We start from the raw sequence: 56,015 nt of genomic DNA, 5'->3' as shown, positions 1-56,015 counted from the left end.
CAGGTAACCGAACAGACCGGTGAAGCCCGCAGCCGTACCAGCGGCCTTCTTCGGTGCCAGTTCCAGCGCTTGCAAGCCGATCAGCATCACCGGACCGTAGATCAGGAAACCGATCGAGATCAGCGCAATCATGTCGACCGTCGGGTTGCCGGCCGGGTTGAGCCAATACACCAGTGTCGCCACGGTCACCAGCGCCATGAACACCATGCCGGTCAGGCCACGGTTGCCACGGAAGATCTTGTCCGACATCCAGCCGCACAACAGTGTCCCGGGAATACCTGCCCACTCGTAGAGGAAATACGCCCACGAGGTTTTGTCCACGCTGAAGCCCTTGGCTTCCTTGAGGTAGGTCGGTGCCCAGTCCAGCACGCCGTAGCGCAGCAGGTAGACAAAGACGTTGGCCATTGCGATGTACCAGAGCATTTTGTTGCGCAGCACGTATTTGACGAAGATTTCCTTGGCGCTGAATTCTTCTTCGTGACTGGCGTCGTAGCCTTCCGGGTAATCGTTCTTGTACTTCTCGATCGGTGGCAGGCCGACCGATTGCGGCGTGTCACGCATGGTGGCGAAAGCAAACACCGCGACGGCCATGGCCACAGCAGCCGGCACGTAAAACGCCGCGTGCCAGTCATTGAACAGGCCCATACCCAGCAGGAACAGCGGACCAATCAGGCCACCGCCCACGTTATGCGCCACGTTCCACAACGACACCACGCCACCGCGTTCCTTCTGCGACCACCAGTGCACCATGGTCCGTCCACTCGGCGGCCAACCCATGCCCTGCGCCCAGCCATTGATAAACAGCAGGATGAACATGATGGTCACGCTGGACGTGGCCCAGGGCGCGAAACCGAAAATGAACATCACACCGGCCGAAACCAGCAAGCCGAATGGCAGGAAGAAACGCGGGTTGGAACGGTCGGAGACAATGCCCATCAGGAACTTGGACAAGCCGTAGGCGATAGCAATGGCCGACAACGCCAGGCCCAGCTCACCGCGGGTGTAACCCTCCTCGATCAGATAGGGCATGGCCAGGGAGAAGTTTTTGCGCAGCAGGTAGTAACCCGCGTAGCCGATGAAGATGCCGGCGAAGATCTGCCAGCGATGACGTCGGTAGGCGCTGTCTATTTTTTCTTCAGGCAATGGAGCCTGATGTGCGGCAGGACGAAAGAAAGCAAACATTCAAGAGCTCCAGTTTTCTTGTTTTGACTGCGGATGCGAATGTTACAGTTTCGTTACCGAAAATAGCACTGGTTCGCATCGACGAAACAGCGGAAATGTTGGAGATCGCATGTTCTTTTACGAACATGTCGCTCAGGTATAAATGAAGGGCGCTGTGGGAATTGTTACCTGGCGATCCTTGATGACGTGCTTTTGTCCGGAGTAGGGCGGGGCTTTGGGAAATGTCCTTCGTTTGAATGGGAAGTCGCGGCGTTATGTAAAAAGTCGTCGAGCCTTAACCTTTGTGCGGTTGCCAGGTCTGGCTTTTCAGTCGCGAAGGAGTGGGGTGTATGCGGTGGCTTGTGTGTTTGTATTTGCTGGTTATGTCCATCGAAGTCAGGGCGGGTGAGGTGTTTCTGATTCCGGAGAACAATCCCAAGCCGGTTTACCCGGTGGCGCTTTCTCGAAGCGGTATAACCGGCGCGCTGAATGTCAGCTTTACCGTTCATGCCGACGGATCGGTCAGCCAGGTAGAGGCTTCAAAGGACGCTCATCCCGACCTTGTCGAAGCCTCCCGAACGGCGGTGAGCCAATGGCGATACAAGCCCTGGGAGATTTCCATCGAGCGACCCGCGCAAATCCAGGTGGTCGCGCCGATGGTGTTCAGGCTGGACGACAAGATGCCGATTCATGCCAACGAGGAGTTGAAAAAGTTGAGTTGTGGTGAGGTCGCCAAGGCAGCACTGCGGCTTGCAGACTACTCGTGGGTGGACATGCCGGTGTTCAGCTGGACGCGCAGTTACCTGACCCACTCTCTTGCCCCTACGCAATTGCCGGAGGCGAGACGTCTGGAGCTCATCGCTAAACTCAACAAGAGCGTGCCTTCGATTATTCGGCGTTGTAATACGCATCAGGCGTCACGGTATGTGCGTTTTCTACCGGAGGAAATTCGCGAGTTGCTTTGATTGAAAACCTGGAGCGCTGTCTGTTATCCAGTCATGTATCGAAAAGGCCAGAGCAACCTCATCAGTTGTCCTGGCCTTTTTGCATCTTGCTGCGATTCAGCGAACCTGCACCACCACTTTCCCAACCGCCTTGCGCTGGCCAAGATCATTGATCGCCTGTGCCGCATTGCTCAGCGGATACACCTGCGACACCAGCGGCTTCAACTTGCCCTCGGCAAACCAGCCAAACAACTGCTGGAAGTTCGCGGCGTTGTCCTGCGGCTGGCGTTGAGCAAAAGAACCCCAGAACACGCCAACCACCGCTGCGCCCTTGAGCAGTGCGAGGTTCACAGGAAATTCCGGAATGCGCCCGCTGGCGAAGCCGACCACCAGTAACCGGCCGTTCCAGGCAATGGCGCGGATGGCCTGGTCGAACAGGTCGCCACCGACCGGGTCGTAGATCACGTCGGCGCCCTGGCCGTCGGTCAGGCGTTTGATTTCGTCCTTGAGGCTGGTTTCGCTGTAGTTGATCAGTTCATCGGCGCCCGCAGCCTTGGCCACCGCTAGTTTTTCGGCGCTGCTGGCGGCGGCGATCACGCGGGCGCCCATGGCTTTGCCGATTTCCACGGCGGCCAGGCCAACACCGCCGGACGCACCCAGCACCAGCAGGGTTTCACCCGGTTGCAGGTTGCCGCGTTGCTTGAGCGCGTGCATCGAGGTGCCGTACGTCATGCTGAAAGCCGCGGCGGTGTTGAAGTCCATGGAGGGCGGGATCGGCAGCACGTTGTAGCCTGGAACGGCGACCTGCTCGGCGAAACTGCCCCAACCGGTCAGCGCCATGACCCGGTCACCGACTTTCAGGTGGCTGACTTTCTCGCCCACTGCGCTGACCACGCCGGCCGCTTCGCCACCCGGGGAAAACGGGAAGGGCGGCTTGAACTGGTATTTGCCCTCGATGATCAGCGTGTCCGGGAAATTCACCCCGGCGGCGTGCACCTCCAGCAGGATTTCATTCTTCTTCGCGACAGGGCTGGCGACCTCTTCCAGCACCAGCGATTCGGCAGGGCCGAAGGCTTTGCACAGCACGGCTTTCATCAGGGCTATTCCTTTGGGAGTGATGGCCGATAAGTGTAGGTGTGTGAGTCGACGGGTCAACGAGCATGCCCCGCCCTGATAGTCAGCCATAAGCTTGTGCTTGCGTGGCGGGTCGTTATGCTAGGCCGCAAACCGGATAAGGAGCGAATTGTGAAAGCGTGGATCATGTTGTTGCTGGCCCTGTCTCTGCCTGTGGCAGCAGTGGCTGAAGAAGCCAAAGAAGGTGCAGCCCCAAAGGTTAACTACATCACCCTGAGCCCGCCGTTCGTGGGTAACTATGGGCTGGACGGCACGCCGAAGCTCAAGGTCTACAAGGCTGATGTGGCACTGCGGGTGACGGGCGATGAAGCGACCCAGCTGGTGAAAGCCAACGAGCCGCTGATTCGTAATCAACTGGTGGCGCTGTTTGCCCAGCAGACGACCGAGGCGATGAACAACGTCGAGGCCAAGGAAAAGCTGCGTCAGGAAGCGTTGAAGCAGACCCAGCAGATCATGAACGATGAAACCGGCAAGCCGGTGGTTGAGGATTTGTTGTTCAACAACCTCATCATTCAGTAAGTCCTTTGCCGTCGGGGGAGCCTCTTCGCGAGCCATCTCGCGATAGGGGCGACACGGTCTCTCAGGACGCCAGGCTCTTGCGAAACCGCATCAGCGCAATCGCGAAAAACAGCAGGCCGATGGCCGTGAGCGCCAGCAAATCGGGCCAGACGACAGTGATGCCGGCGTCGCGAAACAGTATCGCGGCGCTCAGGCTGACAAAATGCGTCGACGGCGAGCCCTGCATCACCCACTGCAGCCATTGCGGCATGCTGTCCAGCGGCGTGCTGCCACCGGACAGCAGCAACATCGGGATGATCACTGGAATCGCCAGCAGACCGAATTGGGGCGTTGAACGAGCCAGGGTCGCGAGAAAAATCCCCAGCGCCGTGCTGGCGAACAGGTAAACCGCGGTCACCAGCAGAAACAGGCTCAGGGAGCCGGCCAGCGGCACGCCCAGCGCGCCTTTGACAATGACCTCCAGCGACAGCCAGGTGCACAGCACCACCACCAGCATGTTGCTCCAGATTTTCGCCAGCATGATTTCAAGTGCCGTCAGCGGCAGCACCAGTAAATGGTCGAGGGTGCCGTGTTCGCGTTCACGCAGCAGTGCGGTGCCGGTCAAGATGATGGCAAGGATGGTGATGTTGTTGACGATCTGGATCACCGCCAGAAACCAGCCGCCTTCCAGGTTGGTGTTGAACATCGCGCGAGTGGTCAGCAGCGCCGGTGCTTTACTCGCCACATCGCTCTGGCCGCTGTAATTCAACAATTCGCGCTGGAAAATTCGTCCTATGTAGCCCGCGCCCATGAACGCCTGACTCATGGCGGTGGCGTCGACGTTGACTTGCACGGCGGGTTGACGGCCGGCCAGCAGATCCGTCTGAAAACTCGCCGGTACATTGATGACAAAGGTGTACTGGCCACTGTCCATGACCTGGTCCAGTTGCTCATATGGCAGCGGGACCGGGCGTTGGAATTCCGGAGGTTGCAGCGCCTGGGTCAGTTGTCGCGACAGCAGGCTGTGATCTTCGTCGACGATGGCCACGCTGGCGTTATGCACGCCGATCACCGAGCCCGCCGCCGGCATGTAGATCGCAACCGTAAAGGCGTAAAAGAGGAACAGGAGCAGGACGCTGTCATGCCGCAGGCTGGTGAGTTCCTTGAGACCCAGGCGCAGGATGTGCGCGAGCTTATGCATCAGACCTCCTGCTTTTTCAGCATGACCAGGCTGAGCCCGGTGAATGCGAGGAAGAACCCGAACAATGCGAGGCATTGCGGCCATAACTGTCGCAGGTCCAGCGCTTTGGTAAACGTGCCGACGGCGATGTCGAGGAAGTAACCGGCTGGAAACAGCATCCCCATTACTGCCGCCGCGCCTTCGAGGGATGAGCGCGGCACGATCAGTCCGGAAAACTGGATGGTCGGCAGGCTGGTGATGATCATGGTGCCGAGAATGGCGGCGATCTGGGTTCGGGTGAATGCCGAGATCAACAGGCCCATGCTGGTTGTCGCCAGCACATAAAGGAGCCCGCCGAAGGTCAGCGTCAGGAAGCTGCCCTTGAACGGCACCCCGAACAGCCATCGGTTCATCGCGACCAGTACCGCGAGGTTGATCAGGCTGACAGCCAGATACGGTGCCTGTTTGCCCAGCAGAAATTCGAGCCGGGTCAGCGGTGTGGCATAGAAGTTGGTGATTGACCCCAGTTCCTTCTCGCGCACGATGCCCAGCGCCGTCAGCATGGCGGGGATGAACGCCAGGATCAGCGCCATGACCCCGGGGCCGATGGCGTTGACGCTGACCACGTCCTGGTTGTAGCGGAAGCGGGTTTCCAGTCGGGCGGCGGCTGGCCGGTTCCGCGCGGGGCTGCTCTGTTCGGCCAATTGTTCGATATTGGCCTGGTGCACGGCCTCGACGTAGTTACGGCTGGTCTCGGCGCGAAACGGCATGCCGCCATCGAGCCAGGCTGCCACGGCCGGTTGGCGCCCGGCGTACAGATCCCGGCCAAAACCGGGTGGAATCTCTAGCGCCAGTTTGATTTCCGAGCGCTGCAGGCGGCGATGCAGCTCTTTGGCATCGCGGATGGGGGGCTGCTCGTCGAAGTACCGAGAGCCGCGAAAGGCTTCCAGGTAGGCGCGGCTTTGTGGCGTCTGATCCTGGTCATAGACGGCGAAGGCGAGTTGCTCTACGTCCAGAGAAATGCCGTAGCCGAAAATCACCATCATGAAAATGGCCCCCAGCAGGGCGAAGGCCATCCGCACTTTGTCGCGCAGCAGTTCCTTGCCTTCACGACTCGCCACCGCCCACAGGCGTCCTGGGCTGAAACCGCGATCCTTGGTTGGCAGCGCCGGCATGGCGGGCGCATTCGCAGGCTCTGAAGGTTTTGAAGGCTCAGGGGTGTCCTGGGCCTGTTCCAGGCACGTGACGAATGCAGCTTCCAGCGTCTCGCCCTTGTACTGCTGTTGAAGCGCTGCTGGCGTATCGCAGGCAAGCACTTTGCCAGCGTGCATCAGCGAGATGCGATCGCAACGCTGGGCTTCGTTCATGAAATGAGTGGAGAGGAAAATCGTCACGCCTTGCTCGCGCGACAGCTCGATCAGCAGTCGCCAAAAGTCGTCCCGTGCCGCCGGATCGACGCCGGAAGTCGGTTCGTCGAGGATCAATACTTCCGGACGATGCAGCACCGCCACCGCCAGTGACAGCCGTTGGCGCAAGCCCAAAGGCAACGCCCCGGACTGTTGATCGCAAACACTGCCCAGATTGAAGCGCTGGATCAGCTCGTCAATGCGTTGCGCGCTGTCGGTTTTTGGCAGATCGAACAGCCGTGCGTGCAAATCCAGGTTCTGCCGCACGCTGAGTTCGCCATACAGCGAAAAACTCTGTGACATGAACCCGACCCGTTTGCGGGTGGCCAGGTCCTTGGCATTCACCGGGTTGCCCAGCAGCGTGGCACTGCCTTCACTGGCGGGCATCAGCCCGGTGAGGACTTTCATGGTGGTGGTCTTGCCGCAGCCATTGGAGCCGAGGAAACCGAAAATTTCGCCGCGACCGATGGCAAAGCTGACGTTGTCTACAGCCGTGAAGTCGCCGAAACGCAGGGTCAGATCGTGGGCTTCGATGGCGATGTCGGAGGTGGTGCCGGTTCGAGGCGGAATTACCAGGGGCTGATTGTCGTGGGTACTGTCGCCCTGATAGTGGGTGAAGGCTTCGTCGAGTTTGCCGCTCGAGGTGACTGCCGCCAATTCCTTGCTCAAGCCCGTGGCAATCAGCTTGCCGCCGTCGAGCATCAGGCAATGTTCAAACTGCTCGGCCTCTTCCATGTACGCGGTGGCGACCAGCAGTGTCAGTTGCGGCCGCTGACGCCGCACATCGTCTACCAACTCCCAGAAACGTCGACGGGACAAGGGGTCGACGCCGGTGGTCGGTTCGTCGAGGATCAGCAGGTCCGGCTCATGGATCAACGCACAACACAGGCCCAGCTTCTGCTTCATGCCGCCGGACAGTTTGCCGGCGGGGCGATCGGCAAAACGCAGAAGGTCGGTAGCCAGTAACAGATTGCGCATGCGCTGATCGCATTCGGCTTTTGACAGGCCAAACAGGGTAGCGAAAAAGTGGATGTTCTCGCTGATCGACAGCTCTGGATAAAGGTTGCCGCCCAAGCCTTGGGGCATGAAGGCGATGCGCGCATAGAGGGTGTTGCGATGGCGACGATCCTGGATCGAGCCGCCGAGCACCTCCAATTGTCCTTGCTGCAGCGTTTTCACCCCGGCGATCAGCCCCAGCAGGCTCGATTTGCCGGCGCCATCGGGGCCGATCAGGCCGCAACGGGTCCCGGCGGGCAGGCTGAACGCGATATCACTCAGCGCCTGTTGTTTGCCGTAGCGATGATTGATGCCGGTCGCATGAACCGCCAGTTCGGTCATTGCAGATTGGCCGGCCAGCCAACAGGGGCGGTGCGCACATAGCCGGCACCGGGCATGCCGGGTTTGGCCTGGGGCAGGGCGCTGGGATCAGTCAGGCGTAACTTGACGCGGAATACCAGTTTTTGCCGCTCGTCGCGAGTCTCGACTTCTTTAGGGGTGAATTGCGACTTGGCTGCCACAAAGCTGATTTTTGCCGGCAATGGGTGATCAGGCAGGGCATCGAGCAAAATCCGCGCTTCGTCGCCAACTGCCAAGCGCCCGGTTACGGAGGCCGGGAGGTAGAGGTTCATGTATTGATCGTTTGGGTCGATCAGCAGCAATACGCGCCCGCCGGCGCCCAACACTTCGCCGGGCTCGGCCATGCGCAGCTGGATCACCCCATCGATCGGGGCTCGCAAACTGCTGTCATCGATTTCGCTGGTCAACTGTGCGACTTGTGCCTGAGCGGCGCCAATCGCCGCACCCACCGCGGACTCTTGCGCGCGAGCGGCGGCGACGGCGGCATTGCCGGTGCCGATACGCGCCTGCTGTTGATCGATGATCTGACCGCTGACGAAACCATGCTTGAACAGCGTCTGGGAGCGATTGAGTTCCTGTTGAGCGAGCAGTTGTTCGCTCAGGCGCAATTGCACGTTGGCTTGTGCGGCGGCGAGGTTTTCCCGGGTGCGCAACACTTCTGCTTCTGCCTGGCGGCGTTGGGCTTCAAGGGTGCGAGTGTCCATCCGGGCCAGCAGTTGGCCCTTGGTGACTTTGTCGCCTTCGTCGACGAGCACCTCGGCCAGTCGCCCCGGTGTTTTGCTGGCGATCTGCACTTCGGTGGCTTCGAGGCGGCCGTTGCCGACATACAGGCCTTCGGGCAGACGGTCATGCATCGACTTCCAGTAGCCAAAACCGCCGGCGGCCAGGAGCAGAACCATTAAAGAACCGGCAAAAAAAATCGAAGAGCGGCTGTGCGTAGACATGCGAGCATCCTGCGTATGTTACGTCCTAGTCTGGCTGATCAAACGCCAAGGCGATTTGATGCCAGTCAACTGAGGGTCAAGCCTAACCCTATTGGGCGGGGAAAAGAGAATGACCGGGTGGTTCTGCCTTATTTAACGTAAATCGAGGACCGCCGCCCATTGCTCGGCGGTTACTGGCATCACTGACAGCCGCGAACCTTTCTGCACCAGGGGCATCTCGGCCAGCGCGGTTTGCTGTTTCAGGTAGTCGAGTTTCAGGACGTTCGTGAACGTTTCGACGTGGGCCACATCGATCGCACTCCAGGCGTTTTTCTCGGCGGTGGCCTTCGGGTCGTAGTAATGACTCTCGGGCTCCAGTGCGGTCGGGTCCGGATAGGCCGCTTCGACAATCTTGCCGATCCCGGCAATCCCGGGCTCAGGGCAGCTGGAATGGTAGAAGAAGAACTCGTCGCCGACCGCCATGGCCCTCAGAAAATTCCGCGCCTGGTAGTTGCGAACCCCGTCCCAGCGCGCTTTGCCAAGCCTCTCCAGACCTTTGATCGAGAGTTCGTCGGGCTCGGATTTCATCAGCCAATAGGCCATGGTTTTTGCTCCTTGCGAATCGGGTGGGCAAGTTGTCGGGCAATTTTATGACAAACCGACAGTCGGTTGACGCCAGCGTTTGCGTGTCGGTTCACGTTGTCGCAAAATGCCGGCCTTCTAAGCTTGACGCTGCTGCACGGCCTACACCTACAACGGAAACCGCTGCTGTCATCGTGTTGATGTGCCTTTGGGGGGCAATCGATGAAACGCAAACCGGATTTACTATGGATATTGGTTATTTTGTTCGGCCTTGGCGTCGTGACCACGGGCTATGCCCAAAGCCTGTGGAACAACAAGACCGATGCGCCGGTTGAAATCGCGCAGCAACAACAGCCGTCGGCCTTCAAACGCTGAACCTGCTTTTCGACGCCGCTGATTCCAGTGGCGTCTAGCCTGCGTAATACCAGGCCTTGTCCGTCACCGTTCCTTGCAGCGGCACATCCCAGCTCGCTTGAGCCAATCGTTCGACCTTCTGACATTCATGGGCCAGCCCTAACAGCGTCGGCTTGCGCCAGTTTTTCCGTCGCGCCAGGTACGCCAGGCTTCGATCGTAAAAACCGCCACCCATGCCGAGTCGCCCGCCGACATCGTCGAATCCCACCAACGGCAACAGCACCAGGTCGAGGGCCCAGACTTTGCGTTGCCGGGCGAGGTTGTGCCGGGGTTCGAGAATGCGAAAACGGTTGGGCCTGAGTTTTTCGCCGGGTCGAATTCGCTGGAACACCATTTTGGTTCGCGGCCAGGCACTGAGCACCGGCAAATAAGTCGCCTTGCCTCGACGTTGCGCGGCACGCAGCAACAGACGCGGGTCGATTTCACCGTCGGTGGGCAGGTACAGGGAGATATGTTTTGCGCGCCGAAACAACGGCTGCTGGGACAATTGCTTGTACAGCCCGCGAGCGGCCTGGCGCTGTTGACTGGGAGTCAGTGCGCGGCGGGCCTTGCGCAGCATGCGTCGAAGTTGCGGGCGGGGCAGCAGCGCAGGTTCGGTCATGGATTCTGGCTTCGGCAGTGCGGGTACACAAAGCGTACCCGTAAAAAAGCCGATGCCGGTATTGAACCGGCATCGGACTGGAATCAGGCTCCCCGGATGAACCGCTGCTGACTTAGCCCTTGAACCCGAAAGTTCAAGGTGGAAGATGCAGTAGGCTTTAAGGCTTTCCGTCTAGCGGACATGCACACCAGCCCAACGTGCAGCCTCCAGGGTAGTGCGAATCGGCTCAGGGACGTGGTCAACTGGCAAGCACCCCAGGGAGTGCTGCGAGTATAACCCAAGCGGTCCGGCGAATCAGCCCTTGGTGACGTCCGGATCGGTGGCAAGCACCAGATCGACGCGATCCAGCAGGTCGCGAACCTGCTCACGGGTCGAGCCGCTGACCTGTACATCCGGACTTTCTTGCTTATGCAGAAGGTCGTGCGTGATGTTCAGCGCCGCCATCACGGCGATGCGATCGGCGCCGATGACTTTGCCGCTGCTGCGGATTTCACGCATCTTGCCGTCCAGGTAACGGGCAGCGCTCACCAGATTGCTGCGCTCTTCCTGGGGGCAGATGATCGAGTATTCTTTGTCGAGGATCTGCACGGTAACGCTATTGCTTGAACTCATGAGTCTTGCTCCAGGGCCTTGAGGCGCGAAATCATCGATTCGACCTTACGCCGCGCGATTTCGTTTTTTTCAATGAGGTGCGCGCGTTCCTCGCGCCAGGTCTTTTCCTGAGCTAGTAGGAGTCCGTTTTGACTCTTAAGTTGCTCGACTCGGCTAATTAGCAGTTCGAGTCTGGCCATCAGCGCTTGCAGGTCGGTGTCTTCCATTTTGTCCACTGAGATTCATCTGATGGGTGGTAGCTGGCGGACAGCCTTTAATAGTCTTGGCGAGTCTGTCGATGTAGGATACAAGGCCTTCATTCTAGACATAGCGCCGTCTGGCGCCTAGCTGCCCATGCCCATTCAGAATTCCCCGTACAAAGCCTTCGCCACCCTGCTGACTTCCAGCGGTCATAACGTCTCGCCTGCCGAACTGCATGGCCTGCTGCTCGGCCGCAGCTGCGCCGGTGCCGGTTTCGATGCCGAAGGCTGGCTGGTCGATGCCGCCGAGCTGCTAGAAGGCGAGCCGCAAGACAACGTTCGCAATGCCTTGATCGGCCTGCAAGAAATGGTCAAGGGCGAGCTCACCGGCGACGACGTGACCGTCGTTCTGCTGCTGCCGACCGATGACGAGCCGCTGGCTGATCGTGCCGCGGCACTGGGCCAATGGTGCCAGGGCTTCCTCAGCGGTTTCGGCCTGAACTGCCGTGACAGCAGCATGCTGAGCACCGAGGCCACCGAAGTGTTGCAGGATCTGGCGGCCATCGCCCAGGTGCAAGACGCGCTGGAAGAGTCCGACGACGGCGAAAGCGACTACATGGAAGTCATGGAGTACCTGCGCGTCGCACCGCTGCTGCTGTTCTCCGAAACCAAAAAGCCGGACGCGCCGGCTGCCGCCAAACCGTCGTTGCATTAATCGCGAGCCAGGAAAAGCCATCTGCCCATGATTCATATCCCGAAATCGGAATACAGCCGTCGCCGCAAGGCCTTGATGGCGCAGATGGAACCCAACAGCATCGCCATTTTGCCCGCCGCCGCGGTTGCCATCCGCAATCGCGATGTCGAGCACGTTTACCGCCAGGACAGTGACTTCCAGTACCTCAGCGGTTTCCCCGAGCCGCAAGCCGTTATCGTGCTGATGCCGGGTCGTGAGCATGGCGAATACCTGCTGTTCTGCCGTGAACGCAACGTCGAGCGAGAACTCTGGGACGGCCTGCGCGCCGGTCAGGAAGGCGCGATCCGTGACTTCGGTGCTGATGATGCTTTCCCCATTACCGACATCGACGACATCCTGCCGGGCCTGATCGAAGGCCGCGACCGGGTGTATTCGGCCATGGGCAGCAATCCGGAATTCGATCGGCACCTGATGGACTGGATCAACGTGATCCGCTCCAAGGCGCACCTCGGCGCCCAGCCGCCGAACGAATTCGTTGCCCTGGATCATCTGCTGCACGACATGCGTCTGTATAAATCGGCGGCAGAAGTGAAGGTTATGCGCGAAGCCGCGCGGATTTCCGCTCAGGCGCATATCCGTGCGATGCAGGCCTGCCGGGCCGGGTTGCATGAGTTCAGTCTGGAAGCCGAGCTCGATTACGAGTTCCGCAAGGGCGGGGCGAAGATGCCGGCCTATGGTTCGATCGTCGCGGCCGGGCGCAACAGCTGCATCCTGCATTACCAGCAGAACGACGCGGTGCTCAAGGACGGCGATCTGGTGCTGATCGACGCCGGTTGCGAGATCGACTGCTACGCCAGCGACATTACGCGCACCTGGCCGGTCAACGGCAAGTATTCCGCGGAACAGAAGGCGATCTACGAGTTGGTGCTGGCTTCCCAGGAAGCGGCATTTGCCGAAATCGCCCCGAACAAACACTGGAACCAGGCGCACGAAGCCACGGTTAAAGTCATCACTGCCGGGCTGGTGAAACTGGGTTTGTTGCAGGGCGACGTCGACGAGTTGATCGCCAGCGAAGCCTATAAAGCGTTTTACATGCATCGCGCCGGCCACTGGCTGGGCATGGATGTGCATGACGTCGGCGAGTACAAGGTCGGCGGCGAATGGCGCGTGCTGGAAGTCGGCATGGCGCTGACCGTGGAGCCGGGGATCTACATTGCCCCGGACAACCAGAACGTAGCGAAGAAATGGCGCGGCATTGGCGTGCGCATCGAGGACGACGTCGTGGTCACCAAAACCGGCTGTGAAATCCTGACCAGCGGCGTACCGAAAACGGTCGCCGAGATCGAGGCCTTGATGGCTGAAGCGCGGACAAAAGCGGCATGAGTCGAATCAATCTTGCAATCATTGGTGGCGGCCTGGTCGGCGCGAGCCTGGCATTGGCGCTGCAGGCCGGGGCCAAGGCTCGCGGCTGGAAGATCGTGCTGATCGAGCCGTTTGCCCCCGGCCACACCTACCAACCGAGCTATGATGCCCGGTCCTCGGCGTTGTCCTACGGCGCCAAGCAGATTTATCAACGGTTGGGCGCGTGGCAGGAAATCTCCCGCCGCGCGGAGCCGATCAAGCAGATCCACGTCTCCGACCGTGGTCGTTTCTCCACCGCGCGATTGTCGGCGATGGAAGAGGGCGTGCCGGCGCTGGGCTATGTGGTGGAAAACGCCTGGCTCGGCCAATGCCTCTGGCAAGGTCTGGACAAGGACGTGGTCACCTGGCGCTGCCCGGCGGAAGTCACGCGCATGGAGCCGCTGACCGATGGCTATCGCCTGACCCTCAATGATGAAACCACCCTGGAATGCGACCTCGCGGTGCTGGCGGATGGCGGCCGTTCCGGCCTGCGCGAGCAACTGGGGATTGGTATCAAACAACGCCCGTACAACCAGAGTGCGCTGATCGCCAACATCACCCCGAGCGAAGCGCACAACGGCATGGCCTTCGAACGTTTCACCGACGATGGCCCGATGGCGTTGTTGCCGCTGCCGGAAAACCGCTGTGCCCTGGTCTGGACCCGTCTGGGCATGGACGCGCAACGGCTGGCCGCCCTGGATGAACGCAGTTTCCTCAGCGAATTGCAGGGCGTGTTCGGTTATCGCCTCGGCACCTTGAAACAGGTCGGCGCGCGGCATCTTTACCCGCTGACACTGATTGAAGCCGAAGAGCAGGTGCGTCCGCATCTGGCGATTCTCGGCAACGCCGCTCACAGCCTGCACCCGATTGCCGGCCAGGGTTTCAACCTGTCCCTGCGAGATGCGCAGGCGTTGGCGGATGCGCTGCTCGCGAGCGAGAAAGCCCCCGGCGACTTTGCGACCTTGCAGGCTTACCGCGAGCGTCAGCGTCTGGATCAAAACCTGACCGTGGGATTTTCCGATCAGGTCACGCGGTTGTTCGGCAGTACTCAACCGCTGGTCTCGCTGGGCCGAAACATCGGCCTGCTCGGCCTCGATCTGCTGCCACCGGCCAAGCGTTGGTTCGCCCGGCAGGCCATGGGCCTGGGTACGCGTCCCGATGCTTGAGTGGTTGACGAGCCGGTTCGGCAAAGCACGATTGTTGCGCTGGTTCATGACCTTCTACCCGCCGTACCTTGGCGCCGGGGTCCGCGTGCGGCACATCAGCGATGACTTCCGGGACATCAAGGTGTCCATGGGGTTGGGCTGGTACAACCGCAATAACGTCGGCACTCAGTTCGGTGGCAGCCTGTATTCGATGGTCGATCCGTTCTATATGTTGATGTTGATGGAAAACCTCGGCCGTCGGTTCATCGTCTGGGACAAAGCGGCGGACATCGATTTCATCTCGCCAGGCAAAGGTCCGGTGTTCGCCAGTTTCAGGATCGACGAAACCTTGCTCGACGAGATCCGCCAACAAACGGCGAACGGCGAAAAATACCTGCCGCAATTGCAGGTCGATATCCACGACGGCGCCGGCACCCTGGTGGCCCGTGTCCGGAAAACCCTTTACGTGCGGCTCAAGCCGCAAGCGAGACAGGCTTAAAGCATGGAAATGCGCGCAGATCTGCTGATTGTCGGGGCCGGAATGGTCGGCAGCGCCCTGGCGCTGGCGTTGCAGGACAGCGGGCTGGAAGTCCTGCTGCTGGACGGCAGCCCGATGAGCGTCAAACCCTTCGACGGGCAGGCGCCGTTCGAACCGCGAGTGAGCGCCTTGTCGGCCGCCAGCCAGCGGATTCTCGAACGGCTGGGGGTCTGGGATGGCATCGCCAGCCGGCGCAGCAGTCCTTACACCGACATGCACGTCTGGGACGGCAGCGGCACCGGGCAAATCCACTTCTCGGCCTCCAGCGTTCACGCCGAGGTGCTCGGGCATATCGTCGAGAACCGCGTGGTTCAGGACGCCTTGCTCGACCGCTTGCACGACTGCGACCTGGGGATGCTGGCCAATGCGCGTCTGGAACAAATGCGCCGCTCCGGTGACGACTGGCTGCTGACCCTGGCCGATGGCCGCACCTTGCGTGCGCCTTTGGTGATCGCGGCGGACGGTGCCAACTCGGCGGTGCGGCGCCTGACCGGCGTGGCCACGCGCGAGTGGGATTATCTGCACCACGCAATCGTCACCAGCGTGCGCAGCTCACAACCCCACCAGATGACGGCCTGGCAACGGTTCACCGATCATGGTCCATTGGCGTTTCTGCCTCTGGAGCGGGACGGTCGGCAGGATTGGTGTTCGATCGTCTGGTCGACCACGCCGAGTGAGGCCGAACGCTTGATGGCGCTGGATGATGAAGGTTTCTGTCGCGAGTTGGAGCAAGCCTTTGAGGGTCGTTTGGGTTCGGTTCTAAGCGCCGATCCACGGCTGTGCGTGCCGCTGCGCCAGCGCCATGCAAAGCGCTACGTGGCTGAAGGCCTGGCGCTGATCGGCGATGCGGCGCACACCATTCACCCGTTGGCCGGGCAGGGCGTGAACCTCGGTTTCCTCGATGCCGCCGTGCTCGCCGAAGTGCTGCTGCAAGCGGCAGAGCGTGGCGAACGGTTGGCTGACGTGAAAGTGCTGAGCCGCTACGAGCGTCGGCGCATGCCGCACAATCTGGCGTTGATGGCGGCGATGGAAGGCTTCGAGCGGTTGTTCCAGGCAGATCCGTTGCCGGTGCGCTGGCTGCGTAATGCCGGGTTGAAGATGATTGACCAGATGCCGGAGGCCAAGGCGTTGTTTGTGCGTGAGGCGCTGGGGTTGATCGGGGATTTGCCGGCACTTGCCAAGGCTTGAGATTTTCACTGCGGCTGATGGCCTCATCGCGGGCTTGCCCGCGAAGGGGCCGGTAAAACGATCCCATGTCTCATGCCATGCAACATCTGGTAACTTCTCCGCCAACTGATCGATTGAGAACCTAAATGTGAGTCCTTATCATTTGGTCTTACTTTTCCAATCGAGAGATCGCTCACATGTTGGCACCGAAGCGTCTACTGACCGCACTCGCCCTGACCCTGATCGGCAGCACTGCCACCCAGGCCGCTGACGAGGTGGTGGTTTACTCCTCGCGTATCGACGAGCTGATCAAACCGGTGTTCGATGCCTACACCGCGAAAACCGGTGTGCAGGTGAAGTTCATCACCGACAAGGAAGCGCCGCTGATGCAGCGCATCAAGGCCGAGGGCGAGAATGCCACCGCCGACCTGCTGCTGACCGTCGACGCCGGCAACCTGTGGCAAGCGGAGCAGATGGGCATCCTGCAACCGTTCACCTCGAAAACCATCGACGCCAACATTCCGCTGCAATACCGCGCGGCTTCTCATGCCTGGACCGGCCTGAGCCTGCGGGCGCGGACCATCGCTTACTCCACGGAGCGGGTGAAGCCGGGCGAGTTGAGCACTTACGAAGGTCTGGCCGACAAGAACTGGGAAGGTCGCCTGTGCCTGCGTACGGCGAAGAAGGTCTACAATCAGTCCCTGACTGCCACCATGATCGAAGTGCATGGTGCCGAGAAAACCGAAAAGATCCTCAAGGGCTGGGTCAACAACCTGTCCACCGACGTATTCTCCGATGATGTCGCGGTGTTGGAAGCAATCAACGCCGGCCAATGCGACGTTGGCATCGTCAACACCTACTACTACGGCCGTCTGCACAAGCAGAAGCCCGATCTGGCGGTGAAGCTGTTCTGGCCGAATCAGGGTGATCGTGGCGTGCATGTGAACCTGTCCGGCATCGGCCTGACCAAGTACGCGCCGCATCCGGAAGCCGCCAAGGCCCTGGTGGAGTGGATGACCACGCCTGAGGCGCAGAAGATCTTTGCCGACGTGAACCAGGAATTCCCGGCCAATCCTGCGGTACCGCCGTCCGCGGAAGTCGCCGCCTGGGGCAAGTTCGTCGCCGATACGTTGCCTGTGGAAGTCGCCGGCAAACGTCAGGCCGAAGCGATTCGCTTGATGGATCGAGCTGGCTGGAACTGAGTCTGCGGCTTTAAAGAGCAAAAGATCGCAGTCTTCGGCAGCTCCTACCGGGTGTACACCATCCCAATGTAGGAGCTGCCGAAGGCTGCGATCTTTTTGCGTTTTCCCTACACTTCACGATTTCCCTGCGAGAGACCTCCTTGGCCCACCCCGCCCAACGCCGCTGGTATCCCCTGGTCTTCGCCATCGCTGCGCTGGTCCTGTTGCCCCTCAGCGTTTTGTTGCTGTCCTGGCAAGCCATCGATCATCAAATCTGGTCGCACCTCTGGGACACCCAGATGCCGCGGCTGCTGGGCAACACGCTGACCCTGGTGTTCGGCGTCGGTGTCGGTGTCACGCTGTTGGGCGTCAGTCTTGCCTGGCTCACCAGCCTTTGTGAGTTTCCCGGCAGAAAGTGGCTGGATTGGGCGTTGATGCTGCCGTTCGCCATTCCCGCCTACGTGCTGGCTTTCGTTTTCGTCGGCCTGCTGGATTTCTCCGGTCCCGTACAAACCCTGATGCGCGAATGGTTCGGCACCGGCCTGCGTTTGCCGCGAGTGCGTTCCACGGGCGGTGTCATCCTCGTTCTGGTGCTGGTCTTTTATCCCTACGTTTACCTGTTGGCACGCACCGCGTTCCTCGCGCAGGGCAAAGGCTTGATGGAAGCGGCGCGAGTCCTGGGGCAATCGCCGTGGCAAGCGTTCTGGCGAGTCGCCCTGCCGATGGCGCGGCCGGCCATTGGTGCTGGCGTTGCGTTGGCGCTGATGGAAACCCTGGCGGATTTCGGTGCCGTGTCGGTGTTCAATTTCGACACCTTCACGACCGCCATCTACAAAACCTGGTATGGCTTTTTCAGCCTTTCCACCGCCACGCAATTGGCCAGTCTGTTGCTGTTGGTGGTGATGCTCGTGCTGTACGGCGAGCGCCGTGCCCGGGGTGCCAATCGGGCGAGCAACGAGCGGCCGCGGGTCAAGGCGTTGTATCACCTGCGCGGTTTCAAGGCGTTGGCGGCGATGAGTTGGTGTGGGCTGGTGTTTGCCTGCGCGTTCGTCATTCCGGTGCTGCAACTGGTGGTGTGGTTCTGGCAGCGCGGGCGCTTCGACCTGGATGAGCGGTACGCCGGGCTCATTGTTCATACGCTGTATCTGGGCGGCATGGCGGCGTTGATCACTGTCAGCGTTGCGCTGGTGCTGGCCTTTGCCCGGCGCCTGGCGCCGACCCGGGCGATTCGCTCCGGTGTCAGCCTGGCCAACCTCGGCTATGCGTTGCCGGGTTCGGTGCTGGCGGTGTCGATCATGCTGGCCTTCAGTTATCTGGATCGCGAGCTGGTGATTCCGCTGTCGGGATGGTTGGGCGGAGCCGGAAAACCTTTGCTGCTGGGCAGTCTGTCGGCCTTGTTGCTGGCCTATCTGGTGCGTTTCATTGCGGTGGCCTATGGGCCGCTGGAAAGCAGTTTGGCGCGAATACGGCCATCTTTGCCCGAAGCGGCACGTAGCCTTGGGGTCAGTGGGCCACGACTGTTTTTCAAAGTGTATCTGCCGTTATTGCTGCCCGGCACATTGAGTGCTGCGCTGCTGGTGTTCGTTGATGTGCTCAAGGAAATGCCCGCGACCTTGCTGATGCGCCCGTTTGGCTGGGACACGCTGGCTGTGCGCATCTTTGAAATGACCAGCGAAGGCGAGTGGGCGAGGGCGTCGTTGCCGGCGTTGACGCTGGTTCTGGTCGGGTTATTACCGGTCATCGGATTGATTCGACGTTCGGCGCATCGAAACACCTAGGTGTCAGTCCTACACCTTGAGGCTACAATGCGCGGCATTCGGTGCGGTCCGTCCTACAGACCCGGTCGCTGAAATCGGCTGAAAGCCTTCTAATTCAAGGCTTTCACCCCGTGCAGCACTGGCCCGCACCCTCGCCACGCCCGGAAGGAGAAACCCATGGGACAGCGTACGCCTCTGTATGACCTTCATCTCGCCCTCGGCGCGAAGATGGTCGATTTTGGCGGTTGGGATATGCCTCTGCATTACGGCTCGCAGGTCGAGGAACACCATCAGGTGCGCCGCGACTGCGGGGTTTTCGATGTATCCCACATGACCGTGATCGATGTCAGCGGCGCTCAGGCCAAGGCCTGGCTTCAGCATTTGCTGGCCAATGACGTCGAGCGCCTGCACAGCCCCGGCCGTGCCTTGTACAGCACCATGCTCAATGAGCGCGGCGGTATCGTCGACGACATGATCGTCTACCGCCTCGATGACGGGTATCGCCTGGTGGTCAACGCCTCTACCCGCGATCAGGACCTGGCGTGGATGCAGGCTCATCTTGTCGGTTTCGATGTGCAGCTCATCGAGCGCTCGGAGTTGGCGATGCTGGCCATACAAGGCCCGCATGCCCGACACAAAATCTCTGAGCTGGTCACCCAGTCTCGCGGCAACCTGATCCAGCTACTCAAGCCGTTCGAAGGTCAGCCTGACGGTGACTGGTTCATCGCGCGCACCGGTTACACCGGCGAAGACGGGCTGGAAATCATTCTGCCGGCCGATCAGGCGCCGGGCTTCTTCAACGATCTGGTGGGCGCGGGTATTTCGCCGATCGGGCTCGGGGCGCGGGATACGTTGCGTGTCGAAGCCGGCATGAACCTCTACGGTCAGGACATTCATCAAGACGTTTCGCCGCTGGCCTCGAACATGGCCTGGAGCATTGCGTGGGAGCCGGCCGCTCGTCAGTTCATCGGCCGTGCTGCCCTGGAAGCCGAACGCGCCGGCGGCGTACAACACAAACTGGTCGGTCTGGTCCTTGAGGAGCGCGGGGTTTTGCGCGCTCATCAAGTGGTCCGCATCGCCAATGTTGGCGAAGGGGAGATCACCAGTGGTAGTTTCTCTCCTACGCTTAGCAAGTCGATTGCACTGGCGCGCGTGCCGATGGCGACTGCCGACCGCGCTGAAGTGGAAATCCGTGGCAAATGGTACCCGGTCCGAGTGGTCAAACCGACCTTCGTACGCCATGGCAAAACCTTGATCTAACCTTTTCTGGCGGGCAAAGACCGCTGACAATTTTCTTGAGGACACAGAACATGAGCGATATCCCTGCCGACCTGCGTTTTGCCGAAAGTCACGAATGGGCCCGTCTGGAAGCCGATGGCACCGTCACCGTGGGCATCAGCGATCACGCTCAGGAAGCCTTGGGCGATGTGGTATTCGTCGAGCTGACCGAAGTCGGAAAAGTCTTCGCTGCTGAAGATCAAGCCGGTGTCGTTGAGTCGGTCAAAGCCGCTTCCGACATCTATTCCCCGATAGCCGGTGAAGTGATTGCGGTCAACGAAGACCTGAGCGGCTCGCCCGAGTTGCTCAACTCCGACCCGTACGGTGCCTGGATCTTCAAGCTCAAGCCAAGTAACGCTGGCGATCTGGACAAGCTGCTTGATGCCGCGGGCTACAAGGCCGCCATCGGCGAGTAAGTCTACAGCGTCACCCAAAGCCCCGATCCGTCGGGGCTTTTTATTGCCTGGCAGGTCTGGATCAAAAGATCGCAGCCTTCGGCAGCGCCTACATTGGAATGCGTATTTCTGTAGGCGCTGCCGAAGGCTGCGATCTTTTGATCTTCAAGGGCTCCGAGGCAGTGGCTGCTATGCTGGTTTGACCGTGTTGCATCGACGCTGAGCGCCAGTCCAGAGAGAGCCCGTCATGTCCCAGTTGCCGTCCTTGAGCCAGTTACGCGACCCCAATGCCTTCCTTCGCCGCCACCTCGGGCCCGATGCCGCCGAGCAGCAGGCGATGCTCGACAGCCTCGGCGTCGGTAGCCGCGTCGAGCTGATCGAGCAGACGGTGCCGCCGGGGATACGCCTGAACCGGGCGCTCGACCTGCCGCCCGCCCTCGACGAAGAAGCCGCGCTGGCCAAGTTGCGCGGTTACGCCGAGCAGAACCAGGTCTGGACCAGCCTGATCGGCATGGGTTACCACGGCACGATCACGCCGGCGGTCATCCTGCGCAACGTGCTGGAAAATCCCGGTTGGTACACCGCTTACACACCGTATCAACCGGAAATTGCCCAAGGCCGACTCGAAGCCTTGCTGAATTTCCAGCAACTGACCATCGACCTGACGGGCCTGGAGCTGGCCAACGCCTCGCTGCTGGATGAAGCCACGGCGGCGGCGGAAGCCATGGCCCTGGCCAAGCGTGTCGCCAAGTCCAGGAGCAATCTGTTTTTTGTGGATGAAAATTGTCATCCGCAGACGATTTCCGTGGTGCAGACCCGTGCCGAAGGTTTCGGTTTCGAGCTGATCATCGACACTGTGGATAACTTGAAACAGCACCAGGTATTCGGCGCGCTGCTGCAGTATCCCGACACCCACGGCGAGATTCGCGACCTGCGTCCGTTGATCGATCACCTGCACGCCCAGCAAGCCCTGGCCTGCGTCGCCACCGATCTGCTGAGCCTGTTGTTGCTGACGCCACCGGGAGAGTTGGGTGCCGACGTGGTGTTCGGCTCGTCCCAGCGGTTTGGTGTGCCCATGGGTTACGGCGGGCCCCACGCGGCGTTTTTTGCCAGTCGCGATGAATACAAACGGGCGATTCCCGGGCGGATTATCGGCGTCTCGAAAGACGCGCGCGGCAACACGGCATTACGGATGGCCCTGCAAACCCGTGAGCAACACATTCGCCGGGAGAAGGCGAATTCGAACATTTGCACTGCCCAGGTGCTGCTGGCCAATATCGCCAGTTTCTATGCGGTCTATCACGGGCCGGAAGGGCTCAAACGTATTGCCCAGCGAGTTCATCGATTGACGTGCATCCTCGCGGCGGGCCTGGAACGCCACGGCATATCCCGCCTCAACACGCACTTTTTCGACACCCTTACGCTGGAGGTCGGCGGCACTCAGACGGCGATCATCGAAAGCGCCCAGGCCGCGCAAATCAATTTGCGCATTCTCGGACGCGGTCAGCTGGGTCTGAGCCTCGACGAAACGTCCGACGAGTCCACCGTTGCCAAACTGTTCGATGTGTTCCTTGGCGCCGATCATGGGATCAACGTAGACGAACTGGACGCTGAAACGCTTCCTTCCGGCATCCCTGGCGAACTGCAGCGATCCTCGCCTTACCTGCGTCACCCGGTATTCAGCGCACATCACAGCGAAACCGAAATGCTGCGTTACCTCAAGCAGCTCGAAAACAAGGACCTTGCCCTCAACCAGTCCATGATCCCGCTGGGCTCCTGCACCATGAAACTCAATGCCACCAGCGAGATGATCCCGATCACCTGGCCGCAGTTCGCCAATCTCCATCCGTTCGTGCCAAAAGAGCAGGCGGTCGGTTATGCACTGATGATCGAAGAGCTGGAGCGCTGGCTCTGCGCGATCACTGGTTTCGACGCGATCTGCATGCAGCCCAATTCCGGCGCGCAAGGCGAATACGCCGGGTTGCTGGCGATCCGCAAATACCACGAGAGTCGTCATCAAGGTGCGCGGGACATCTGCCTGATTCCGTCCTCGGCCCACGGGACCAATCCTGCCTCGGCGCAAATGGCCGGGATGCGTGTGGTGATCGTCGAGTGCGATGAAGCGGGCAACGTCGACCTCGATGACCTGAAGGAAAAAGCGGCGGCTGCCGGAGACAAACTCGCTTGCCTGATGGCGACGTATCCTTCGACCCACGGCGTGTATGAGGAAGGCATCAGTGAGATCTGTGAAGTTATCCACAGCCATGGCGGCCAGGTGTACATGGATGGCGCCAACCTCAATGCGCAAGTCGGGTTGGCGCGGCCGGCGGACATTGGTGCCGACGTTTCCCACATGAACCTGCACAAGACCTTCTGTATTCCCCACGGCGGTGGCGGGCCTGGCATGGGGCCGATTGGTGTGCGGGCACACCTGGCGCCGTTCGTGGCCAATCACCCGGTGGTGGCAATTGACGGTCCGTTGCCGCAGAACGGCGCAGTCAGCGCGGCGCCCTGGGGCAGCGCGAGCATTCTGCCGATCAGCTGGATGTACATCGCCATGATGGGGCCGCAACTGGCAGACGCCAGCGAAGTGGCGATCCTCGCGGCGAATTACCTGGCGCAACATTTGTCCGGTGCATTCCCGGTGCTCTACACCGGGCGCAACGAGCGGGTGGCTCACGAATGCATTCTCGACCTGCGGCCGCTCAAGGCTCTGACCGGCATCAGCGAAGAGGACGTGGCCAAGCGTCTGATGGACTATGGCTTCCATGCGCCGACCATGTCGTTTCCGGTGCCGGGGACCTTGATGGTTGAGCCGACCGAAAGTGAATCGAAGGCTGAACTCGACCGCTTTATCGGGGCGATGCTGAGCATTCGCGCAGAAATCACCGAGGTGCAGAATGGCAACTGGCCGGCCGAGGACAACCCGCTGAAACGGTCGCCGCACACACTGGCCGACATCACCGGGGTTTGGGAGCGGCCGTACAGTATCGAACAAGCGGTGACACCGGACGCGCACACCAAGGCGCACAAGTATTGGCCGGTGGTGAATCGGGTGGATAACGTTTACGGGGATCGGAACCTGTTTTGCGCGTGCGTGCCCGTGGATGATTACCGCTGAAATACCACAAGACACGTAACCCTGTGGGGCAAAAAAATGCCGCTCATGTGAGCGGCATTTTTGTTCAGCAGTAAAACTTATTCCGACGCTACGGCATTCTTTGCCAGGATCGCATTCGCCAGTTCCATGTCCGTGGCCTGCAGCCCAGGGTTGTCGGCGCGAACCTTTTGCATCGCGGCTTCCAGGTACGGGCCGCGAATGCCGCCGTCACTGGCAACAAAACTGCCGGCATCGTCCTGTGCGGCAATGATCAGCTTGTGATCCTTGAACGTCAGGTAAGTCGAACCGGTGGTTGCACCGGACGAGATGACGTTACGCCAAAAGCTGTCGGCCATCGCCGAACCGACTGGAAGGGACAACACGGCGATGGTAGCGACAGCAAGTTTGAAACGCATGATGGGTGACTCCACTGGGTTAACTACGGCGTTTGATTGCCAAGTACCCAGCCGAGTTCCATCACCGGTCATTCAGCCGGTTCCACCAGCAAAATGGCGCCTTGCTGTCCGGTCACCCGAACACGGCTCCCGATGACGGCATCCGGGCCACGGGCCATCCACACGCTATCAGCCACTTTGATTTTTCCGCGCCCGTCGACAATCGACTCATGCACCACAAAGGTTTTGCCGATCAGTTCCTGGCCACGCAGGTTGAGGTTCGGCTCGTCACTCTGGCGCACCGCGCTGCGCTGGCGTCGCCACCAATACAGGGCGGTAGCGATCGAGAGCAGGCCGAACAGCAGAAACTGCAGTTCCCAGGACATGTCCGGTGCTACGAATGTCAGTACGCCAACAGCGGCGGCCGCCATGCCGATCCACAGCAGATAGCCGCCAGCGCCAAACACTTCGAGAATCAGCAGCACGGTACCCAATGCCAGCCAGTCCCAGAACGATAAATGCTGCAGGAATGCCCACATAACGTGCCTCAGGCTTTCTTGTTATCGAACGTGGCCTTGACGATTTCGCCGATGCCGCCGACCGCGCCAATCATCGAACTGGCTTCCAGCGGCATCAGGATGACTTTGCTGTTGTTGGCCGAGGCCAGTTTGCCCAGCGCATCGATGTACTTCTGCGCGACAAAATAGTTGACCGCTTGCACGTTGCCGCCGGCGATGGCTTCGGACACCACTTTGGTCGCCTGGGCTTCGGCTTCGGCCTGACGCTCACGGGCTTCGGCTTCGAGGAATGCGGCCTGACGACCGCCTTCCGCCTCGAGGATCTGCGCCTGTTTCTTGCCCTCGGCCGTCAGAATCGCTGCGGCACGCAGGCCTTCGGCTTCGAGAATTTGCGCACGCTTGATCCGCTCGGCTTTCATCTGCCCCGACATCGCCGCCATCAGGTCTGCTGGCGGGCTGATGTCCTTGATCTCGATCCGGGTGATCTTGATGCCCCATGGCGCCGTGGCTTCATCGACGGTGCGCAGCAGTTTCTCGTTGATCCCGTCACGCTGGCTGAGCATCGCGTCCAGCTCCATGGAGCCGAGCACGGTCCGGATGTTGGTTTGCAGCAGGTTGCGGATGGCGTGTTCGAGGTTGTTCACCTCGTAGGCCGCCTGGGCGGTATTGACCACCTGGAAGAAGCACACGGCGTCGATCTGCACCGTGGCGTTGTCCGCAGTGATGACCTCTTGAGGCGGAATGTCCAGCACGCTTTCCATGACGTTGATCTTGCGACCGATACGGTCCATCACTGGAATGATGATGTTCAAGCCCGGTTTGAGGGTGTTGGTGTAACGGCCGAATCGCTCGACCGTCCATTGATAACCCTGCGGCACAACCTTGAAGCCCATGAACAGAATGGCGACCACCAGGCCGACAAAAAGTAAAAGCACGCTACCGATCTGCATAACGATTCCCTGTTGATCATTGAAGTTGCGATCGCAGGAGTGTAACGGCGCGGCTCGGGGATAAGAATCGTTTGTCGGTCTTTGCATCATCAGGAGACATAAAAGGTTTCATTTCTGCTCACTCTGCGGTGTCACCCGCAGCACCTCCTCGATTGTCGTCAACCCTGCAGCTACCTTCTGCGCGCCCGACAGCCGAAGACTGCGCATGCCTTCCTTGAACGCCTGACGCCGGATCGCCAGCAGATCGGTGTCGGGGTTGATCAGTGCTTTGAGGCCATCCGTCAGTTGCATGATTTCGTAGACCCCGGCGCGGCCGCGGTAGCCGGTGTCGCGGCATTCCAGGCAACCGACGGCGCGCTGGGCATTGCCGGGCAGCGGTGCCTGCCAGGGTTTGGTCAGGGTTTGCCAGTCTTCTTCACTCAGCGTCAGCGGTGCCTTGCAGTGCGGGCACAACGTTCGGACCAGTCGCTGCGCCATGACGCCGAGCACCGTGGCCTTGATCAGGTAATGCGGCACGCCGAGCTCCAGCAGTCGGCTGATGGCGCTGGGCGCGTCGTTGGTGTGCAGCGTCGAGAGCACCAGGTGACCGGTGAGCGCGGCCTGGATCGCCATTTCAGCCGTTTCGAGATCACGGATCTCGCCAATCATGATGATGTCGGGGTCCTGCCGCATCAGCGCGCGCACGCCGGCGGCAAAGGTCAGTTCGATGTTGTGCTGGACCTGCATCTGGTTGAACGCCGGCTCGACCATCTCGATCGGGTCTTCGATGGTGCAGAGGTTGACCTCCGGCGTCGCCAGTTTCTTCAAGGTGGTGTAGAGCGTGGTGGTCTTGCCCGAGCCGGTCGGCCCGGTCACCAGAATGATGCCGTTGGGCTGACTCGTCATGTCCTGCCAGCGGCGCAGATCATCCGTGGAAAAGCCCAACTGATCGAAGTCCTTGAGCAGCACTTCGGGATCGAAGATCCGCATGACCATTTTTTCGCCAAACGCCGTTGGCAATGTCGACAGCCGCAACTCGACTTCGCCACCGTCCGGCGTCTTGGTTTTCACCCGACCGTCCTGGGGTTTGCGTTTTTCCGCGACATTCATCCGTCCCAGGCTCTTGAGCCGACTGACGATGGCCATGGTCACCTGTGGCGGGAACTGATAGACGTTGTGCAACACACCGTCGATGCGAAAGCGCACCGTGCCTTGCTCGCGACGGGGTTCGATGTGGATATCGCTGGCGCGCTGCTGGAAGGCGTACTGGAACAACCAGTCGACGATATTGACGATGTGCGCGTCGTTGGCGTCCGGCTCCTGGTCGCTGGCGCCGAGGTTGAGCAGTTGCTCGAAGTTGCCCAGGGTGCTGGTCTGTTGATCGTTGTTGGTCGCGCCACTGACCGATTTGGCCAGGCGGAAAAACTCTACGCTGAAACGCTGGATGTCGACCGGGTTGGCCACCACCCGCTTGATCGGCAGCTTCAGAACGTGGGTCAGGTCGGCTTCCCAGCCTTTGACATAGGGCTGGGCGCTGGCCACGGTCACGGCGTCGCGATCAATGGACACCGCGAGAATCTTGTGGCGCTGCGCGAAGGCGTAGGACATCAGCGGCGTAATGGCCGCGACGTTGATTTTCAGCGGGTCGATGCGCAAGTAGGGCTGGCCGGCCTGCTGCGACAACCACAGCGTCAGGCTTTCCAGGTCAAGGTGTTTGCCGGGACGACTGAGGTCGTCCAGCTGCTGGCTGGCGATGAACTCCAGCGGGTGCAGCTGGCCATTGGCGGCGTGACGGCGGCGGGCGTTGAGCGCGTGCTCGGCCGAATCCTGGCTGATAAAGCCCTGGGCGACCAGCTCGCGCAGCAAATCATTGAGATCCAGCCAGCGGTCCTGAATGGCGAGTTGAACGGACATGCGGGCTCCTCGTGAACAACAGTTCGCAAAGGATAGTCGTGGACCCGCTGACCGTTGGGCCACTACCCGACGAAGCCGTATCGGGTTTTTTCAGCCCGTCGCCTGAGTCGCTTCAACCCGCGCAAAATCAGCCGCTTGCAGTTCAACCGAACAGACGCTGATCAGGTTACGTAATTTTTCCGCAATCACTTGCGCACGGTGCCAGCTCAGCCCGTCCATGACGATGTCGAGCGACAGCCAATCGTCCGTGCGCTGCACGTTGACCTGTTGCGGTGTCAGGCATTGCAACGCGAACAGGTTGAGCGCACGGCACAACAGATCCGGTTCTGCCTCGGCGAGCAATTGATAGTGGACGCGGCAGTGGGCATTGCTGGCGTTCCAGACATCGGCGCGGGTAGGCGGGGTGTTCACGGCTTCGAGATGCGGCATGATCGGTCTCCAAAATCACTGGAGGAATTTTTACATTCGATGCCGGGTATTTCTTATCTATGATGGGTCTTATTGGCGATCTATCGAATCATGTGATTCAACAAAACATTGATTACAGGTTTTTCTATGCAAAGCGAACTGGATGGCTACGACCGCAAGATTCTCGCGCTGCTGCAAGAGGACGCTTCGCTCTCCAGCGCGCAGATCGCCGAGCAGGTAGGGCTTTCGCAGTCGCCCTGCTGGCGGCGGATTCAGCGGATGAAGGAGGAGGGGATCATTCGCGGTCAGGTGACGCTGCTGGACCGGAAGAAGATCGGGCTCAACACGCAGATTTTTGCCGAGGTCAAACTCAACGCCCATGGGCGTTCGAACTTTACGGAGTTCACCGAGGCGATTCGCGGCTTTTCCGAAGTGCTGGAGTGTTATGTGCTGATGGGGTCAGTGGATTTCTTGTTGCGGATCGTGACGGCGGACATCGAGGCGTATGAGCGGTTTTTCTTCGAGAAGCTGTCGATGGTGCCGGGAATTCAGGAGGTGAACTCGATTGTGGCGTTGTCGGAAATCAAGTCGACCACCAGCTTGCCGGTGTTGCGCTGATTCGACAGAGGTTTTTTGTGGCGAGGGAGCTTGCTCCCGCTGGGCAGCGGAGCGGCCCCGAAAATGGGCCTGCTGCGCAGTCCAGCGGGAGCAAGCTCCCTCGCCACAAGGACTTACATGCGCAGCAACATCTTCCAGGCACGGTTCTGATAAACCGCGATCGCCTGCTGCTTGCGCGCATCCAGCGATTCATCGGTGATCGGTTCGTTGGCCAGTTGCGCAAGCTGCTTCAGCTCGCCGTACAGTCGATCCATTTCCGGGATCTCCAGCACGTTGCGGGCATGGTGCAACCAGGCCTGGATGCGCTCGATGCGCGGCAGTTGCTCGGCCAGATCTTCCGGCTGCTGCTGGTAACGCTGCAACTGCAGGGAGGTCGCTTCTTCACCCAGCAAGCGCGGCAGCCAGCTACCCAATTGCGCAGCGCCCTGGCGATTGCCGCGAACATTGCGATCGGCGGCCCAGGTGCGGGCCAGCAACCAGCGCGAGGTATTCAGCGAGAACAGGCCCCAGCGCGGGTCTTCGAGTTCTTCGAGGAACTGCTCCGGCGCGGCTTTACGCACGTCTTCGTCGTCCTGACCGGCCTGTACCAGAGGGCGCCAGTCTTCGAGCAACGCATCCAGTGCGAGGCGCAGGTCGTGTGTCGACTGACGCGGGGCGGCCTGGCCCAGGCTGCTCAGCAGGGCGCGCAATTCGGCGAGGTTTTCGACCCAGTCCTGCAACAGACGCCAGTGGCCGTTGAAGCGATATTGCTCGGCCAGACGCTGGCTGCTGCTCAGCAAATGCCAGCTCAACGCGGCGAACGCGTCGTCCAGCGGCATTTCGGCGCTGATCTGCGGCGCCGGCAGGCTCAACGAATAGCTGTTGGCGTCGTACAAGCGATAACCGCGTTCGGCCTTGCTGATGTCACACGGCATCAGGGCCAGGGTCGCGGCCAGTTCGGCGGCCAGTTCCAGCAGTGCGGCCGGTTCGCCTTCGCGTAGCTCCAGCTCCAGTTCGCAGATTTCTTCTTTCTGCTTGCCGACAACGACGTGGCCCAGGTCCAGCGCGGCTTCGATCACCACTTTGGTCTTGCCACGGCCCCAGGCGATTTCGGCGCGTTCGCGGACGAAATCGGTGGTGAAAATCGGCTTGAGGGTTTTCTTGTCCAGCTCGGCCAGCTCTTCAGGCCAGCATTCGCCATCGAGTTTTTTCACGTCGAGCTTGGCTTTGGGCAGGTTCCAGTCGTATTCGTTACGCTCGGACAAACCGGCGACGCTCTGGCCACGGGTCTTGAGGGTCTGGATCACTTCTTCGCCATCGCGGCGCAGGCGCAGGGCAACCTTGGCGCGGGCCAGGTCACGCTCAGGCGTGTCGAAGTACTGGTTCATCAGTTCACGGCGTTCCCAGCCACTTTTGTTGCGTTTTTTCAGTAGCGGGTGCTCGCGCAGGGCGGCGAGGGTTTCGCGGCTGACGCGGAGTTTGATTTCGGTTTCTTTCTGCATGGCCGGAAAATCCAGGATCGGGAGCGCAGCCGGGGGAATGTGTGGCTGCCAAGGTCGTGCAGTGTACAGGAGTGAACGTTCCTAGGTGCCGCGACGGTTTATTCCTGTCGCCGGATGGTTCTATGATGGACTTCAATTCGCGAGTTGGAGTCAGCGATGCCTTTGCCGTCCATGAAAGATCAGTTCGCTGCGCTGATTGCCACGCCGTCGGTCAGTTGTACCCAGGCCAGCCTCGATCAATCCAACCGTCCAGTGATCGATTTGCTGGCGACGTGGCTCGGCGACCTGGGGTTTGCCTGCGATATCCAGCAGGTCAGCCCCGGCAAATTCAATCTGCTGGCCAGTTTCGGTTCCGGCCCCGGTGGTCTGGTGCTCGCCGGACATAGCGATACCGTGCCGTTCGATGGCGCGCTATGGCAGACCGATCCGCTGAAACTGACCGAAGTCGATGGCCGCTGGGTCGGTCTGGGCAGTTGCGACATGAAAGGCTTTTTCGCCCTGGCCATCGAAGCCGTCCAGCCCTTGCTCGACCAGCCGTTCAAACAGCCGTTGCTGATCCTCGCCACCTGCGATGAAGAAAGCTCGATGTCCGGTGCCCGTGCCTTGGCTCAAGCAGGACGCCCGTTGGGCCGGGCGGCGGTGATCGGCGAGCCGACCGGACTGAAACCGATCCGCATGCACAAAGGCATCATGATGGAGCGCATCGACATCCTCGGTCAGAGCGGCCATTCCTCGGACCCGCGCCTCGGTCATAGCGCTCTCGAAGCCATGCACGATGCCATCGGCGAACTGCGCGGGCTGCGCCTGTTGTGGCAGCGCGAATACCGTAATCCGCAGTTCGGCGTACCGGTGCCGACCATGAACTTCGGCTGCATCCATGGCGGGGACAACCCCAACCGCATCTGTGGCCAGTGCTCGCTGGAATTCGACCTGCGTCCGCTGCCGGGCATGGACCCCAAGATGCTGCGCGAGGAGATTCTGAAGAAACTCAACCCGGTTGCCGAACGGCATCAGGTAAAGATCGATTACGCGCCGCTGTTCCCCGAAGTGCCGCCCTTCGAGCAGGCCGAGGACGCCGAATTGGTGCGCGTCGCGGAAAAGCTTACGGGTCATCGCGCCGAAGCAGTGGCGTTCGGCACCGAAGCGCCTTATCTTCAGCGTCTTGGCTGCGAAACAGTGGTGTTAGGCCCGGGCGACATTGCCTGCGCGCACCAACCGGGGGAATACCTCGAAATGTCACGTTTGCAGCCTACCGTGCATCTATTACGGCAGCTGATCGAACATTACTGCCTGACACCGGCTCAAGCGCCAATGGCTTGAACGCTACCCTTGTAGGCGCAGCCTTCGGCAACTCCTACAGGTATAAATTGCCAATGCCCCAACCCGTATTCATGAGGAGAGCGCGCGTGTCGCCAAGCCTGTTCCGACGATAACCATCAGCCCGCTGTGCGTTTTCCGTTTCGCCCATTTTTTGGCTGCTATTTATTTACAGGCCCAGGTTCATGCCCGAATACGTTAATTGGCTTCGTCACGCTTCGCCTTACATCAACGCCCACCGCGATTGCACCTTCGTCGTCATGCTGCCCGGCGACGGGGTGGAACACCCGAACTTCGGCAATATCGTCCACGACCTGGTGCTGCTGCACAGCCTCGGCGTGCGACTGGTGCTGGTTCACGGTTCCCGCCCGCAGATCGAAACCCGCCTGGCCGCGCGTGGCCTGACCCCGCATTACCACCACGGGATGCGCATCACCGATGCGGCGACCCTCGAGTGCGTGATCGATGCCGTCGGCCAGCTGCGCATTGCCATCGAAGCACGGCTGTCGATGGACATGGCTTCGTCGCCGATGCAGGGCTCGCGCCTGCGGGTCGCCAGCGGCAACCTGGTGACCGCACGGCCGATCGGTGTGCTCGAAGGCGTCGACTATCACCACACCGGCGAAGTGCGCCGGGTTGACCGCAAAGGTATCAATCGCCTGCTGGACGAGCGTTCCATCGTGTTGCTGTCGCCGTTGGGTTACTCGCCGACCGGTGAGATTTTCAACCTCGCGTGTGAAGACGTGGCAACCCGCGCGGCCATTGATCTGGGGGCCGATAAACTGCTGCTGTTCGGTGCCGACCTGGGTTTGATCGATGAAAACGGGCGTCTGGTGCGTGAACTGCGTCCCCAGCAAGTGCCGGCGCATTTGCAGCGTCTGGGCAATAACTATCAGGGCGAATTGCTGGACGCTGCGGCTGAAGCTTGCCGTGGCGGCGTGGCGCGCAGTCATATCGTCAGTTACGTCGAAGACGGCGCACTGTTGACCGAACTGTTCACCCGTGACGGTGGCGGTACGCTGGTGGCGCAGGAACAATTCGAAGTCGTGCGTGAAGCCGCGATTGAAGACGTTGGCGGTCTGCTGGACCTGATCAGCCCGCTGGAAGAGCAGGGGATTCTGGTACGTCGTTCGCGCGAAGTGCTGGAGCGCGAAATCGAGCAGTTCAGTGTGGTCGAGCGCGAAGGCATGATCATCGCGTGTGCGGCGCTGTATCAGATTGCCGATTCGGATGCGGGGGAGCTGGCGTGCCTGGCGGTGAACCCGGAGTACCGGCATGGTGGCCGTGGGGATGAGCTGTTGGAGCGGATCGAAACCCGCGCTCGGGCTCAGGGGTTGAAGACGCTGTTCGTCCTCACTACCCGGACCGCACACTGGTTCCGCGAGCGTGGCTTCGTGCCGAGCAGCGTCGAGCGCCTGCCGTCGGCGCGGGCGTCGCTGTACAACTATCAGCGTAATTCGAAAATCTTCGAAAAAGCCCTGTAACCGCAGGCTTTTGTGGCGAGGGAGCTTGCTCCCGCTGGGCTGCGCAGCAGCCCCAAAACAGGCAAACGCGTTATGTCTGACTTATCGCGTTGCCGGGTTTGGGTGTCCTTCGGCCCCCAGCGGGAGCAAGCTCCCTCGCCACTGGGTTTGTGTGTTACTCGGCGACGAATTTCGCGCTGACATACGGCGAGTAATCTGGCAGCACCGTCTCAACCTTCCCTTGTTCCTTCAAGAACTTCGCCGTCTCACCCATGGCCTTCGCCGTGCCGCCGTCCAGCAGCGCGGTGGTCTGCTGTGCCTTGGCATCCGGGAAAGCTGAACCGGCCAGCAGTTCTGGCACATCGGCGGTATTGGCACCGGTCAGTTTGGCGATTTTCTGCACCGGTACCGAATCAGCGGTCCAGCTGGTTTGGAGCACTCAAAGAAATAATACCGATACACAAACTGTAACAATTGATCTGGATAGTGCGCGCTTGGCCATCATGGCGTTGCTTTAAATGAGATTGAAAGCGGTTTTTTAAACCCAATTCATCTAAAAAAATAAAATTAAATACCTTTTGTGAATTAGCTTTGTAAGGGTTTTTTCAGCGAGCTCATTCCCAAAGGGTATGAAAAAGAAGCACAGACTTCTTTTTAGGTTTATGGCGACGTCATAAACCTGCATGGACCGAATTGACGGGGGTTAGACCATGGTCGTAGACACAGATAGTTACGATTGACTTGTAGGTCACGGTCTGGCGCTAATCGCCAATCCTAGGATCCCGAGCGTTTGAACTCAGGACCAGGACTACAAGAATTAGAAACGAGAGGAGCTTAACAATGAACAAGTCCACCTTGGCCTTGGCCGTGGCCGTAGGGGTTTTGGCGCAGCAGGCAGGCGCCGCCGGTTTCATCGAAGACAGCAAGGCTTCCGTCAGTTCTCGGACGATGTATTACAACGCGGATGCCCGTGAGGGCGCCTCTAATGCGGCTAATAATCAGCGCGAAACCGCTCAGGGCTTCAAGTTCGATTTCCTGTCCGGTTTCACCCAGGGCGTGGTGGGTTTTGGTATTGATGCCCAGGCGTTGGTGGGCATCCATCTGGATGGCGGCCGCGGTCATCACCCGGACAACAACAGCTTTTTCCCAAGCGACAGCGACGGCTCGGCATCCGACCCATGGAGCCGCGTAGCGGGTAACGTCAAAGCGCGATTCTCGAAAACCGAGGCCCACCTGGGTGGTGCGCTGCAACCCAACATGCCGATCCTGGTCGCGAACGACAGCCGTCTGCTTCCACAGACCTTTGAAGGGGGCACCATCACCTCGAAGGAAATCGACAACTTCACTTTCAACGTAGGCCAGCTTGAGCACGCTGAAGGTCGCGCGTCGTCGAACACAACGGGCCTGGCTGTCTCTACCATTGGCAATGCGAAGGAAAGCAACCAGTTCCGTTATGCCGGTGCTGACTGGAAGGTTACCAAGGACCTGACGCTGCAGTACTACCACGCGAACCTGGAAGACTATTACAAGCAAAACTTCTTCGGCCTCGTGCACGTCTTCCCGATCAGTGCCAACCAGTCTTTCAAGACCGATCTGCGCTACTTCGACAGCAGCTCCGACGGCAAGAATGGTGATGCGGGTTATCGCTTCAACAACAACGGTGGTTACGCCAAGACCCCGGGCGAGGTTGATAACACCACCTGGAGCGCCATGTTCACCTACACCCTGGGTGGCAATGCTTTCCTCGTCGGTCACCAGCGTGTCAGCGATGACGGTGGTTTCGTTTATCTGAACCAAGGCAACGTAGTCGACGGCAATGGCCGCAATGAAGGGGCTGGCGGCTCGAGCTTCTACCTGTTCACTGACGCAATGATCAACGGCTTCGTCCGTGCTGGCGAGAACACCACTTTCGGTCAGTACACTTATGACTTCGCCTCTCTGGGTGTTCCAGGCCTGAAGGCCTCGGCCGCCTATCTGCGTGGCGAGAACATCAAAGCGGCCAACGGCGTTGGTAAAGACCAGACCGAGTGGGAACGCGACCTGCGCTTGGATTATGTGATTCAAACGGGCGCACTGAAAGGATTTGGGACAACGCTGCGTCACGGTACTTACCGTGGTGACACGCCCAACATTAATGCCCAGGACCAGACCCGTCTGATCTTCAACTACACCTACAGCTTCATGTAACAAGCTTCGCGAAGAGAGCCTCGCCGGTCGGCGGGGCTTTTTTTTGCGTTTTTTTTAATATTCGAATTAGGCATTGATCAGTAATTTAATATTCTTTTTAGCTTTTAAGATAAATCCCTAAAGTGAATCCCGTCGGGGCCGATACTAGTGTCCCTTGGCGATCAAAATGCCGTCTTTTATTCCCGTACGGCATTAAAAAAGAATGAATTGAGTTTTTTCCGTTTACCATGCCGGCCCATTTTCCGCAGTCAGACCGTTGACTTAGAGCCTTCGGTTGAGTGGCGTGCGGATCGCGGACAGCGGCACACGCGCATTTCAGGATCCAGAGCATTCGACTCAGGACCGAAAAAATTAGAAACGAGAGGAGCGAAACAATGAACAAGTCCACTTTGGCCCTGGCTGTGGCCGTAGGGGTTTTGGCGCAGCAGGCAGGCGCCGCCGGTTTCATCGAAGACAGCAAGGCTACATTGGGGCTGCGTAACTTCTACATCAATACCGATAATCGTGACGGTCCTGGCGCGAACAAGAACGAAGAATGGGGCCAAGGCTTCGATCTGCGTTTCATCTCGGGCTACACCCAAGGTACTGTCGGCTTCGGTATCGATGCCATTGGTCTTCTGGGCGTACGTCTGGATTCGGGTGGCGGTACCAATGGCAATGCCGGTACCGCTTACGGCGGCACTGTGTTCCCGAGCGAGTCCAACGGCAAGGCGGTGGATAACTTCTCCAGCCTGGGCCTGACTGCCAAAGCCAAAATCTCCCAGACCGAACTGAAGCTGGGCACGCTGCAGCCGAAGAACCCGGTTATCGTCACCAACGATGGTCGTCTGCTGCCACAAACCTGGCAGGGCGGCCAGATCACTTCCGGCGAAATCAAGGACCTGACCCTGGTTGGCGGTCAGATTGAAGCTGCCAAGGGCCGTAACTCCAGCAACAACGAACAGCTGAGCATCTCCGGTGCGAATAATCGCGGTACTGGCTGGCGCGACAGCAACAAGTTCATTTATGCCGGTGGCGACTACAAAATCACCAAAGACCTGACCGCTCAGTACTACTACGGCAACCTGGAAGACTTCTACAAGCAACACTTCTTGGGCCTGGTTCACAACTGGTCAATCGGTCCAGGTGTGCTGAAGTCTGACTTCCGTTACTTCAACAGCTCTGATGACGGCAAAAACGGCACCGACTCGGCGTACTACAGCACCGGTAACTACACCGGCGTACGTAATGGTCGCGGTGAAGTGTCCAACAACCTGTACAGCGGCTTGTTCCTATACTCCGTTGCCGGCCACACCTTCGGTGGCGGTTACCAGGTCAGTAACGGCAGCAGCGACTTCCCTTGGCTGAACCAGGGTGACGGCTCGTCGAACTACACCATCACCGACATGCAAATTCAGAAGTTCAACCGTGCCGGCGAGAAAACCTGGCAAGCACGCTACTCCTATGACTTCGCCAGAGTGGGTGTACCTGGCCTGACCGCCGGTGCTGTTTACCTCAAAGGTGACGACATCGACCTCGTAGGCACCAATGGCCGCGAAAGCACTTCGGGTCGTTCCGAGTGGGAACGTGACTTCACCTTGGCCTACGTAGTGCCAGAAGGTCCGCTGAAAAACGTTGGCTTCATGTGGAAGAACGCTACCTGGCGCACCGACCTCCCGGGCGTTCGCTCCCAGGACGAAAACCGCCTGATCGTCAGCTACTCGATCCCGCTGTTGTAATAGCGCTCGCGTAACCGCTGAAAAAAAAGCCCCGCCCGGCATCACGCCGGGCGGGGCTTTTGCGTTTCCAGAGCGGGGTCACCCCCGTAATCCCGCCCCGATTTCCCTCTTTTGCAGCAACTCAAGGCCTTCTCGAACCTTGGAAACGATAGTCGTCGCGATGGATTGGCGGGTCCAGTGAACAGTTATTTAATATTCATTTTCGGTCTAATAATCGAGATATATATTCTTTTTGTATGATCCCCAACACGAGCTACAGTTGAGTTCTACATCACACTCATCAGGAGCCCACCATGAGCATCAGACTCGGCGACATCGCCCCCGATTTCGAGCAGGATTCCAGCGTCGGCACCATCCGTTTCCATGAATGGCTGGGCGATAGTTGGGGCGTGCTGTTCTCCCACCCGGCAGACTTCACCCCAGTGTGCACCACCGAGCTGGGCTTCACCGCCAAGCTCAAGGATGAATTCGCCAAGCGCGGGGTCAAGGCCATTGCGCTGTCCGTGGACCCGGTGGACTCGCACCACAAGTGGATCGAGGACATCAACGAAACCCAGAACACGACCGTCAACTTCCCGATCCTGGCCGACGCTGACCGCAAGGTGTCGGACCTGTACGACCTGATTCACCCGAACGCCAACGACACTTTGACCGTGCGTTCGCTGTTCGTGATCGACCCGAACAAAAAGGTTCGGCTGACCATCACCTACCCGGCCAGCACCGGCCGTAACTTCCATGAAATCCTGCGGGTGATCGACTCGCTGCAACTCACCGACAACTACAAGGTGGCCACCCCGGCCAACTGGAAGGACGGTGAAGAAGTGGTGATCGTGCCGTCGCTGCAGGACCCGGACGAAATCAAGAAACGCTTTCCCAAGGGCTATCGCGCGGTGAAGCCGTACCTGCGTCTGACGCCGCAACCGAACAAGTAAACCTTCAGCACATGGTTCAAGTTATCCGAACAACAGGGATTTCAGGCCGTTTCGACGGCCTTTTTTATGCCTGGAAAACGCGGCGCCGTATATCTCTGTATCGAATAACCAAATGAATAAATATGATTTAAAGATATATGAATCACCTGTTAAGGTCTCTTCATCGAAGCGAGATCGCACACGGCGAATCGCCAACACCGTTCAAGGAATCGTCTGAATGCTGGTCGTCTCACTGGGTGGCAGTCCGAGCCAACGCTCCCGTTCCGGGGTGCTGCTGGAGCGCTCCCAACGCTGGTTGCAGGAACAGGGTGTGGAGGTGGTGAGTTACCAGGTGCGGGACTTCCCGGCCGAAGACTTGCTGCACGCACGTTTCGACAGCCCGAAGGTGATCGACCTGCTGCAACAGATTGAAAACGCCGACGGCCTGCTGATCGCGACGCCGGTGTACAAGGCATCGTTCTCCGGCGCACTGAAAACCGTACTGGACCTGCTGCCCGAACGCGCCCTGGCCCACAAAGTGGTTTTGCCGATGGCTACCGGGGGCAGCATCGCCCACATGCTGGCGGTGGATTACGCACTCAAACCGGTGTTGTCGGCGTTGAAGGCCCAGGAAATGCTCCACGGGATTTTCGCTGCGGATAGCCAGATCGCTTACGGTGAAGGCAGCGCACAAGCGCAACTGGCGCCAGAGCTGGAAGAACGTTTGAACGAATCCCTGGAGCTGTTTTTCAGCGCCATGGCGCGACGGCCGAAGCCGCTCGATCCGAACCTGTTGAATGAACGTCTGTTGAGTGCTCGCTGGAGCATTTAAGCCTGCACTCAAGCCACACCTGAATTCTGAAGTACTCACCTTACTCAGCCGTCAACGGCCAAGCAGGTGCAGCCAAAACCCAACTGCAAAAAGGAGAGCGCTATGCGCACTGTCATTTTGCGTCGTGGTCTGGTCGCTCTGTTTGCTGCGGCTGTGTCCTTCGGCGCCATTACTCAAGCTCAAGCCGAGACCCTTCGGATCGGTTATCAGAAGTACGGCACGCTGGTGCTGCTCAAAGCCAAAGGCACGCTGGAAAAACGCCTCGCCGCCCAAGGCGTGGATGTGCAATGGACTGAATTTCCCGGCGGCCCGCAGCTGCTTGAGGGGCTGAATGTCGGCTCCATCGACTTCGGTGTCACCGGCGAAACGCCTCCGGTATTCGCTCAAGCGGCGGGTGCCGATCTGCTCTACGTCGCCTACGAACCGCCAGCGCCCCACAGCGAAGCGATCCTGGTGCCGAAAGACTCGCCAATCAAATCGGTGAAGGACCTCAAGGGCAAGAAAGTCGTCCTGAACAAAGGCTCCAACGTTCACTACCTGCTGGTTCGCGCGCTGGAAGACGCCGGCCTCAAATACACCGACATCCAGACCGTCTTCCTGCCCCCGGCCGATGCCCGAGCCGCGTTCGAACGTGGCAGCGTCGACGCCTGGGTGATCTGGGACCCATACCAGGCCGCCGCCGAACAACAGCTGCAAGCGCGCACCCTGCGCGATGGCCAAGGCATCGTCGACAACCATCAGTTCTACCTGGCGACCAAACCTTACGCACAGAAAAATCCTGAGGTCATCAAGACCCTCGTGGAAGAAGTGCGCGCCGTCGGCGAGTGGTCCAAGGCCAACCCGGAAGACGTGACCCAACAGGTTTCGCCACTGCTTGGCCTGCCGGCGGACATCACCCTGACCTCGGTGAAACGCCAGGGCTACGGCGCACTGTTCCTGACTCCTGAAGTGGTCGCCGCCCAACAGAAAATTGCCGACAGCTTCTACCAGCTCAAGCTGATTCCGAAGCCGCTGAGCATCAAAGACGTGATCTGGACGCCACCGGCGGCCGTCGCCAACGCGCAGTAATTCGATTCCCCAAGGAGACCACTCCATGAGCCTCAATATCTTCTGGTTCCTGCCTACCCACGGCGACGGCCATTACCTTGGCACCGCCGAGGGCGCTCGCGCCGTCGATCACGGTTACCTGCAACAAGTTGCGCAAGCGGCGGATCGCCTGGGCTTCGGCGGGGTGCTGATTCCCACCGGCCGCTCGTGCGAAGACTCGTGGCTGGTGGCGGCGTCGCTGATCCCGGTGACCCAGCGTCTGAAATTCCTTGTCGCGCTACGCCCCGGGATCATTTCCCCGACGGTGGCCGCGCGTCAGGCCGCGACACTGGATCGCCTGTCCGGCGGTCGTGCGTTGTTCAACCTGGTGACGGGCGGCGATCCGGAAGAACTGGCCGGCGACGGTTTGTTCCTGACGCACGAAGAACGCTATCAAGCCTCGGTGGAATTCACCCGCATCTGGCGTCGTGTGCTGGAAGGTGAAACCGTTGATTACGACGGTCAGCACATCAGCGTGAAGGGCGCCAAGTTGCTCTATCCGCCGATCCAGCAACCGCGTCCGCCGCTGTACTTCGGCGGCTCTTCGGAAGCGGCGCAGGACCTCGCGGCAGAGCAAGTGGAAATGGTCCTGACCTGGGGCGAGCCACCGGCCGCTGTTGCCGAGAAAATCGAACAGGTTCGCGCTAAAGCCGCGAAGCTTGGCCGCACGGTGCGCTTCGGGATTCGCCTGCATGTGATCGTTCGTGAAACCAATGCCGAAGCCTGGCAAGCGGCGGACCGACTGATCTCGCATCTGGACGACGACACGATCGCCCGTGCCCAGGCTTCACTGGCGCGCTTCGATTCCGTCGGCCAGCAACGCATGGCGGCATTGCATGGCGGCAGCCGCGACAACCTGGAAGTCAGCCCCAACCTGTGGGCGGGCGTCGGTCTGGTGCGTGGCGGTGCTGGCACCGCGTTGGTCGGCGACGGTCCGACCGTGGCCGCGCGCGTGAAGGAATACGCGGACCTGGGCATCGACACCTTCATTTTTTCCGGTTATCCGCACCTTGAAGAGTCCTACCGCGTCGCGGAATTGCTGTTCCCGCATCTCGATATCGAGCGCCCCGAGCTGCCGAAAAGCGCCGGTTACGTCAGTCCGTTCGGCGAGATGGTCGCCAACGACATTCTTCCCAAAGCCGCGCCCCGGAGCTGAGGCGCGCCATGAAGAAAATCATCCACAACCTTGCGCCCTGGGTGTTGCCGGTTTTGCTGTTGGCGGTGTGGCAGTTGTCAGTGTCGGCGGGCTGGTTGTCGACACGGATCCTGCCGGCGCCGATCGCGGTGATTGAGGCCGGCGTGAGCCTGGTACGCAGCGGAGAAATCTGGACGCACCTGGCGATCAGCGGCTGGCGTGCGGCGCTGGGCTTCACCCTTGGCGGCAGCATCGGACTGGCGCTGGGCTTCATCACCGGTCTGTCGAAGTGGGGCGAACGCCTGCTCGACAGTTCGGTGCAGATGATCCGCAACGTGCCACACCTGGCGCTGATTCCACTGGTGATCCTGTGGTTCGGCATCGATGAGTCGGCGAAGATTTTTCTGGTGGCGCTGGGCACGTTGTTCCCGATCTACCTCAACACCTATCACGGCATTCGCAACGTCGATCCGGCGCTGGTGGAGATGGCACGCAGCTATGGCTTGTCCGGTTTCAGCCTGTTCCGTCAGGTGATCCTGCCGGGTGCATTGCCTTCGATTCTGGTCGGCGTGCGTTTTGCGCTGGGCTTCATGTGGCTGACCTTGATCGTCGCTGAAACCATTTCCGCGAGTGCGGGCATCGGTTACCTGGCGATGAATGCCCGGGAGTTTTTGCAGACCGACGTGGTGGTGCTGGCGATCCTGATGTATGCGGTGCTCGGCAAACTCGCCGACCTCGCAGCCCGTGGACTTGAGCGCGTCTGGCTGCGCTGGCATCCGGCGTATCAGGTTGCCAAGGGAGGTGCAGCATGACCGCTCAACAACCTCCACGCCTGCTGCGCGGTATTCCGCTGGTGGTGCGCAAGCTGCAAAAAACCTTCGGCTCGCGGCAGGTACTGCGTGAGATCGATCTGCACATTCCGGCCGGCCAGTTCGTCGCCGTGGTGGGGCGCAGCGGTTGTGGCAAAAGTACCTTGCTGCGGTTGCTCGCCGGTCTCGACAAACCCACGGGTGGTGAATTGCGCGCCGGTTCCGCACCGCTGGGCGAGGCGAGGGAAGACACTCGGCTGATGTTCCAGGAAGCGCGTTTGCTGCCATGGAAAAAGGTCATCGACAACGTCGGCCTCGGGCTCAAGGGCCACTGGCGTCCGCAAGCCTTGGAAGCGCTGGAGTCAGTCGGCCTGGCAGATCGCGCCAATGACTGGCCCGCGGCGCTGTCCGGTGGCCAGAAGCAACGTGTGGCCCTGGCCCGCGCGCTGATCCATCAACCGCGGTTGCTGTTGCTCGACGAACCGCTGGGTGCACTGGATGCCCTGACCCGAATTGAAATGCAGCAGCTGATCGAGCGGCTCTGGCAGAAGCACGGTTTTACCGTGTTGCTGGTGACCCACGATGTCAGCGAAGCGGTGGCGATTGCCGATCGGGTGATCCTGATCGAAGAGGGCGAAGTCGGTCTCGACCTGCACGTGGAGCTGCCGCGGCCTCGGGTTCGGGGTTCGCATCGGCTGGCGGCGCTGGAAACCGAAGTCCTCAATCGCGTCCTCGCACTGCCCGGCGAACCGCCGGAACCTGAACCTGTTTCACCCTTGCCTACGCAATTGCGTTGGGCTCAATAACTCAAGCCTCATCCAACGACAGGAATCAACATCATGACTATCAAGGCCATCAACGTTCGTAACCAGTTCAAAGGCTCGATCAAGGAAATCGTCCTGGGTGACGTGCTGTCGGAAATCGACGTGCAGACCGCTTCCGGCATTGTCACTTCGGTGATCACCACCCGTTCGGTCAAGGAGCTGGAATTGGTGGTCGGGAGCGAAGTGATTGCATTTGTGAAATCCACCGAGGTGTCGATCGCCAAGTTGTGATCGTGTGCATTTCGAGCCACCCCGGAGGGTGTGAGCCCTTCGGGGTTTTTCATGGATGAGAATCAGCGAGTTCGGCGGTGCTGCCATCGCGAGCAGGCTCGCTCCCACAGGGATTGTTGTGGTCCACAAATGCTGTGTTCGCTGTGCGAGCCTGCTCGCGATGAGGCCGTCGCAGCCGCCATAGAGATCAGGCTGAAACGGCGCGCTTCGGCAGATACGGCGGTAAATACAACCCCAGATATGCATCAAACACCCGCATCCCTTCCTCGGCCATGCGCGGCGTAATCTGCCCATGCTGTTGCACCGAGCGTGCATACACCCGATCCCCCAATTCCATGGCCAGCGCAAACACATCAACGTCTGTCGGCAGCGTCGGCAGTTCGAAGTGATGATCGAACAGCTTGTGCATCAGGTCGCCCAATTCGATGTCGTGCTGACGGTCAGCCTGGGTGACTTCGGTCAGGCCATGCTGGGCGAGGATCAACTGGCGGGCGGCGGCGTCCTCGTCGTAGATCGCGAGCATCCGTTGTTCCACCAGCCGCGACAGGTCGCGCCAGCCGTCGAGGGCGCCGTGGTCGATGGGCGCTTGCAGGCAGGCGCGGAAAGCGGCGTGGACGTCGGCGGTCAGCGCTTCGAGCAGGGCCGGGACACTGGCGAAAAAGTGGTAGACGGAGGAGGGCGGGATCTCCGCGCGTTCGGCGACACTGTAGATCGACAGGCTGGCCACACCTTCGGCAGCCAGCAGCGTGCGGGCGGCATCGAGTATCGAATCGATCCGGGCCTGGCTGCGGGCGCGGGGTTTGCGAATGGTGGCGGTGCGCGTCATTGGAGTCCTCCTGCGGGGCAGCGGGCATTGTACGCAGAGCGGGCAGATGTTCCATATCCCCTGTGGCGAGGGAGCTTGCTCCCGTTGGAGGCCGAAGGACTCCCTGTAACAGCGATACGGTTCTGTCAGACACACCTCATTGACTGTTTTGGGGCCGCTTCGCAACCCAGCGGGAGCAAGCTCCCTCGCCACAGGTTTGATGTTGGCCATAAAAAAACGCCGCAGGCTTCAATAGCCGGCGGCGTTGTTTTTACTGCAACCGCTTAAACGGTATGCAGATACCAGTTGTACTCAAGGTCGGAGATGGAGTGTTCGAACTCCTCCAGCTCACTTTCCTTGCAGGCCACGAAGATATCGATGTACTTCGGATCGATGTACTTGGCCATGACTTCGCTGTCGTCCAGCTCGCGCAACGCATCGCGCAGGTTGTTCGGCAGGCTTTGCTCGTTCTGCTCGTAGGAGTTGCCTTCCACGGGTGCGCCCGGCTCGATCTTGTTGGTCAGGCCGTGGTGCACGCCTGCCAGGACCGAAGCCATCAACAGATACGGGTTGGCGTCGGCGCCGGCTACACGGTGCTCGATGCGCACGGCATCGGAAGAACCGGTCGGCACGCGGATCGCTACGGTGCGGTTGTCCAGGCCCCAGCACGGCGAGTTCGGCACGTAGAACTGTGCGCCGAAACGACGGTAGGAGTTGACGTTCGGGCAGAGGAAAGCCATCTGCGCCGGCAGGGTCTCGAGCACACCGCCGATCGCGTGACGCAGTGCGGCGTTCTGCTCGGGATCCTCGCTGGCAAAAATGTTTTTGCCATCTTTATCAAGAATCGAAATGTGTACATGCAGACCGTTGCCCGCCTGGCCCGGGTAAGGCTTGGCCATGAAGGTGGTGTCCATCTCATGGTCGTAGGCGATGTTCTTGATCAGTCGCTTGAGCAGGACCGCGTAGTCGCAGGCCTTGATCGGGTCGGCCACGTGGTGCAGGTTCACTTCGAACTGCGCCGGGGCACTTTCCTTGACGATCGCGTCGGCAGGGATGCCTTGCTCTTTCGCACCTTCCAGAATGTCCTGGAGGCAGTCGACGTATTCGTCGAGGTCGTCGATCAGGTACACCTGAGTCGAATGCGGGCGTTTGCCGGAAATGGGCGAACGTGGAGGTTGCGGACGACCGTTCACGTTTTCCTGGTCGATCAGGTAGAACTCAAGCTCAAAGGCGGCGCAGATGGTCAGGCCCATCTCGTCGAACTTGGTCACGACCTGACGCAGGACTTCGCGAGGATCGGCGAAGAAAGGGTCACCTTCGAGTTCGTGCATGGTCATCAACAGTTGCGCGGTCGGGCGCTTCTGCCAGGGCTCATTGCACAGGGTGTCAGGGATTGGATAGCAGATTCGGTCAGCATCGCCGATGTCCAGGCCCAGGCCGGTGCTTTCCACCGTCGAGCCATTGATATCCAGAGCAAATAGAGAGGCCGGCAGGTTGATGCCTTTCTCGTAAACCTTGTGGAGACTGGTGCGTTCAATGCGCTTGCCGCGCACCACACCATTCATATCCGCAATCAGAAGGTCAACGTACAGAACCTCAGGATGTTCCTTAAGGAACGCGTTCGCTTCGTTAAGCTGAACGGCACGCGGGGGTACCGACATGATGCAACACCTTTGTTGTTAAAAATATCAATCATTGATCTCTTCGGGTTTCAGTCAACCCGAACGGCATGCCGAAGTCAAGCGAGGCCTTTTTTGCCCTAAAAAAGCGCCCATGAGGCTTTTTTGAGGCACTTTGGGGCGTTTTTATGCCTTTGAGCGCTTTACCGGCCGCGGGCTTGAGCGGGCCGTGTTGTATTTTTTACGGGGGTGTTGTGTAAAAAAATGAACAAGGCTAAGCTCGATTCAAACCCATAACAGCAATAATACCGGGGTGCTTCATGTCTCGCCTGCCGTTAATCGGCGTCACCATCTGCTCCAGGCAGATCGGTCTGCATGCTTATCACATCAGTGGCGATCGTTACGTCCACGCCAGGGCCCGTGTTGCCCAAGGCGTGTCGTCGACTTCTCTTTCCCCGGCGAACCGGCTGGCTCCGTCCGATATTCTGGACGGTCAGCACGACATTCTCTTTACGAGTTGTCCTTCCAATATAGAACCGTTTTACCTTGGCAGCCCGTGCAACGTGTCGGCCGCTGCTCATGATTCTGCACGCCCTGATCTTCTCTTGCTCACCCTGCCATTACCCGAGTGGGTAGTTGTGCGCGGCAATTGCAATGGCAATCTGTACCAAGCGACGCCCACGCGTCAAACAACGCCTGACTTATAAGAGTCAGGAAACTCAGCCTAAGAGGCATTTATGAGTAACAACCTCGACCAGCTCACCGATTGGTTGAAAGACCACAAGATCACAGAAGTCGAATGCATGATCGCCGACTTGACCGGGATCACCCGGGGCAAGATTTCGCCGACCAACAAGTTCATTGCTGAAAAAGGCATGCGCCTGCCCGAGAGCGTTCTGTTGCAGACCGTGACCGGCGACTATGTCGAAGACGACATCTATTACGAACTGCTCGACCCGGCGGACATCGACATGATCTGCCGGCCCGATCAGAACGCGGTTTACCTGGTGCCTTGGTCCATCGAGCCGACCGCCCAGGTGATTCACGACACCTACGACAAGCAAGGCAACCCGATCGAGCTGTCGCCGCGCAACGTGCTCAAGAAAGTGTTGAAACTCTATGCCGACAAAGGCTGGCAGCCGATCGTGGCGCCCGAGATGGAGTTCTACCTGACCAAGCGCAGCGACGACCCGGACTATCCGTTGCAACCGCCGATTGGCCGTTCCGGTCGCCCGGAAATCGGTCGTCAGTCGTTCTCGATTGAAGCGGCAAACGAATTCGATCCGCTGTTCGAAGACGTCTACGACTGGTGCGAACTGCAGGAACTGGACCTCGACACGCTGATCCACGAGGACGGCACGGCGCAGATGGAAATCAACTTCCGTCACGGCGATGCCCTGTCCCTGGCCGACCAGATCCTGATCTTCAAGCGCACCATGCGCGAAGCGGCGCTGAAGCACGATGTGGCGGCCACGTTCATGGCCAAGCCCATGACCGGCGAACCGGGCAGCGCGATGCACTTGCACCAGAGCATCATCGACATCGAAACCGGCAAGAACGTCTTCTCCAATGAAGACGGGACCATGAGCCAACTGTTCCTGCACCACATCGGTGGCCTGCAGAAACTGATCCCCGAGCTGTTGCCGCTGTTCGCGCCCAACGTGAACTCGTTCCGCCGCTTCCTGCCGGACACCTCGGCACCGGTGAACGTGGAGTGGGGCGAAGAGAACCGCACCGTGGGCCTGCGGGTTCCGGATGCCGGGCCACAAAACCGTCGTGTGGAAAACCGCCTGCCGGGCGCCGACGCCAACCCGTACCTGGCGATTGCCGCGAGCCTGCTCTGCGGTTACATCGGCATGGTCGAAGGCCTGAACCCGAGTGCGCCGGTGGTAGGACGTGGCTATGAACGCCGCAACCTGCGCCTGCCACTGACCATCGAAGACGCGCTGGAACGCATGGAAAACAGCGCGACCATCGAGAAATACCTGGGCAAGAAATTCATCACTGGCTACGTCGCGGTCAAGCGGGCCGAGCATGAAAACTTCAAGCGCGTGATCAGTTCGTGGGAGCGGGAATTCCTGCTCTTCGCCGTCTGATGCGCCGGGCGCCGCTGCACTTGGCGGCGCCCTTCACTGGAATCTTAGGAGAATTCGCATGACCAGCAACAACCCGCAAACCCGTGAATGGCAAACTCTGAGCAACGATCACCACCTGGCCCCGTTCAGCGATTTCAAGCAGCTGAAAGAGAAAGGCCCGCGGATCATCACCAACGCCAAGGGCGTTTATCTGTGGGACAGTGAAGGCAACAAGATCCTCGACGGCATGGCCGGCCTGTGGTGCGTAGCGATCGGCTACGGTCGCGATGAACTGGCGGATGCCGCCAGCAAGCAAATGCGCGAGCTGCCTTACTACAACCTGTTCTTCCAGACCGCTCACCCGCCGGTGTTGGAGCTGGCCAAGGCCATCGCGGACATCGCACCTGAAGGCATGAACCACGTGTTCTTCACCGGTTCCGGTTCCGAAGGCAACGACACCATGCTGCGCATGGTTCGCCACTACTGGGCGATCAAGGGTCAGCCGAAGAAGAAAGTCATCATCAGCCGCAAGAACGGTTATCACGGTTCCACCGTGGCCGGCGCGAGCCTGGGTGGCATGACCTACATGCACGAACAGGGCGACTTGCCGATCCCGGGCATCGTCCACATCGCCCAGCCGTACTGGTTCGGTGAAGGCGGCGACATGACACCGGAAGAGTTCGGTGTGTGGGCGGCCAACCAGCTGGAAGAGAAGATTCTGGAAATCGGCGTGGACAACGTCGGTGCCTTTATTGCCGAGCCGATCCAGGGTGCCGGCGGCGTGATCATTCCGCCAGACACTTACTGGCCGCGCATCAAGGAAATCCTCGACAAGTACGACATCCTGTTCGTGGCGGACGAAGTGATCTGTGGTTTCGGCCGCACCGGTGAGTGGTTCGGTACCGATTTCTACGACCTCAAGCCCGACATGATGACTATCGCCAAAGGCCTGACATCCGGTTACATCCCGATGGGTGGCCTGATCGTGCGTGACGAAGTGGTGGCGGTGCTCAACGAAGGCGGGGACTTCAACCACGGCTTCACCTACTCCGGTCACCCGGTAGCGGCCGCGGTAGCACTGGAAAACATCCGCATCCTGCGCGAAGAAAAAATTATCGAGCACGTTCATGCCGAAACGGCACCCTATTTGCAAAAGCGTCTACGGGAACTGAACGATCACCCGTTGGTGGGGGAAGTGCGAGGGGTCGGTCTGTTGGGGGCCATCGAACTGGTTCAGGACAAGGCCACGCGCAAACGTTACGAAGGCAAGGGCGTCGGCATGATCTGCCGTACGTTCTGCTTCGACAACGGCCTGATCATGCGTGCCGTGGGGGACACCATGATCATTGCTCCGCCACTGGTGATTACCAAGGCTGAAATCGATGAACTGGTAACCAAGGCCCGCAAGTGCCTGGACCTGACCCTGAGTGCGTTGCAGGGCTAAGTGCTAGGCTCTGAGCGGGAGTCATGAAACTTTCGCTCAGAGCAGTTCCAAAGGGTGGCCTTTCCTTGAAAGACCGCCTCGGATCTTGCCAGACTAGCCGCGGTTCCAGTTGTCCGGTTTCGGCCGCTGAACAAAGTGGTTCAAAAAAGAAAAAATTTGGAGCATTACGCATGAAGGCATTAGGAAAAAAGCTTGCTGGCAAGACACTCCTCGCCATGTCCCTGATGGGCATAATGGCGGGTGCGGTTCAGGCGGACGACAAGGTGTTGCACGTCTATAACTGGTCCGACTACATCGCTCCGGACACCATCAAGAAGTTCGAAGCCGAGTCGGGCATCAAAGTCGTTTACGACGTATTCGACAGTAACGAAACCCTGGAAGCCAAGTTGCTGGCAGGCAAGTCCGGCTACGACATCGTCGTACCGTCGAACAACTTCCTGGCCAAGCAGATCAAGGCCGGCGTTTACCAGAAGCTGGACAAGTCCAAGCTGCCTAACTGGAAGAACCTGAACACTGACCTGCTCAAAGCGGTATCGGTGAGCGACCCGGGCAACGAGCACGCCTTCCCGTACATGTGGGGTTCGATCGGTATCGGCTTCAACGCCGAGAAGGTCAAGGCTGCGCTGGGTGCCGATGCGCCAACCAATTCCTGGGACCTGCTGTTCAAACCTGAAAACGCCGCGAAGTTGAAATCGTGCGGGATCAGTTTCCTCGATTCGCCAACCGAAATGATTCCGGTGGCGTTGCACTACCTGGGCTATCCAACCGACAGCCAGGACAAAAAACAACTGGCCGAAGCCGAAGCACTGTTCCTGAAGATTCGTCCTTCGGTGGGCTACTTCCACTCGTCCAAGTACATCTCTGACCTGGCCAACGGCAACATCTGCGTAGCCGTGGGTTATTCGGGTGACATCTACCAGGCCAAGTCCCGCGCGGCTGAAGCCGGTGACAAGGTGAAAGTCAGCTACAACATTCCGAAAGAAGGTGCCGGCAGTTTCTATGACATGGTCGCCATCCCTAAAGATGCCGAAAACGTCGAAGGCGCCTACAAGTTCATGACCTTCCTGCAGAAGCCGGAAGTCATGGCCGAAATCACCAACGCCGTGCGTTTCCCGAACGGTAACGCGGCCGCCACCCCATTGGTCGAAAAAGAAATCACCGATGATCCAGGCATCTACCCGCCAGCGGACGTGCTGGCCAAGCTGTACGCGATCGCCGACTTGCCGGCCGCGACCCAGCGGATCCTGACTCGCAGCTGGACCAAGATCAAATCGGGTAAATAAGCCGGTTTGAGGTAACAACCTGTTGTCGTCGCCTGCGCGGTGACGGCAGCAGGTGTAATTAAATGACAGAAAGTTTTGCTGGAACGGTTTTTCGAGGGTAAGTTGCGCGCCGGTTTTGTTGCTGGGCAGCTACGACTGTCATGTAACGCGGGGCAACTTGGGCCCAACTAATTTTAGAGGACCTCCACTTGCCTATTTCTTCTTTGCTGCGCAATGCCCTGCTGGTCGGCGTCGGGCTGACATTCGCTGTCAGCGCCCAGGCCGCCGGCACTGTGCATATTTATAACTGGTCGGATTACATCGGCGAGACCACCCTGGCCGATTTCCAGAAAGAGACCGGCATCAAGCCGGTGTATGACGTGTTCGACTCCAACGAAACCCTGGAAGGCAAGTTGCTCGCCGGGCGTACCGGTTATGACGTGGTCGTGCCGTCCAACCACTTCCTTGGCAAGCAGATCAAGGCCGGTGCGTTCCAGAAACTCGACAAGTCGAAGTTACCGAACTACTCGAACCTCGACCCTGTGTTGCTCAAGCGTCTGGAGCAGAACGATCCGGGCAACCTGTACGCCGTGCCGTACCTGTGGGGCACCAACGGCATCGGTTACAACGTCGACAAGATCAAGGCTGTACTGGGCGTCGACAAGATCGATTCCTGGGCGGCGGTATTCGAGCCGGAGAACATCAAGAAGCTGCACAGTTGCGGCGTGGCGTTCCTCGACTCCGCCGATGAAATGATGCCCACCGTCCTCAATTACATGGGCCTCAATGCCAACAGCACCAACCCCGAAGATTACAAGAAGGCGGAAGCCAAGTTGCTGGCCGTGCGGCCTTACGTGACCTACTTCCACTCCTCCAAATACATCGCGGACCTGGCCAACGGCGACATCTGTATCGCCATCGGTTTCTCCGGCGACATGTTCCAGGCCCGCAACCGCGCGGCGGAAGCGAAGAAAGGCGTGAACATCGCCTACTCGATTCCGAAGGAAGGCGGCGCGCTGTGGTTCGACATGCTGGCGATTCCAAAAGACTCGGCCAACGTCAAAGAGGCGCACGCGTTCATCAACTATTTGCTGAAACCTGAGGTGATCGCCCAGGTCAGTGATTACGTCGGCTACGCCAACCCTAACCCGGGGTCGGACACACTGATGGAACAGTCCATTCGCACCGACGAAGCGGTTTATCCACCGCAGGCAGTCCTCGACAAGACTTACGTGTCGATCGAGCTGCCACCAAACATTCAACGTTTGATGACCCGCAGCTGGACCAAGGTCAAGTCGGGCAAATAGCTTCAAGGCTCAAACTATCCAAGGTTGGCTCACCTTGAGCGAACTGCACTCTTTTTTTCTGGGAGTTTCGTAAATGGCAGTTGCCTCCGGCGCCTATAAGAAAGCCCTCGAGGGCGACCAGTCACCTAAACAGGTGCTGGTCAAAATCGACCGGGTCACGAAGAAGTTCGACGAGACGATTGCCGTGGACGACGTGTCCCTGGAAATCAAGAAAGGCGAGATTTTCGCCCTGCTCGGCGGTTCGGGATCGGGCAAATCTACGTTGCTGCGCATGCTCGCAGGTTTCGAGCGGCCCACGGAGGGGCGCATTTTCCTCGATGGCGTAGACATCACCGACATGCCGCCGTACGAGCGGCCGATCAACATGATGTTCCAGTCCTACGCCTTGTTCCCGCACATGACCGTGGCGCAGAACATCGCCTTCGGCCTCAAGCAGGACAAGCTGCCGGCGGCTGAAGTCGATGCTCGCGTGGCGGACATGCTCAAGCTGGTTCAGATGACGCAGTACGCCAAGCGCAAACCGCATCAGTTGTCCGGTGGCCAGCGTCAGCGTGTGGCCCTGGCGCGTTCGCTGGCCAAGCGACCGAAGTTGCTGCTGCTCGACGAACCGATGGGTGCGCTGGACAAGAAACTGCGCTCGCAAATGCAGCTGGAACTGGTCGAGATCATCGAGCGCGTCGGCGTAACCTGCGTCATGGTGACCCACGACCAGGAAGAGGCCATGACCATGGCCGAGCGCATCGCGATCATGCACCTGGGCTGGATCGCCCAGATCGGCAGCCCGATCGACATCTACGAAACCCCGACCAGCCGTCTGGTCTGCGAGTTCATCGGCAACGTCAACATCTTTGACGGTGAAGTGATCGATGACGCCGAAGGTCACGCCATCATCACCTGCAAGGACCTGGACCGGCAGATTTACGTGGGGCACGGCATCAGCACCTCGGTGCAGGACAAGTCGGTGACCTACGCGATCCGTCCGGAGAAACTGCTGGTGACCCCGACCATGCCGACCTGCGAATACAACTGGTCCAGCGGCAAGGTGCATGACATCGCCTACCTTGGCGGGCATTCGGTGTTCTACGTCGAACTGCCGAGCGGCAAGATCGTCCAGTCGTTTGTCGCCAACGCCGAGCGCCGCGGTCAGCGCCCGACCTGGGGTGACCAGGTTTACGTGTATTGGGAAGACGACAGCGGCGTGGTACTTCGCTCATGAACATGCGCAAATTCAAACGCCGCCTCAATCGAATAATTCCCGGTGGCCGTCAGCTGGTCATCGGGGTTCCGTTCATCTGGCTGTTCCTGTTCTTCATGCTGCCGTTCTTCATTGTCCTGAAGATCAGCTTTGCAGAAGCCGACGTGGCCATTCCGCCGTACACCGAGATCTACAACTTCGTTGACCAGAAGCTGCAGGTGCTACTCAACCTCGGCAACTACGCGATGCTGGCCGGCGACGAGTTGTACATCGCTGCCTACCTCGGTTCGTTGAAGATGGCGCTGATCAGCACCATCCTCTGCCTGCTGATCGGTTATCCGATGGCCTACGCCATTGCCAGTGCCCGTAAAGAGATGCAAACGGTGCTGGTGCTGCTGATCATGATGCCGACCTGGACCGCGATCCTGATCCGCGTTTATGCGTGGATGGGCATCCTCAGCAACAACGGCCTGCTCAACGGTTTCCTGATGACCATGGGCTGGATCGACGAGCCGCTGCAGATTCTCAACACCAACCTGGCCGTGTATATCGGCGTGGTTTATTCGTACCTGCCGTTCATGATCCTGCCGCTCTACGCCAACCTGGTGAAGCACGACAGCAGTCTGCTGGAAGCGGCGTCCGACCTCGGTTCAAGTACGTTCAACAGCTTCTGGAAGATCACCATTCCGCTGTCCAAGAACGGCATCGTCGCCGGTTGCATGCTGGTGTTCATTCCGGTGGTGGGTGAGTTCGTGATCCCGGAACTGCTCGGCGGTCCGGAAACCCTGATGATCGGTAAAGTGCTGTGGCAAGAATTCTTCAACAACCGTGACTGGCCGGTGGCCTCTGCCCTGGCGGTGGTGATGCTGGCGATCCTGATTGTGCCAATCATCCTGTTCAACCGTAGCCAGGCCAAAGAAATGGAGGGCAAGGAATGAAGCGCTTCCGTTTCTCGAGTTTCATGCTGATCGCCGGTTTGCTGTTCATCTATGCGCCGATGCTGATCCTGGTGATCTACTCGTTCAACGCCTCGAAACTGGTGACGGTGTGGGGCGGCTGGTCGATCAAGTGGTATGTCGGCCTGATGGACAACACCCAACTGATGGGCTCGGTGGTGCGCTCGCTGGAAATCGCCTGCTACACGGCGATTGCGGCGGTGGCGCTGGGTACATTGGCGGCGTTCGTCCTGACCCGGATCACCCACTTCAAGGGCCGCACGCTGTTCGGCGGCCTGGTCACCGCGCCGTTGGTGATGCCGGAAGTGATCACCGGTCTGTCGCTGTTGCTGCTGTTCGTGGCCATGGCGCAGATGATCGGTTGGCCACAGGAACGCGGCATCGTCACCATCTGGATCGCCCACACGACGTTCTGTGCGGCGTATGTGGCGGTGGTGGTGTCGGCGCGCTTGCGTGAGCTGGACCTGTCCATCGAAGAGGCGGCCATGGACCTTGGCGCGCGGCCGTGGAAGGTGTTCTTTCTGATTACCATCCCGATGATCGCGCCTTCGTTGGGTGCGGGCGGCATGATGTCGTTTGCGCTGTCGCTGGATGACCTGGTGCTGGCGAGCTTCGTGTCGGGGCCGGGGTCGACGACCTTGCCGATGGAAGTGTTCTCGGCGGTGCGTCTGGGTGTGAAGCCTGAAATCAACGCCGTGGCCAGCCTGATTCTGCTGGCGGTGTCGCTGATGACCTTCCTGGTCTGGTTCTTCAGCCGTCGCGCCGAAGAAGCCCGCAAGCGTGCGATTCAGCAGGCCATCGAAGAAAGCGCCGCCGACTCCTGGAAGCAACCGGACGTGCGTCGCGCACAACAGGCGCCGGAAGCGGCTTAACAGCAAAAGATCGCAGCCTGCGGCAGCTCCTACATTCCCATGTAGAAGCTGCCGCACGCTGCGATCTTTTGATTTTTTAGTTCAGGAAACCCAAGGCGACTTGCGGATGATCTCGACGAAGTTCATCGGCTTGAAGCCCGGTTCGCTGTCCACCAGCACGTCCGCATTCACCGTACCGAACGTGGTATCCGGCTTGTGTTTGAAGCCGTTGGCGAACGCACAAAGAATGCACTCCTTGAACCCTTCACCCCGCGGATGCGCGTGCACCACCGCTTCGCGCTGCACGGTGGGGAACGCCGCATAGTCGATACCCAGCACGTCCATTTCAACACCCGCGGTTACCAGCGCCACGTTTGGACGCAGATGTTGTGGCACGCCCGGTGTGGTGTGCAGGGCGATCGACAACCACACTTGCTCGAGGTCGTCATCGCTCAGTCCGTAAGGTTGGAGGAACGCTTTGGCGGCGTTGGCGCTATCGACTTCGAAGCGTTCGTCGTCCGTGCGATGGCCTTCCACCAGACCCAGGTCATGGAACATGGCGCCGACGTACAACAGCTCGGGGTTGTAGGCCAGTTGCTTGCGTTCACCGCTGAGCGCGCCGAACAGAAACACCCGGCGCGAGTGGTGGTAAAGCAGGTCGGATTCGACGTCGCGAATGTATTCCGTGGTGGCTCGGGCCAACGCGCTGTCAGGGATTTTGATACCGGCGATGGTGTTGCTCATGGTGGTGTCCTCGTGGCGAACGCCGTGGCGGCGCTGATGGGACAAGTCTGTTCCGGCCACCAAGACCGGACAATCGATCCATGGCTGCGATCCTTGCCAATGAGCATGCATATCGCGCCAGCCTCGCTTGTTGGGCGTGGATTGGCTACGGTGAGTCGCAGCGAGGAAGCTATTTGTGGCGAGGGAGCTTGTTCCCGCCGGGCCGCGAAGCGACCCCAATAACTGCAACCGAATTCCGTCAGGCACACCGCATCCGATGGTTTTGCGACGGCTGCGCAGTCGAGCGGGAGCAAGCTCCCTCGCCACAGGCATACGTGATCCTTAGAGGCGTTTTGAACCATGAGTAAAACCGTTGCCATCGTGGTCTTCGCTGGCGTCCAGTCCCTGGACGTCACCGGTCCCATGGATGTGTTTTCCGAGGCCAATCGTTTCCTGGCGCCGGAGGATCACTATCGGCTGGAGGTGATTGGCGTCGAGCGCGGGATGATGCCGTGTTCCAACGGTTTGTCGCTCAACGCCCATCGGCATTTCAGCGAGGCGCTGGAGGCGTACGACTTGTTGCTGGTGGCCGGAGGACCGCAGTTGCCCTTCATGGATTTCGGCGCAGCCTTCGATGCCTGGCTGCGGGATGCCAGCGCACTGGCGCAACGTTTCGGCTCGATCTGCAACGGCGCGTTCATGCTCGCCCGCGCCGGGTTGCTCGAGGGGCGAACGGTGACGACTCATTGGGGCGATGCCGCGGCGCTCGCTGCGTTGTGTCCTTCGACTCAGGTCGAGGCTGATCGCCTGTACGTGCAGGACGGTGAGCTGTACACCTCGGCCGGCGTCACCGCGGGAATCGATCTGTCGTTGTACCTGCTGGCCCGGGATCACGGGCCGGAAGTTGCACTGAATGTGGCCAAACGGCTGGTGGTGTTCACCCAGCGTTCGGGCGGACAGTCACAGTTCAGCCCATTCCTGACACCCCACGCCGAACCGACGTCGGCGGTGGCGATGGTTCAGCATTACGTACTGGCCAACCTGACCGGCGATCTGACCATTGCCGACCTGGCCAACGCGGCCAACATGAGCGCGCGCAACTTTTCCCGGGTGTTTGCCAAAGAGGCGAAAGTCACCCCGGCGGAATTTGTCGAACGGGCGAGGGTGGATGCCGCGCGGGTGATGCTGGAAAGCACATCGGCGCCGCTGAAGACCGTGGCCTACCAGTGCGGATTTCGTGATGCCCAGCACATGCGCAGCGTGTTCAATCGCCGGTTGGGCGTGACACCGCAGCAGTTCAGGTTGAATTTTTCGGCAATGGTTTGAGGCATGAATATGCGTCGCTCTTGCCGGCCT

At 59.7% G+C, this 56,015-nt stretch carries 52 protein-coding genes, 1 other RNA gene and 1 pseudogene (1 of these 54 running past the window's edge); 34 read left to right on the top strand and 20 right to left on the bottom strand.

Annotated elements, in window-relative coordinates; genetic code table 11:
* Window positions 1-1,182, bottom strand: the 5' portion of a protein-coding gene (gene glpT, locus ACM6IQ_RS01320) for a glycerol-3-phosphate transporter (protein ID WP_017341398.1). The gene continues 168 nt to the left of window position 1, outside the view; the window shows 1,182 of its 1,350 coding nt (coding positions 1-1,182); it begins with the start codon at window positions 1,180-1,182; its stop codon lies off the left edge, out of view.
* A gap of 329 nt (window positions 1,183-1,511) precedes the next feature.
* Here glpT and ACM6IQ_RS01315 point away from each other — a divergent pair, with 329 nt between their 5' ends.
* Window positions 1,512-2,126: an energy transducer TonB gene (locus ACM6IQ_RS01315; RefSeq protein WP_414877926.1), complete on the top strand. Its 615-nt coding sequence runs from the start codon at window positions 1,512-1,514 to the stop codon at window positions 2,124-2,126.
* Between the two features lie 96 nt (window positions 2,127-2,222).
* On the opposite strand, the gene ACM6IQ_RS01310 is transcribed toward ACM6IQ_RS01315, so the two are convergent.
* Complete coding sequence (locus ACM6IQ_RS01310; protein WP_414877925.1) at window positions 2,223-3,200, bottom strand: NADPH:quinone oxidoreductase family protein; 978 nt, start codon at window positions 3,198-3,200, stop codon at window positions 2,223-2,225.
* A gap of 150 nt (window positions 3,201-3,350) precedes the next feature.
* On the opposite strand from ACM6IQ_RS01310, the gene ACM6IQ_RS01305 reads away from it, so the two are divergent.
* A complete protein-coding gene (locus ACM6IQ_RS01305) occupies window positions 3,351-3,758 on the top strand; it encodes a flagellar basal body-associated protein FliL (RefSeq protein WP_031319172.1) in 408 nt (135 codons plus the stop codon).
* A gap of 61 nt (window positions 3,759-3,819) precedes the next feature.
* Here ACM6IQ_RS01305 and ACM6IQ_RS01300 read toward each other — a convergent pair whose 3' ends face one another.
* The 4 genes from ACM6IQ_RS01300 to ACM6IQ_RS01285 all read right to left on the bottom strand — a co-directional run bounded on the left by ACM6IQ_RS01300 (window position 3,820) and on the right by ACM6IQ_RS01285 (window position 9,205).
* Window positions 3,820-4,938 carry an ABC transporter permease gene (locus tag ACM6IQ_RS01300; RefSeq protein WP_017341394.1) on the bottom strand — a complete coding sequence of 373 codons (1,119 nt, stop codon included), beginning with the start codon at window positions 4,936-4,938 and terminating at the stop codon, window positions 3,820-3,822.
* Window positions 4,938-7,661: a ribosome-associated ATPase/putative transporter RbbA gene (rbbA, locus tag ACM6IQ_RS01295; RefSeq protein ID WP_414877924.1), complete on the bottom strand. Its 2,724-nt coding sequence runs from the start codon at window positions 7,659-7,661 to the stop codon at window positions 4,938-4,940. The genes ACM6IQ_RS01300 and rbbA overlap by 1 nt, the downstream gene beginning before the upstream one ends.
* The gene (locus ACM6IQ_RS01290; protein WP_017341392.1) at window positions 7,658-8,623 is read right to left on the bottom strand and encodes an HlyD family secretion protein; all 966 of its coding nucleotides are present in this window, start codon (window positions 8,621-8,623) and stop codon (window positions 7,658-7,660) included. Before ACM6IQ_RS01290 ends, rbbA begins: the two co-directional genes overlap by 4 nt.
* Before the next feature lie 132 nt (window positions 8,624-8,755).
* Window positions 8,756-9,205: an EVE domain-containing protein gene (locus ACM6IQ_RS01285; protein ID WP_414877923.1), complete on the bottom strand. Its 450-nt coding sequence runs from the start codon at window positions 9,203-9,205 to the stop codon at window positions 8,756-8,758.
* A gap of 201 nt (window positions 9,206-9,406) precedes the next feature.
* Here ACM6IQ_RS01285 and ACM6IQ_RS01280 point away from each other — a divergent pair, with 201 nt between their 5' ends.
* Complete coding sequence (locus ACM6IQ_RS01280) at window positions 9,407-9,559, top strand: hypothetical protein (RefSeq protein WP_017341390.1); 153 nt, start codon at window positions 9,407-9,409, stop codon at window positions 9,557-9,559.
* Window positions 9,560-9,593: 34 nt separating this feature from the next.
* Here the strand turns inward: ACM6IQ_RS01280 and ACM6IQ_RS01275 are convergent, their stop codons facing one another.
* From ACM6IQ_RS01275 to ACM6IQ_RS01260, 4 genes are all read right to left on the bottom strand, one after another.
* Complete coding sequence (locus ACM6IQ_RS01275) at window positions 9,594-10,199, bottom strand: 5-formyltetrahydrofolate cyclo-ligase (protein ID WP_414877922.1); 606 nt, start codon at window positions 10,197-10,199, stop codon at window positions 9,594-9,596.
* An 85-nt stretch (window positions 10,200-10,284) separates the two neighbouring features.
* A non-coding RNA gene (gene ssrS, locus ACM6IQ_RS01270) (6S RNA) lies at window positions 10,285-10,463 on the bottom strand.
* Between the two features lie 30 nt (window positions 10,464-10,493).
* Window positions 10,494-10,811 (bottom strand): cell division protein ZapA, encoded by a 318-nt coding sequence (locus ACM6IQ_RS01265; protein WP_017341388.1) that lies wholly within the window; start codon window positions 10,809-10,811, stop codon window positions 10,494-10,496.
* Window positions 10,808-11,017 carry a TIGR02449 family protein gene (locus ACM6IQ_RS01260; protein WP_007942437.1) on the bottom strand — a complete coding sequence of 70 codons (210 nt, stop codon included), beginning with the start codon at window positions 11,015-11,017 and terminating at the stop codon, window positions 10,808-10,810. Before ACM6IQ_RS01260 ends, ACM6IQ_RS01265 begins: the two co-directional genes overlap by 4 nt.
* A 127-nt stretch (window positions 11,018-11,144) precedes the next feature.
* On the opposite strand from ACM6IQ_RS01260, the gene ACM6IQ_RS01255 reads away from it, so the two are divergent.
* From ACM6IQ_RS01255 to gcvP, 10 genes are all read left to right on the top strand, one after another.
* A complete protein-coding gene (locus ACM6IQ_RS01255) occupies window positions 11,145-11,705 on the top strand; it encodes a YecA family protein (protein WP_017341386.1) in 561 nt (186 codons plus the stop codon).
* A 27-nt stretch (window positions 11,706-11,732) separates the two neighbouring features.
* Entirely contained in the window at window positions 11,733-13,067 is a 1,335-nt protein-coding gene (gene pepP, locus ACM6IQ_RS01250; RefSeq protein ID WP_017341385.1) for a Xaa-Pro aminopeptidase, read from the top strand.
* A complete protein-coding gene (gene ubiH / locus ACM6IQ_RS01245; protein WP_414877921.1) occupies window positions 13,064-14,251 on the top strand; it encodes a 2-octaprenyl-6-methoxyphenyl hydroxylase in 1,188 nt (395 codons plus the stop codon). Before pepP ends, ubiH begins: the two co-directional genes overlap by 4 nt.
* Window positions 14,244-14,729: a DUF4442 domain-containing protein gene (locus ACM6IQ_RS01240; RefSeq protein WP_017341383.1), complete on the top strand. Its 486-nt coding sequence runs from the start codon at window positions 14,244-14,246 to the stop codon at window positions 14,727-14,729. The genes ubiH and ACM6IQ_RS01240 overlap by 8 nt, the downstream gene beginning before the upstream one ends.
* Before the next feature lie 9 nt (window positions 14,730-14,738).
* Window positions 14,739-15,956 carry a 2-octaprenyl-3-methyl-6-methoxy-1,4-benzoquinol hydroxylase gene (locus ACM6IQ_RS01235; protein WP_193393011.1) on the top strand — a complete coding sequence of 406 codons (1,218 nt, stop codon included), beginning with the start codon at window positions 14,739-14,741 and terminating at the stop codon, window positions 15,954-15,956.
* Between the two features lie 176 nt (window positions 15,957-16,132).
* Window positions 16,133-17,137, top strand: coding sequence for an extracellular solute-binding protein (locus tag ACM6IQ_RS01230; protein WP_017341381.1), 1,005 nt, complete (start codon window positions 16,133-16,135; stop codon window positions 17,135-17,137).
* 140 nt (window positions 17,138-17,277) lie between these two features.
* Window positions 17,278-18,894 (top strand): ABC transporter permease, encoded by a 1,617-nt coding sequence (locus ACM6IQ_RS01225; protein ID WP_017341380.1) that lies wholly within the window; start codon window positions 17,278-17,280, stop codon window positions 18,892-18,894.
* A 156-nt stretch (window positions 18,895-19,050) separates the two neighbouring features.
* Window positions 19,051-20,133 (top strand): glycine cleavage system aminomethyltransferase GcvT, encoded by a 1,083-nt coding sequence (gene gcvT, locus ACM6IQ_RS01220; protein ID WP_017341379.1) that lies wholly within the window; start codon window positions 19,051-19,053, stop codon window positions 20,131-20,133.
* Between the two features lie 50 nt (window positions 20,134-20,183).
* On the top strand, window positions 20,184-20,567 hold the full coding sequence (gcvH, locus tag ACM6IQ_RS01215; RefSeq protein ID WP_017341378.1) for a glycine cleavage system protein GcvH: 384 nt from the start codon (window positions 20,184-20,186) through the stop codon (window positions 20,565-20,567).
* A 226-nt stretch (window positions 20,568-20,793) separates the two neighbouring features.
* The gene (gene gcvP / locus ACM6IQ_RS01210) at window positions 20,794-23,667 is read left to right on the top strand and encodes an aminomethyl-transferring glycine dehydrogenase (protein ID WP_017341377.1); all 2,874 of its coding nucleotides are present in this window, start codon (window positions 20,794-20,796) and stop codon (window positions 23,665-23,667) included.
* 77 nt (window positions 23,668-23,744) lie between these two features.
* On the opposite strand, the gene ACM6IQ_RS01205 is transcribed toward gcvP, so the two are convergent.
* The 5 genes from ACM6IQ_RS01205 to ACM6IQ_RS01185 all read right to left on the bottom strand — a co-directional run bounded on the left by ACM6IQ_RS01205 (window position 23,745) and on the right by ACM6IQ_RS01185 (window position 27,831).
* A complete protein-coding gene (locus ACM6IQ_RS01205) occupies window positions 23,745-24,062 on the bottom strand; it encodes a DUF2388 domain-containing protein (RefSeq protein ID WP_017341376.1) in 318 nt (105 codons plus the stop codon).
* A gap of 68 nt (window positions 24,063-24,130) precedes the next feature.
* Window positions 24,131-24,580 (bottom strand): NfeD family protein, encoded by a 450-nt coding sequence (locus ACM6IQ_RS01200; RefSeq protein WP_414877920.1) that lies wholly within the window; start codon window positions 24,578-24,580, stop codon window positions 24,131-24,133.
* 8 nt (window positions 24,581-24,588) lie between these two features.
* On the bottom strand, window positions 24,589-25,509 hold the full coding sequence (locus ACM6IQ_RS01195) for an SPFH domain-containing protein (RefSeq protein ID WP_008150402.1): 921 nt from the start codon (window positions 25,507-25,509) through the stop codon (window positions 24,589-24,591).
* A 108-nt stretch (window positions 25,510-25,617) separates the two neighbouring features.
* Window positions 25,618-27,402: a GspE/PulE family protein gene (locus ACM6IQ_RS01190; protein ID WP_017341374.1), complete on the bottom strand. Its 1,785-nt coding sequence runs from the start codon at window positions 27,400-27,402 to the stop codon at window positions 25,618-25,620.
* Between the two features lie 90 nt (window positions 27,403-27,492).
* Window positions 27,493-27,831 carry a hypothetical protein gene (locus tag ACM6IQ_RS01185; protein ID WP_017341373.1) on the bottom strand — a complete coding sequence of 113 codons (339 nt, stop codon included), beginning with the start codon at window positions 27,829-27,831 and terminating at the stop codon, window positions 27,493-27,495.
* 126 nt (window positions 27,832-27,957) lie between these two features.
* Here ACM6IQ_RS01185 and ACM6IQ_RS01180 point away from each other — a divergent pair, with 126 nt between their 5' ends.
* The gene (locus ACM6IQ_RS01180; RefSeq protein ID WP_017341372.1) at window positions 27,958-28,428 is read left to right on the top strand and encodes an Lrp/AsnC family transcriptional regulator; all 471 of its coding nucleotides are present in this window, start codon (window positions 27,958-27,960) and stop codon (window positions 28,426-28,428) included.
* A gap of 113 nt (window positions 28,429-28,541) precedes the next feature.
* Here ACM6IQ_RS01180 and ACM6IQ_RS01175 read toward each other — a convergent pair whose 3' ends face one another.
* A complete protein-coding gene (locus ACM6IQ_RS01175) occupies window positions 28,542-29,909 on the bottom strand; it encodes an inorganic triphosphatase (RefSeq protein ID WP_017341371.1) in 1,368 nt (455 codons plus the stop codon).
* Between the two features lie 156 nt (window positions 29,910-30,065).
* Here ACM6IQ_RS01175 and argE point away from each other — a divergent pair, with 156 nt between their 5' ends.
* The gene (gene argE, locus ACM6IQ_RS01170) at window positions 30,066-31,229 is read left to right on the top strand and encodes an acetylornithine deacetylase (protein ID WP_414877919.1); all 1,164 of its coding nucleotides are present in this window, start codon (window positions 30,066-30,068) and stop codon (window positions 31,227-31,229) included.
* A 182-nt stretch (window positions 31,230-31,411) separates the two neighbouring features.
* Entirely contained in the window at window positions 31,412-32,710 is a 1,299-nt protein-coding gene (argA, locus tag ACM6IQ_RS01165) for an amino-acid N-acetyltransferase (protein ID WP_017341369.1), read from the top strand.
* Window positions 32,711-32,864: 154 nt separating this feature from the next.
* Here the strand turns inward: argA and tauA are convergent.
* Window positions 32,865-33,116 (bottom strand): annotated as a pseudogene (gene tauA / locus ACM6IQ_RS01160) (taurine ABC transporter substrate-binding protein); the annotation flags it as partial.
* A gap of 413 nt (window positions 33,117-33,529) precedes the next feature.
* On the opposite strand from tauA, the gene ACM6IQ_RS01155 reads away from it, so the two are divergent.
* From ACM6IQ_RS01155 to ACM6IQ_RS01115, 9 genes are all read left to right on the top strand, one after another.
* Window positions 33,530-34,876: an OprD family porin gene (locus ACM6IQ_RS01155; RefSeq protein WP_414877918.1), complete on the top strand. Its 1,347-nt coding sequence runs from the start codon at window positions 33,530-33,532 to the stop codon at window positions 34,874-34,876.
* A gap of 374 nt (window positions 34,877-35,250) precedes the next feature.
* Window positions 35,251-36,594, top strand: coding sequence for an OprD family porin (locus ACM6IQ_RS01150; RefSeq protein WP_414877917.1), 1,344 nt, complete (start codon window positions 35,251-35,253; stop codon window positions 36,592-36,594).
* 293 nt (window positions 36,595-36,887) lie between these two features.
* Window positions 36,888-37,526 carry a peroxiredoxin gene (locus tag ACM6IQ_RS01145; RefSeq protein ID WP_017341365.1) on the top strand — a complete coding sequence of 213 codons (639 nt, stop codon included), beginning with the start codon at window positions 36,888-36,890 and terminating at the stop codon, window positions 37,524-37,526.
* A gap of 217 nt (window positions 37,527-37,743) precedes the next feature.
* The gene (ssuE, locus tag ACM6IQ_RS01140; protein WP_017341364.1) at window positions 37,744-38,337 is read left to right on the top strand and encodes an NADPH-dependent FMN reductase; all 594 of its coding nucleotides are present in this window, start codon (window positions 37,744-37,746) and stop codon (window positions 38,335-38,337) included.
* Window positions 38,338-38,439: 102 nt separating this feature from the next.
* The gene (locus ACM6IQ_RS01135) at window positions 38,440-39,405 is read left to right on the top strand and encodes a sulfonate ABC transporter substrate-binding protein (protein WP_017341363.1); all 966 of its coding nucleotides are present in this window, start codon (window positions 38,440-38,442) and stop codon (window positions 39,403-39,405) included.
* 25 nt (window positions 39,406-39,430) lie between these two features.
* Window positions 39,431-40,579 (top strand): FMNH2-dependent alkanesulfonate monooxygenase, encoded by a 1,149-nt coding sequence (ssuD, locus tag ACM6IQ_RS01130; RefSeq protein WP_017341362.1) that lies wholly within the window; start codon window positions 39,431-39,433, stop codon window positions 40,577-40,579.
* A gap of 8 nt (window positions 40,580-40,587) precedes the next feature.
* Window positions 40,588-41,370: an aliphatic sulfonate ABC transporter permease SsuC gene (gene ssuC / locus ACM6IQ_RS01125; protein WP_414877916.1), complete on the top strand. Its 783-nt coding sequence runs from the start codon at window positions 40,588-40,590 to the stop codon at window positions 41,368-41,370.
* The gene (gene ssuB / locus ACM6IQ_RS01120; RefSeq protein ID WP_414877915.1) at window positions 41,367-42,173 is read left to right on the top strand and encodes an aliphatic sulfonates ABC transporter ATP-binding protein; all 807 of its coding nucleotides are present in this window, start codon (window positions 41,367-41,369) and stop codon (window positions 42,171-42,173) included. Before ssuC ends, ssuB begins: the two co-directional genes overlap by 4 nt.
* A gap of 33 nt (window positions 42,174-42,206) precedes the next feature.
* On the top strand, window positions 42,207-42,422 hold the full coding sequence (locus tag ACM6IQ_RS01115; protein ID WP_003229256.1) for a TOBE domain-containing protein: 216 nt from the start codon (window positions 42,207-42,209) through the stop codon (window positions 42,420-42,422).
* 187 nt (window positions 42,423-42,609) lie between these two features.
* Here ACM6IQ_RS01115 and ACM6IQ_RS01110 read toward each other — a convergent pair whose 3' ends face one another.
* Together ACM6IQ_RS01110 and ACM6IQ_RS01105 are read right to left on the bottom strand one after the other, a co-directional pair.
* The gene (locus tag ACM6IQ_RS01110) at window positions 42,610-43,248 is read right to left on the bottom strand and encodes a TetR/AcrR family transcriptional regulator (RefSeq protein ID WP_017341359.1); all 639 of its coding nucleotides are present in this window, start codon (window positions 43,246-43,248) and stop codon (window positions 42,610-42,612) included.
* 263 nt (window positions 43,249-43,511) lie between these two features.
* Window positions 43,512-44,888 carry a glutamine synthetase family protein gene (locus ACM6IQ_RS01105; protein ID WP_017341358.1) on the bottom strand — a complete coding sequence of 459 codons (1,377 nt, stop codon included), beginning with the start codon at window positions 44,886-44,888 and terminating at the stop codon, window positions 43,512-43,514.
* A gap of 278 nt (window positions 44,889-45,166) precedes the next feature.
* Between ACM6IQ_RS01105 and ACM6IQ_RS01100 the strand changes: the two genes are divergently transcribed.
* The 8 genes from ACM6IQ_RS01100 (at window position 45,167) to ACM6IQ_RS01065 (ending at window position 53,957) form a co-directional block, all read left to right on the top strand.
* Complete coding sequence (locus ACM6IQ_RS01100) at window positions 45,167-45,553, top strand: glutamine amidotransferase (protein ID WP_414877914.1); 387 nt, start codon at window positions 45,167-45,169, stop codon at window positions 45,551-45,553.
* A 30-nt stretch (window positions 45,554-45,583) separates the two neighbouring features.
* A complete protein-coding gene (locus tag ACM6IQ_RS01095; protein WP_017341357.1) occupies window positions 45,584-46,942 on the top strand; it encodes a glutamine synthetase family protein in 1,359 nt (452 codons plus the stop codon).
* Between the two features lie 58 nt (window positions 46,943-47,000).
* Window positions 47,001-48,365 (top strand): aspartate aminotransferase family protein, encoded by a 1,365-nt coding sequence (locus ACM6IQ_RS01090; RefSeq protein ID WP_414877913.1) that lies wholly within the window; start codon window positions 47,001-47,003, stop codon window positions 48,363-48,365.
* Between the two features lie 170 nt (window positions 48,366-48,535).
* Window positions 48,536-49,648: a polyamine ABC transporter substrate-binding protein gene (locus tag ACM6IQ_RS01085; protein WP_017341355.1), complete on the top strand. Its 1,113-nt coding sequence runs from the start codon at window positions 48,536-48,538 to the stop codon at window positions 49,646-49,648.
* Between the two features lie 188 nt (window positions 49,649-49,836).
* Window positions 49,837-50,934 (top strand): polyamine ABC transporter substrate-binding protein, encoded by a 1,098-nt coding sequence (locus tag ACM6IQ_RS01080; RefSeq protein ID WP_414877912.1) that lies wholly within the window; start codon window positions 49,837-49,839, stop codon window positions 50,932-50,934.
* Window positions 50,935-51,007: 73 nt separating this feature from the next.
* Window positions 51,008-52,150, top strand: coding sequence for an ABC transporter ATP-binding protein (locus ACM6IQ_RS01075; protein ID WP_017341353.1), 1,143 nt, complete (start codon window positions 51,008-51,010; stop codon window positions 52,148-52,150).
* Window positions 52,147-53,067: an ABC transporter permease subunit gene (locus ACM6IQ_RS01070; RefSeq protein ID WP_150638051.1), complete on the top strand. Its 921-nt coding sequence runs from the start codon at window positions 52,147-52,149 to the stop codon at window positions 53,065-53,067. The genes ACM6IQ_RS01075 and ACM6IQ_RS01070 overlap by 4 nt, the downstream gene beginning before the upstream one ends.
* A complete protein-coding gene (locus ACM6IQ_RS01065) occupies window positions 53,064-53,957 on the top strand; it encodes an ABC transporter permease subunit (RefSeq protein ID WP_052909675.1) in 894 nt (297 codons plus the stop codon). Before ACM6IQ_RS01070 ends, ACM6IQ_RS01065 begins: the two co-directional genes overlap by 4 nt.
* Before the next feature lie 81 nt (window positions 53,958-54,038).
* Here ACM6IQ_RS01065 and ACM6IQ_RS01060 read toward each other — a convergent pair whose 3' ends face one another.
* Window positions 54,039-54,680, bottom strand: coding sequence for an HD domain-containing protein (locus ACM6IQ_RS01060; RefSeq protein ID WP_414877911.1), 642 nt, complete (start codon window positions 54,678-54,680; stop codon window positions 54,039-54,041).
* A gap of 339 nt (window positions 54,681-55,019) precedes the next feature.
* Between ACM6IQ_RS01060 and ACM6IQ_RS01055 the strand changes: the two genes are divergently transcribed.
* Window positions 55,020-55,985, top strand: a complete 966-nt coding sequence (locus ACM6IQ_RS01055) for a GlxA family transcriptional regulator (RefSeq protein WP_017341349.1) — start codon at window positions 55,020-55,022, stop codon at window positions 55,983-55,985.
* Window positions 55,986-56,015: the final 30 nt, after the last annotated feature.

It is taken from the genome of Pseudomonas sp. IT-P100, from assembly GCF_949767185.1.
GTDB lineage: Bacteria > Pseudomonadota > Gammaproteobacteria > Pseudomonadales > Pseudomonadaceae > Aquipseudomonas > Aquipseudomonas fluorescens_B.
This window is presented reverse-complemented; position numbering and strand designations above follow the sequence as displayed.

Bases quoted from the DNA above. Each gene is read 5' to 3' on its own strand.
- ACM6IQ_RS01315 (WP_414877926.1), top strand. From the start codon at position 1,512: ATGCGGTGGCTTGTGTGTTTGTATTTGCTGGTTATGTCCATCGAAGTC.
- ACM6IQ_RS01310 (WP_414877925.1), bottom strand. From the start codon at position 3,200: ATGAAAGCCGTGCTGTGCAAAGCCTTCGGCCCTGCCGAATCGCTGGTG.
- ACM6IQ_RS01300 (WP_017341394.1), bottom strand. From the start codon at position 4,938: ATGCATAAGCTCGCGCACATCCTGCGCCTGGGTCTCAAGGAACTCACC.
- rbbA (WP_414877924.1), bottom strand. From the start codon at position 7,661: ATGACCGAACTGGCGGTTCATGCGACCGGCATCAATCATCGCTACGGC.
- ACM6IQ_RS01290 (WP_017341392.1), bottom strand. From the start codon at position 8,623: ATGTCTACGCACAGCCGCTCTTCGATTTTTTTTGCCGGTTCTTTAATG.
- ACM6IQ_RS01285 (WP_414877923.1), bottom strand. From the start codon at position 9,205: ATGGCCTATTGGCTGATGAAATCCGAGCCCGACGAACTCTCGATCAAA.
- ACM6IQ_RS01280 (WP_017341390.1), top strand. From the start codon at position 9,407: ATGAAACGCAAACCGGATTTACTATGGATATTGGTTATTTTGTTCGGC.
- ACM6IQ_RS01275 (WP_414877922.1), bottom strand. From the start codon at position 10,199: ATGACCGAACCTGCGCTGCTGCCCCGCCCGCAACTTCGACGCATGCTG.
- ACM6IQ_RS01265 (WP_017341388.1), bottom strand. From the start codon at position 10,811: ATGAGTTCAAGCAATAGCGTTACCGTGCAGATCCTCGACAAAGAATAC.
- ACM6IQ_RS01260 (WP_007942437.1), bottom strand. From the start codon at position 11,017: ATGGAAGACACCGACCTGCAAGCGCTGATGGCCAGACTCGAACTGCTA.
- ACM6IQ_RS01255 (WP_017341386.1), top strand. From the start codon at position 11,145: ATGCCCATTCAGAATTCCCCGTACAAAGCCTTCGCCACCCTGCTGACT.
- pepP (WP_017341385.1), top strand. From the start codon at position 11,733: ATGATTCATATCCCGAAATCGGAATACAGCCGTCGCCGCAAGGCCTTG.
- ubiH (WP_414877921.1), top strand. From the start codon at position 13,064: ATGAGTCGAATCAATCTTGCAATCATTGGTGGCGGCCTGGTCGGCGCG.
- ACM6IQ_RS01240 (WP_017341383.1), top strand. From the start codon at position 14,244: ATGCTTGAGTGGTTGACGAGCCGGTTCGGCAAAGCACGATTGTTGCGC.
- ACM6IQ_RS01235 (WP_193393011.1), top strand. From the start codon at position 14,739: ATGCGCGCAGATCTGCTGATTGTCGGGGCCGGAATGGTCGGCAGCGCC.
- ACM6IQ_RS01230 (WP_017341381.1), top strand. From the start codon at position 16,133: ATGTTGGCACCGAAGCGTCTACTGACCGCACTCGCCCTGACCCTGATC.
- gcvT (WP_017341379.1), top strand. From the start codon at position 19,051: ATGGGACAGCGTACGCCTCTGTATGACCTTCATCTCGCCCTCGGCGCG.
- gcvH (WP_017341378.1), top strand. From the start codon at position 20,184: ATGAGCGATATCCCTGCCGACCTGCGTTTTGCCGAAAGTCACGAATGG.
- gcvP (WP_017341377.1), top strand. From the start codon at position 20,794: ATGTCCCAGTTGCCGTCCTTGAGCCAGTTACGCGACCCCAATGCCTTC.
- ACM6IQ_RS01205 (WP_017341376.1), bottom strand. From the start codon at position 24,062: ATGCGTTTCAAACTTGCTGTCGCTACCATCGCCGTGTTGTCCCTTCCA.
- ACM6IQ_RS01200 (WP_414877920.1), bottom strand. From the start codon at position 24,580: ATGTGGGCATTCCTGCAGCATTTATCGTTCTGGGACTGGCTGGCATTG.
- ACM6IQ_RS01195 (WP_008150402.1), bottom strand. From the start codon at position 25,509: ATGCAGATCGGTAGCGTGCTTTTACTTTTTGTCGGCCTGGTGGTCGCC.
- ACM6IQ_RS01190 (WP_017341374.1), bottom strand. From the start codon at position 27,402: ATGTCCGTTCAACTCGCCATTCAGGACCGCTGGCTGGATCTCAATGAT.
- ACM6IQ_RS01185 (WP_017341373.1), bottom strand. From the start codon at position 27,831: ATGCCGCATCTCGAAGCCGTGAACACCCCGCCTACCCGCGCCGATGTC.
- ACM6IQ_RS01180 (WP_017341372.1), top strand. From the start codon at position 27,958: ATGCAAAGCGAACTGGATGGCTACGACCGCAAGATTCTCGCGCTGCTG.
- ACM6IQ_RS01175 (WP_017341371.1), bottom strand. From the start codon at position 29,909: ATGCAGAAAGAAACCGAAATCAAACTCCGCGTCAGCCGCGAAACCCTC.
- argE (WP_414877919.1), top strand. From the start codon at position 30,066: ATGCCTTTGCCGTCCATGAAAGATCAGTTCGCTGCGCTGATTGCCACG.
- argA (WP_017341369.1), top strand. From the start codon at position 31,412: ATGCCCGAATACGTTAATTGGCTTCGTCACGCTTCGCCTTACATCAAC.
- ACM6IQ_RS01155 (WP_414877918.1), top strand. From the start codon at position 33,530: ATGAACAAGTCCACCTTGGCCTTGGCCGTGGCCGTAGGGGTTTTGGCG.
- ACM6IQ_RS01150 (WP_414877917.1), top strand. From the start codon at position 35,251: ATGAACAAGTCCACTTTGGCCCTGGCTGTGGCCGTAGGGGTTTTGGCG.
- ACM6IQ_RS01145 (WP_017341365.1), top strand. From the start codon at position 36,888: ATGAGCATCAGACTCGGCGACATCGCCCCCGATTTCGAGCAGGATTCC.
- ssuE (WP_017341364.1), top strand. From the start codon at position 37,744: ATGCTGGTCGTCTCACTGGGTGGCAGTCCGAGCCAACGCTCCCGTTCC.
- ACM6IQ_RS01135 (WP_017341363.1), top strand. From the start codon at position 38,440: ATGCGCACTGTCATTTTGCGTCGTGGTCTGGTCGCTCTGTTTGCTGCG.
- ssuD (WP_017341362.1), top strand. From the start codon at position 39,431: ATGAGCCTCAATATCTTCTGGTTCCTGCCTACCCACGGCGACGGCCAT.
- ssuC (WP_414877916.1), top strand. From the start codon at position 40,588: ATGAAGAAAATCATCCACAACCTTGCGCCCTGGGTGTTGCCGGTTTTG.
- ssuB (WP_414877915.1), top strand. From the start codon at position 41,367: ATGACCGCTCAACAACCTCCACGCCTGCTGCGCGGTATTCCGCTGGTG.
- ACM6IQ_RS01115 (WP_003229256.1), top strand. From the start codon at position 42,207: ATGACTATCAAGGCCATCAACGTTCGTAACCAGTTCAAAGGCTCGATC.
- ACM6IQ_RS01110 (WP_017341359.1), bottom strand. From the start codon at position 43,248: ATGACGCGCACCGCCACCATTCGCAAACCCCGCGCCCGCAGCCAGGCC.
- ACM6IQ_RS01105 (WP_017341358.1), bottom strand. From the start codon at position 44,888: ATGTCGGTACCCCCGCGTGCCGTTCAGCTTAACGAAGCGAACGCGTTC.
- ACM6IQ_RS01100 (WP_414877914.1), top strand. From the start codon at position 45,167: ATGTCTCGCCTGCCGTTAATCGGCGTCACCATCTGCTCCAGGCAGATC.
- ACM6IQ_RS01095 (WP_017341357.1), top strand. From the start codon at position 45,584: ATGAGTAACAACCTCGACCAGCTCACCGATTGGTTGAAAGACCACAAG.
- ACM6IQ_RS01090 (WP_414877913.1), top strand. From the start codon at position 47,001: ATGACCAGCAACAACCCGCAAACCCGTGAATGGCAAACTCTGAGCAAC.
- ACM6IQ_RS01085 (WP_017341355.1), top strand. From the start codon at position 48,536: ATGAAGGCATTAGGAAAAAAGCTTGCTGGCAAGACACTCCTCGCCATG.
- ACM6IQ_RS01075 (WP_017341353.1), top strand. From the start codon at position 51,008: ATGGCAGTTGCCTCCGGCGCCTATAAGAAAGCCCTCGAGGGCGACCAG.
- ACM6IQ_RS01070 (WP_150638051.1), top strand. From the start codon at position 52,147: ATGAACATGCGCAAATTCAAACGCCGCCTCAATCGAATAATTCCCGGT.
- ACM6IQ_RS01065 (WP_052909675.1), top strand. From the start codon at position 53,064: ATGAAGCGCTTCCGTTTCTCGAGTTTCATGCTGATCGCCGGTTTGCTG.
- ACM6IQ_RS01060 (WP_414877911.1), bottom strand. From the start codon at position 54,680: ATGAGCAACACCATCGCCGGTATCAAAATCCCTGACAGCGCGTTGGCC.
- ACM6IQ_RS01055 (WP_017341349.1), top strand. From the start codon at position 55,020: ATGAGTAAAACCGTTGCCATCGTGGTCTTCGCTGGCGTCCAGTCCCTG.